The following is a 57,409-nucleotide window of genomic DNA, read 5'->3' as shown; positions in this document are numbered from 1 at the left end:
GGCCCACCGCGGTCAGCGCCGTCGGCCAGGCCGTGACCACCGCGCCCACCCCGGTCACGCCGAGGGTGATCAGGACCGCGTCGGAGAGCGCGCAGATGGCGACCACGGCCAGGACGGCCTGCCGGCGGGCGCCCTGGCGCAGGACGAAGGCGTTCTGGGCCCCGATGGCCACGATGAGGGAGAGCCCGGTGCCGAAACCGGCGACCACGGCCGCGATGGTGCTGCTGTTCATGGCTCCGACCGTAGGGATCGCCCGGCCATGAGTACAGCTAAGAATTTTTACGTATCCTTAGCCCCACTTATGGACGAACTCCCCCTGGACCAGGTCCGGACCCTGCTCGCGGTGGTCGACGAAGGCACCTTCGACGCCGCGGCCACCGCCCTGCACGTGACCCCCTCCGCCGTCAGCCAGCGCGTCAAGGCCCTGGAACAGCGCACCGGGCGGGTGCTGCTGATGCGCACCAAGCCGGTACGGCTGACCGATTCCGGCGAGGTGGTGGTCCGGTTCGCCCGCCAGCTGGCCCGCCTGGAGCGGGACGCCCGCGCCGAACTGGGCCTGGCGGCCGAGCAGGGCCCGGCCCGGGTGCCGATCGCGGTCAACGCCGACTCCCTCGCCACGTGGTTCCTGCCCGCGCTCACCCGGGTGCCGCAGGACCCGCCGATCTGCTTCGAGCTGCACCGGGAGGACGAGGCCCACACCACCGCCCTGCTGCGCGAGGGCCAGGTGATGGCGGCCGTCACCTCCTCGCCCGACCCGGTGGCCGGCTGCACCGTGCGGCGGCTCGGCCTGGCCCGCTACCTGGCCGTGGCCACCCCGGAGTTCGCCGCCCGCCGGCTCACCGGCGACGTGGCCGAGGACCTGTGCGAGGCACCCACCGTGGTCTTCGACCGGCGCGACGAGCTCCAGGACGCGTTCGTCCGCTCCCTCACCCGGGGGCGGTCCGGCGCCGGCCGGATCCGCCACATGGTGCCCGCCTCGGACGGGTTCCGGGACGCGGTGGCCGCCGGTCTCGGCTGGGGCCTGGTACCCGAACCGCAGGCCGAACCGCTGCTGCGCTCCGGCCGACTGGTGGAGCTGGCACCCGGTCGGCCCATGGACGTCCCGCTGTACTGGCAGCAGTGGAAGCTGGACTCGCCCGCCCTGTCCACCGTCGCGGAGGTGGTCGCGACGGCCGCCGCGGAGGCCCTGCGGGCCGGTTGACGGCGCGGGAGGGCCTGGGCGGCGGAGCGGGCGCACGGAGTGCGGCGCCCAGCCTGTGAGCTGGACTCACAGGATCACCGCCTGTCTGGCTGGGCGTCCCACCGGTCCGCAGGATGGCCGCATCGGACCTCTGTCAGCCGTCGCGCGGCCGCTTCCGCCTGCCGTCCGAGGGCCCGGCCGCGCCCCCGTACGAGAAGGCGGTACTTCGCCGTGAGCAGCATCTCCGACCCGCCCCGGCCCTCCGACGAGGCCGAGGACGTCCCCCAACTGCCCGCGTCGGCGCGGGCCTTCGACCGGTGGCGCTACGCCGGGGTGTTCCTCCTGCTGTTCCTGTTCGGCACCGAGACCTTCCTGGTCTCGCCCCTGCTGCCGACCATCGCGGACTCGGTCCGCACCAGTGAGGCCGCCGCCGCCTCCAGCGTCACCGCCTACGTGCTGGTGTACGCCGTCGCGGCGCCCTTCCTCGGGCTGCTGAGCGACCGTCTGGGCCGCCGCCGGACGCTGGTCGCGGGCACCCTGCTGTTCGTCCTGTCGAACGCGGCGGCGGCCCTGTCCACCGGGCTGACCCTGCTGGTGGTCTCCCGCGCGGTGGCCGGGCTGGCGGCGGCCGCGGCCGGGCCGGCCATCTGGGCGCACATCGCCGAGAGCGCGCCGGAGGCGGTGCGCGGGCGCGCACTGGGCCTCGGCATGGCCCTGTTCTCCTGCGGCCAGGTGATCGGTGTGCCGCTCGGTGGCTTCCTGGCCGGGCTGGCCGGCTGGCGCTCGGCGTTCTGGGCGCTGGCCGTCGGCACCGCCGCGGCCGTGCCGCTGCTGCTGCGCCAGGTCCGGGGCCGTACGGAGGAGCAGGCGCAACAGGCGGCCGCGCCGCGGGTGGGCGCCGTCCGGGCGATCCTGGCGGGCTGGGCCGATCCCACGCTGCGCCGCGCCCTGCTGGTCAACACCGTCTTCAACACCGCCAACCTGGGCGCCTACACCTTCCTCGGCGCGCTGCTGGTGCAGCGCTTCGACCTGTCGGTGCAGGCGCTCGGCCTGGTGGGCGTGCTGGTCGGCGCGGGCAGCGTGGCCGGCTCGCTGCTCGGCGGGCGGCTCGGCGACCGGGCCAGGACCGCCGGCCGCTCCGACCTGCCGCTGCTGCCGCTGTGGGGCGTCCTGCTGGCGGTGGGCGTCGCGGTGGCGGCCGAGGGGCCGGGCCTGGTGCTCGCCCTGGCCGGGGTGACGGTGTGGTTCGTGGCCTCGGGCGGCTTCGTGACGGACCAGCAGACGCTCGCGGGCACCATCGCCCCGGAGCTGCGCGCGACCTCCAGCGCGTGGCTGACCTCGACCATGTACGCGGGCACCGGGGTCGGCGCCTGGGCGGTGGGCACCTTCGACGACGTCGCGGACGGCATTCTGGTGATCGGCGCGGGGCTCGCGCTGCCGGCCGCGCTCGGCGCCCTGGCGGTCAGCCTGGGGCTGCGCCGGGCCGCCGGACGGAAGGCCTGAGGTCCGGGCTCAGCCGACCCGGCGCTCCCCCTCCGCGTCGCCGACCGCGCGCAACGGGTGCTCGACGAGTTCGGCCATCCGCGCCCGGTCGGCGGCGCCGCTCGGGGTGAACAGCAGCACCGTCGCCGAGGGGTCGTCCACCGGGTGGAAGGAGGACAGGGCCATCCGGACGGGGCCGAGCCCGGCCGGCTCGACCGTGACGGTGCGGACGGTCAGCTCCGCCACCGAGTGGCACCCCCACCAGTGGCGGAGCTCCGGCGCGTCCTCGTCCAGGTGCCGGTAGACCTCACCGGTGCGGGCCTCGGCCAGAGCGGCGCCCGCCTGGGCCCGGAAGTGCTGGAAGACGTTCATCGCGAGCGGTTCCCAGTCCCGCAGCACCGCGCGGACCCGGCGGTCGGCGGCCATCACCCACATCAGGTTGCGCCGGTCGGCGGGCACGAACTCGGGCGAGCCCCACAGCGCCGCCCACGCCGCGTTCCAGCCGCGCAGGTCGAAGTGGCGGTCCAGCAGGACGGCCGGGCTGGTGGGCCAGGAGTCCAGGACGTGCTGGATGGCCCCGGTGATGCGGTCGGTGCCCTCCGGGCCGGCGTCCGGCGCCGGCTCGTGGAAGCCGGCCAGGCGCAGGGCGTGCCGCAGGCCGGCGTCGTCCAGCTTCAGCACCCGGGCGATCGCCTCCAGCACCTGCCGGGAGGCGGCGACCCTGCCCTGCTCGATCCAGGTGTACCAGGCGAGGCCGACGCCGGAGAGGGAGGCGACCTCCTCGCGGCGCAGCCCGGGGGTGCGGCGGCGGGTGGTGGCGGTGAGGCCGACGTCGGCAGGCTTGAGGAGTTCGCGGTGGGCGCGCAGGAAGGCGCCGAGTTCCCGTCCGGTGGGGGGAGTTGACACGGTGGGGCTCCTCGGCCAGGTCCGGTGGTGCGGGTTCGTGACGAACCCCAGCGTAAGGCGCGGCCCGCCGCCCGTCCCAGGGATGAGCGGCGGGCTACACACGCTGTTAACGAGGGGTGAGCGTCCAGAGCAGGACGGGCATGCTGCTGACGTGTCCCCGCTCGCGCTGCCGGCGCCAGGCGCTCTCGCCCACGGCGCGGAAGAACGCGGCCCGCCGCTCCTCCGGCACCAGGCGGCTGTAGTAGTCGCCGAAGGTGGCGGCGTGGAAGTGCTCGTACTGCTCGGCGCTGTCGATGGTGACGACGGCGTCGCGCTCCAGCCGCCCGGCCACCCGGAGGTGCGGGCCGATCACCGCCGCGAGGTCCTCGGCGGTCCTGGTGCGGGTCGCGATCGGCAGCACCCCGTGGCGCGCGAACACCGCGGGCACCTCCTGGTGGGGGGTGCCGAGGGCGACCAGGGCGTCGCGGACCAGCTCGTCCTCGCCGCCGAGGCCGTGCTCGTCCCGGGCGGGGTGGTAGGTGGTGAGCAGGAAGCTGCCGTCGGGGGTGAGGTGGGCGGCGGCCCAGGCGAAGACGCGCTCCTCGTCCGGGTGGAGCCAGTGCAGCACCGAGGTCTGGGTGATCACCTCGGCCCGGAACGGCAGCGGCTCGGGCGCGGTGAGGTCGGCCCGGTGCAGGGCGACGCGGTCGCCGTACGGGCGCAGCCGGTCGGCGGCCTCGGCGAGGCGGTGTTCGGAGCGTTCCAGGCCGACGGCGCGCCGCAGGGTGGGGAACCGTTCCAGCGCGGCCTGCAGCAGCTGGCCGATCCCGCTGCCCAGGTCGATCAGGGACTCGGGGGTGCCGGTGATCCGGTCGAGCACCCAGTCGCGGTCCTGGACCTGGCGCAGTCGGCTGGCGTCGGCGTACCCGGCGAGGGTGCGGGCCTGGATCTCGACGGCGGACGGGCTCACTTCTGGTCCTCCTCGGTGCCTGCGGGCCGGTCGACCAGCTGGAGCAGGCGCTCACGGGCGCCGCTCTGGTCGTACCGCTTGAAGATGTTGATCCGGTTGCGGGTCAGGTCGCCCCGGTGGACGTACTCGTAGAGGTCCTGGCGCTGGCCGAAGCCGTCGCCGGTGAGCTCCCAGGCGATCCGGAACAGCCGGGACTTGCGCTCGGCGTCGATGCCGCGCCCGCGCATGTAGCGGTCCAGGTGCGGGCGCAGCCGGGGGTGGGCGAGGTCGGCGGCGGTGGGCTGGATGAGCAGCCCGGAGGCGCCGATCCGGCGGACGATCTCGACGGCGCTGCCGGCCACCTCGGCGGACCAGACCCGGGAGGCGGCGGTGTCGCCGGGGGCGAACAGGCCGCCGTCGGTGGGGCCGCCGCGGGCCTCGGCGGCGTCCAGGAAGTACTCGGTCAGCTCGGCGTAGCCGGCGAGGCGGCCGAGGTCCTCCTGGATGTTGCGGAAGCCGTCCACCCCGATCGACTCGGCGACGAGGGTGGCGGTGGCGAGCAGGGTGCGCAGCCGCTCGCGGTAGCGGATGTGGCCGACGTAGGCGCTCCAGGCGTTGATCCGGCCGAGGCCGAGCCGGGCGAGGCCGGCGTCGCGCAGCAGGAAGACGCGGTCCCAGGGCACCAGGACGTCGTCGAAGAAGAGCATCGCGTCCTGCTCGTCGTACCGCGCGCCGAGCGGATGGGCGTGGCCCCAGGGGGCGCCGCCGAGCGGCTCGCGGGCGAGCGTGACCAGCCCGGGCGTGTTCAGCGGCAGGGCGAACCAGCTCACGAACTGCTCGCCGCGGCCCTCGGTGAAGGAGGCCGAGAGGTAGACCAGCACCTCGTGGGCGAGCGGGGCGAGGGTGGTGAGCTGCTTGGCGCCGCGCACCACGATGCCCCGGTCGTTCTCCTCGATGACCCGCAGGGCGAGGTCCGGGTCGTCGACCGGGTCGGCGGAGCGGTCGATCTGCGGGTCGCCGAGGGCGTGCGAGAGGACGAGGTCGTTGGTGGCGCAGTGGCGGTACCAGGCTTCGGCGTTGGCGCCGAAGCGCGGGTCGGCGGCGGCCAGCCGGTGCCGGAAGTCGTAGACGCCGACGGCGATGGAGGCCATGAAGGCGGGCGAGCGGCCCTGCTGTCCGAGCGCCTCGGCGTGCCAGAACTCGGCGCTGCGGCGCTGGAGCCGGAGCTCGTCGAGGGTGCGCGGGGGCTGGTAGGCGCGGGCGAGGCGCAGGCCGCTGTCCGGGTCCTGCCAGGTGAGCAGGTCGCGGTGGTCGGGGTGGTGCTGGAGGTCGAGCAGGCGGGCCAGCTCGTCCACGGCCGGGCGGAACGCGGGGTGTCCGGCGGGGTCGGTGATCCGCCGGCCGTCGAGGTAGAGCTCGCGCCCGTCGTCGAGTTCGGCCCGGTAGCGGTCGCCGGTGAGCAGGCCTCGGGCGGTGGCGGGCGCGCCGCGACCGGGGGCGGTGTCCAACAGTGTCATGCGCCAACTCCGGTGGGATTCAGGGGTGTCGGGGCCAGTACGCGGTACCGGGCGTCGTGGTAGAGCAGGGGTGCGCCGGCGCCGTGGTCCGCGGCGGCGACCAGGCCGACCAGGATGGTGTGGTCGCCGCCGGGCAGGGCGGCGTGCAGCCGGCAGTCGAACCAGGCGAGGGCGGACTCGACGAGCGGGGCGCCGGTGGCGGCGGTCCTCGTCGGCACGGCGGCGAAGGCGCCCGCGGCGGTGAAGTCACCGAGCGCGCGGCCGGCTCCGGGGGTGGCGAACCGCCGGGCGACCGGTTCCTGGCGGTCCGTCAGGACGGACAGGGCGAATCGTCCGGCGGTCCGGGCGGCCGCGACCAGCGGGCTGTGCCGGCCGACCGCGACGGTGACCAGCGGCGGGTCGAGGGAGAGGGTGCTGAAGGAGGAGACCGTCTTGGCGAAGACCTCCTCGCCCGCGCGGGTGGTGACCACCGCGACCCCGCTGGTCCAGCCCCGGGAGGCGGCCCGGAAGTCCTCCTCGGTGACGTGCTCGGCGGCGGGCCGGGCGGCGGGCTGAGCGGTGGGCTCGGCGGCGCGCTGAGCGGCGGGCCCCGCGGTGGGCTCGGCGGAGGTCTCGGCGGCGGGCTGGGCGGCCCGGGTGAGGGCGCCGCTCACCGCAGCCCCACCCGGTAGGCGCGCAGCCACTCGTCGACCTGCACCAGGTGGTCGAGGCCGCCGACCGGGTTCGGCGCGGTGCGCGGGCTGGGCAGCGGACGGCCCTCGGCGAGCAGTCGGCGGACCGCTCCACGGTCCACCAGCTCGAAGACCGGCGCGTTCGGGTCGGCCAGCAGGTCCCGTGCCCGGCTCGTGAGCACCTCGGCGTAGCGGACGGCCGGGGTGGACGGGTAGCCGCTCTTGGGCCGGTCGGCGACCTGCGGCGGAAGGAGGTCCCGGACGGCGTCGCGCAGCAGCCCCTTGGCCCGCCCGTCCGGCGCCTTGAGCGCCCACGGGACGTTCCACAGGTACTCCACCAGGCGGTGGTCGCAGAACGGCACCCGTACCTCCAGCCCGACCGACATCGACACCCGGTCCACCCGGTCCAGCAGCGGGGGCAGCCAGCGGGTGAGCGCGAGGTGGAAGACCTCGCGGGTGCGCGCGTCGGCGGCCGACTCGCCGGGCAGGCGCGGCACCTCGCCGAGCGAGCGCCGGTACGCGGCGGCGGTGTACTCCTCGGGGCGCACCTCGGCCCGGACGTCCGGGCGCAGCAGGTCCGCCGGGGTCGCCCTGCCGTGCAGCCACGGGAAGGTCGGGGCGGCGAGCGCGTCGGCGTCGTGGAAGTACGGGTAGCCGCCGAAGATCTCGTCCGCGGCCTCGCCGGAGAGGGCGACGGTGGAGCGCCGCCGGACCTCGCGGAAGAGCAGGTGCAGGGAGGCGTCCATCTCGCCCCAGCCGGGGCGGTCGCGGGCGCGCAGGACGGCGTCGCGGGCGTCCAGCAGGTCGTCGTCGGGCACCAGGACGGTGGTGTGCAGGGTGCCGATGTGCTCGGCGGCGGCCGCCACGTAGGGGGCGTCCAGGGTGGTCCGCCAGGCGTCGGGGGTGCGGTCGGCGCTGCCGGGGAAGTCGACGGAGAAGCTGGTGATCTTCCCCTGGCCGGCGCGTTCGCGGGCGGCGGCGGCCAGGGCGGTGACGGCGCTGGAGTCGACGCCGCCGGAGAGCAGGGTGCACAGCGGCACGTCGCTGACCAGCTGGCGCTCGACGGCGTCGGCGAGCAGCTCGCGGACGGTCGCCCGGGTGGTCGCGGCGTCGTCCCGGTGCTCGGCGGACTCCAGCCGCCAGTACCGGACTTCGCGGGTGGCGGCGCGGGTGGCGACCACCAGGTGGCCGGGCCGGACCTCGTGCAGGCCGCGGAAGATCCCGTGGCCGGCGCTCGGCGCGGCGGGCAGCGCGAACAGTTCGGCGACGCCCTCGGCATCCAGCTCGGCGCGGAACAGCGGGTTGGCGAGGACGGCCTTCGGCTCGGAGCCGAACAGCAGGCCGCCGCGGTGGGCGTGCCAGTAGAGCGGTTTGACGCCGAGGTGGTCGCGGACCAGCAGCAGTTCCTCGCGCCGGGCGTCCCACAGGGCGTAGGCGAAGATGCCGTTGAACCTGGTCGGCGCCTCCTTCCCCCACTGGAGGTGGGCGCGCAGGACCACCTCGGTATCCGAGCGGGTCCTGAAGGCGTGCCCGAGGGCCTCCAGTTCGGTGCGCAGCTCGCGGTGGTTGTACAGCTCGCCGTTGTAGGAGAGGACGGCCGCGGCGTCCGGCCCGGGGCGGTCGGCGAGCGGCTGGGCGCCGCCGTCCGGGTCGATCACGGAGAGCCGGCGGTGGCCGAGGGCGGCGTGCCGGGAGAGCCAGACGCCGTCGGCGTCCGGGCCCCGGCAGGCCAGGGTGGCGGTCATCTCCCGGACGGTCCGGGCCTGGTGGAGCAGGTCGGTGTCCCAGTCGATCCAACCGGTGATTCCGCACATGTCAGGACTCCCCGGGGTCGTCGGTGGCGGTGGGCGCGGCGGTGGGCTCGGCGGTGGCAGCGGGCGTCGCGGTGGCGGCGGTCTCGGCGGTGGCGGCCGGCCCGTTCGCGGCGGTGGCCTCCCAGCGGCAGCCGTGGCCGGTCGGGCCGTGGGTCAGCCGGTGCGCCGGCCGGTAGCCCTTGGCGCGGATGTTGGCGGACAGCGCCTCGGTGCAGTACGTGCAGGGCGAGGCGAGGGTCAGCCGTACGCCCGAGCGCCGGGCCTTCTCCCGGTAGTCCCAGATCGCGCAGTGCGTGATGGTGAGCGCCGCGCGCTCCCGGCCGGGCGCCGCGTCGTCGTCGAACTCGTAGTCGGAGCCGTACAGTTCGGCCTGCCGGGCGATCCGGTGGATCGGGTCGGCGGCGCCCCGGCCGTGGTCGGGCTCGACCTCGCGGTGCACCTCGGCGTTCGACCGGGCCCAGTCCCCGAGGACCTCCTCGCCGTAGCGCAGGACGAGGAAGCGCTCCATCAGGGCCTGGTCGCGGAAGAACACCCGCTGCCACTCGACGGCCGGGGCGTCCGGCTCGGGCAGGTCGGCGAAGAGCTCGGACTGCAGCACGAACCAGTCGGTGAGGTGCGGTTCGTGCCCGCGCGACACCAGGTAGCGGGTCAGCCCGGCCTCGGCCTCGTGCAGCCGCTGCCGCCAGAGCGCGGACCGCTCGGCGTCCGCCATCGCGCGGTACGGGGACCTCGGCTGCTCCGCACCGGGGCCGCCGCCCCGGATCGACGCGGCGGCCAGCACCGCCGTGACCGGACCGGCCTCGACACCCGCCCCGTCACCGGCGCCGGTCGGACCGCCGGTCCCGTCGGACACACCCCCCATCGGGCCATCTCCCTTCGGCTGGACGATCCTTCGGACCGTCGTGTCGTCGTCGTTCCCGCCACGCTACGAAGCGGCTCGGGCGCCCCGGTAGCCCCGAACGGCGCCGGTCAGGGCGCCGATCGTCGCCGTGCGGATGCTCCGAAGGTCGCCCCGCGCCGAGCGGGTGGACGGACACGACGGAGGGCGGGCCCCGCGGACCGGCGGGACCCGCCCTCGGGCGGTGTGGGTGGGCGGAGGCGGAACTACCCGGCGAGCCCGTGCCGGTGGGCGTACAGCGCGGCGCGCAGCCGGTCGGGCTGCCCGATCTTGCGCATCGCCTGGGTGAGGTGCTTCTTCACGGTGGCCTCGGCCAGGGCGAGTTCGCGCCCGATCTCGGCGTTGCTCAGCCCCTGTCCGAGCTTGACCAGCACCTCCCGCTCGCGCTCGGTCAGCCCGGCCTGCTGCGGCGGCAGCTCGCCGAGGTGCCGCGCCGGGGCGGCCGGGTGGATCCGGGCCGACGGCGGGGCCGGCAGGAACACCGACCCCCCTGCGGCGGCGAGTTGGACCGCGCCGATGATCCGTTCCCCCGCCAGGTCGAGCGGGAAGCAGCCGCCGGCCCCGGCCAGCAGCATCCGGCTCGCCTCGGCGGTCGACTCGGCGCGGCGCAGCAGCAGGACCCGGGCGTCGGGCGCCCCGTCCGGTCCGCGCAGTGCCACCACGGCCGCGAGGTCCTCCTCCAGGCTCGCGCCGCGGCCGAGCAGGACGACGTCGGGGGCGGTGCGGCGCACGGCCGGCACCGCGCGCAGCCGGTCGCCGGTGGAGCCGACCACCGTCAGTCCGGGCGCGGTGGCCAGCACGCTGCGCAGTCCGGCGCTGGTCACCGGGTGCCGCTCGACCAGGAACACCCGGGCCGCCGCGGTGCGTTCGCGGTCCTCGTCCACGCACATCGGGTGGCCGCAGCCGCACCCGGCAGCGGCCCGGGCCGCGCCGGGCGGTGCGGGTTCGGCCAGCAGCTGGTGGCCGGCGATCAGGTCGAGCGGATTGTCGATCTCGGCGTGCAGCGGGGGCGCTCCCGTGGCGGGGGCGTCTCCCGGGCCGGTGCCGCCGCAGGCGCCGCGGCGGGCGGGGTACCGGCGGCCGCGCGGGCCGGCCGGGGCAGCGAAGGTGCTCACTGCTGCCATCGGGCACCTCCGGGAACGGAGGCAGGACGTCTGTGGTCGGGCATGGCTCTGCGGTCCCCCTTGCTGGTGGCCGGTCGGCCCCGTGAACGCGGGTGCGACGCGGTGCGCGACGCGGTCCGCTGCCGGACGTCGCGTGCGGAGCGGCACGCTGCGACAGGGATCGGCCGGCGACGCGGACGGGCGTCGGGTGTGGATCCGGGTGAGGAGAGGGCGTCGACCGCGGCGGGTGTGGAGCAGGGCGGTCAGCGCGTCGCGCGCGGTCGACAGAGCTCGTCGAAGCACCTGCGGTGCCACGAGCCGCCGATCCCGACCAAGGTGAAGTCGGTCCGCCGAATAGCCATGCGGGCACCCTAGGTCCGGTTCCTTGTGCAGGTCAAGGACGGGACCGGGCCTCGGCGGCCCGGGCAGCGGTACTGCGGGTCACTGCGGATGCTGTGAGCCGGAGTAACAGCATCAGGAGCTGACTGGCTGTCCGGGCCGTCCGTCCGCGACGCTCCTCCCAGCGGCCGCGGCCCTCGCGGCGTCGCCCCGACGCCCGGTGGCGGCCGCCGCCCCCGTGCCGGACCCGCGCTCGCCGACGCCGAGACGACGGCACCACTCGTCCCCGCCTCCCGTCCGAGGACTCCCGACGCCCGAAGGAGCAGCAGCGCCATGCCCGCCCCGCCCCACCGGCCCGCCGCCGACCCGTCCGGCGCCCCGCCCCGGAGGGCCGACGGGTGACCCGGTTCCTGCTGCGCCGGCTCCTGCTGGCCGTCCCCACGCTGCTCGGCGTCACCGCCGTCGTCTTCGCGACCGTCGCGCTCGTCCCCGGCGACCCGGTCACCGCCTTCCTCGGCCCGGGCGCGCCGCCCGAGGCCCGTCGGCAGCTCGCCGAACGGCTCGGCCTGGACCAGCCGTTGCCGGTCCGCTACGCCGACTGGCTCGGCCACGCGCTCACCGGCGACCTCGGCACCTCGGTCTCGGGCCAGCGCCCGGTCGCCGACCTCTTGCTGCCCGCGCTCGGCCAGACCCTCACCCTGACCGCGGCCGCGTTCGTCCTGGTCCTGGCCGGCGGGGTGGCGCTCGGCGCCGTCGGCGCGCTGCGCCCGCGCGGCCCCGGCGGGCGGATCTCCGGCGCGCTCTCCACCCTCGCGGTGTCCGCCCCGCAGTACTCGGTGGCGCTGCTGCTGATCGCCGTCTTCGCGGTCGGGCTGCGCTGGCTCCCGGCCGGCGGCACCCACGACGCGTTCGGCTCCGGCGGCCCGGCCGACCTCGCCCGTCACCTGGTCCTCCCGGCGGTCGCCGCCGCGCTGGTGCCGCTCGGGCTCACCGCTCGGGTGTTCCGGGCCGCGCTGGGCACCGTCCTGGCCGGCGAGCTGGCCGACTCGCTGCGCGCCCGCGGCCTGCGCCCGGCCGCCGTGCTGCGGCACTGCGCGCACAACGCCTCCCCCGCGCTGCTGACCATCGGCGGCCTGCAACTCGCCTACCTGCTGGAGGGAGTGGTCTTCGTGGAGACCCTGTTCACCTGGCCCGGCGTCGGCCGGCTGCTGTACGACGCGCTCACCGCCCGGGACCTGCCACTGGTGCAGGGCGGGGTGCTCGTGGTGGCGGTCGCGTTCGTCGGCGTCAACCTGCTGGTGGACGCGGCACACGCGGCCGTCGACCCGCGGGTGAGGGCCTGACATGACGTCGCACCCGCCCGTCGCACGCCACCTCGGCCTGGTCGTCCCCGCCGCCCTCGCCGTCCTGCTCGTCCTGCTCGCCCTCGCCGCACCGCTGGTCGCCCCGTACGACCCGGCCGCCGGCCGGCTCGCGGACCGGCTGCTCGACCCCGGCAGCCCCGGCCACCCGCTCGGCACCGACGGACAGGGCCGCGACCTGCTGAGCCGGCTGGTCTGGGCCGGACGCGCCTCGCTCACCGGCGCCCTGGTGCCGGTCACCGTCGCCACCCTCGCCGGCACGCTGCTCGGCATCGCGGCCGGCCTCGGCGGCCGGCTCACCGAACAGGCCCTGCTGCGCACGCTGGACGTGCTCTACGCCTTCCCCGGGGTGCTGCTGGCGATCGCCGTCGCCTCCCTGCTCACCCCCGGCCTGGGCGCGACCGTGCTCGCGCTGTCCGTGGTGCTCACCCCCGCGGTCGCCCGGGTCGCATTCACCGAGACCCGGCGGATCCGGTCCGCCGAGTACCTGGAGGCCGCCCGGGTCAGCGGCGCCGGCTGGGGCGCGCTGGTGCTCCGCCAGGTCGCGCCCGTGGTGGCGCCGGTGGTGCTGGTGTACGCCTCCTCGCTGGTCGGGCTGGCCGTCGTGTACGCCGCCGGGCTGTCCTTCCTCGGGCTCGGGGTCGCCCCGCCCGCCGCCGAGTGGGGCGCGATGCTGGACGAGCTGCGGCCCGCGCTGCTCACCCACCCCTGGGTGGCGGTGCTGCCGGCCCTCGTCATCCTCGCGGTCTCGGTCGTGTTCAACACCCTCGGCGAGGCGCTGCGCACCCGCATCGGCGACGCCGCCGCCCACCTGCCGCGGGCCGCCCCGCCGGCACCGCGACGAGCCCCGAAGCAGGTGACCCGGTGAAGGAGTTGCTGGAGGTCGACGCCCTGACCGTCGAGTACCCCGGAGGCGTCCGGGCCGTCGACGGGGTCTCCCTCACCCTGCGCCCCGGCGGCGCCCTGGTGCTGCTCGGCGAATCCGGCAGCGGAAAGACCACCGTCGCCCGGACGGTGCTCGGCCTGCCCGGCCGGGGCGCCGCCGTCACCGGGGGCGTCCGGCTCGGCGGAACCGACCTGCGGGCGCTCGACGAACGCGCGCTCTCAAACGTCCGCGGCCGGCGGATCGGCTACGTGCCGCAGGACCCGAGCGCCTCGCTCGACCCGCTGCGCCGGATCGGCCCGCAGCTCGCCGAGGTGCTGCGCCGGCACGGGGTCGCCGACGGCCGCCGGGCCGCCCGCGCCGCCGTGCCCGGGCTGCTCGCCACCGCGGGCGTCCCGGACCCGGAGCGGGTCGCCCGGGCGTACCCGCACGAGCTCTCCGGCGGGCTGCGCCAGCGCGCCGCGATCGCCCTCGCGGTCTGCTGCGGCCCGGAGCTGCTGATCGCCGACGAGCCGACCACCGCGCTGGACGCCCTGGTCCGCGGCCGGATCCTGGACCTGTTCGCCACCCTGCGCGCCGACTGCGGCATCGCCCTGCTGCTGGTCACCCACGACCTCGCCGTCGCCCGCCGGACCGGCGGCACGGTGGCGGTCATGCGGGCCGGCCGGGTCGTCGAGCTCGGGCCCGCCGAGCGGGTGCTCGGCGAGCCCGACCACGCCTTCACCGCCGCCCTGGTGGCCGCCGACCCGGGAGCACGCCGATGAACCCGGCCCCGCCCGCCCTGCTCACCCTGGACGCCGTCGGCAAGCGCTACGGCGACCGGACCGCCGTGGACGGCGTCAGCCTCGCCGTCGCGCCCGGCGAGACCGTCGGCCTGGTCGGCGAGTCCGGCTCCGGCAAATCCACCCTGGCCCGGCTCGCCCTCGGCCTGCTCGCCGCCGACTCCGGCACCGTCCGCTTCGCCGGCCGGGACCCGTACCGGCTGCGCGGCCGCGCCGACCGCGCGCTGCGGGGCCGCCTGCAGTACGTCCCGCAGCACCCGCGCGGCTCGCTCAACCCCGCTCTGCGGGCCGGGGAGGCGGTCGCCTTCGCGCTGCGGCTGCACGGCACACCGCGCGCCGAGCGCGCCGCCGCCGTCGCCCGGCTCTTCGACCGGGTCGGCCTGGAGCCCGCGCTCGCCGCCCGCTACCCGCGCGAGCTGTCCGGCGGGCAGCTCCAGCGGGTGGCCGTCGCCCGGGCCCTGGCCACCGGGCCTGAGCTGCTGGTCTGCGACGAACCGACCTCCGCCCTGGACCGCGGCGTGCAGGCCCGGCTGCTCGACCTGCTCACCGAGCTGCGCGAACGCACCGGCCTGGCCTACCTGTTCATCTCCCACGACCTCGCCGTCGTACGCCGGCTCGCCCACCGGGTGCTGGTGCTGCGGCACGGCCGGGTGGTCGAGGAGGGCCCCGCCGACCGCCTCTGGGACTCCCCCGCGCACCCGTACACCCGCGCCCTGCTGGAAGCCGCCACCGGCACCGCCCGACCCACGACCTGACGCCCCCCGAACGCCGAACCACGAACCACGAACCACGAACCACCGAACCGACGAGGACCCGCCATGACGCGCACCGCCCGTACCCGCTCCAGAGCCGTCGCCCTGCCGGCCGCCGTCGCCCTGCTCACCGCGGCCGCCGGCTGCGCCGGAACCGACGGCGCCGGCACCGGGGCGGGCGGCGGCGACGGCCGCGGCGGGACGCTGGTCATCGGCGCCACCGGCAAGCTGCCCAACCCCGACACCGTGATCGGCGGCGCGGGCTTCGAGGGCAAGCGCCTGGTCTCCTTCCAGCTCTACGAGGGCCTCACCCGCTACGAGCTGCTCCAGGGCACCGACAGGCCGCCGGTGGTCACCGGCGCCCTGGCCACCGACTGGCAGGTCGCCGCCGACCACAGGACCTGGACGTTCACCCTCCGCAAGGGCGTCACCTTCCAGGACGGCACCCCCTTCGACGCCGACGCCGTGGTCTTCAACCTGGCGCGCTACCTCGACAAGGGCAGCCCCGAGTACACCGACGCCCTCGGCGCCGCCGCCGCGGAGTACGCGGGCGACATCGTCTCCTACCGCAAGACCGACGCCGACCACGTCGAACTCGTCACCAAGCAGCCCAACGGCCACTTCCCGGAGGACCTCGCGCACGTCCTGATCGCCAGCCCCACCGCCGTCCGCCGGACCGGCTCGGCGAACTTCGCCCAACACCCCGTCGGCACCGGCCCGTTCAGCTTCGTCTCGCAGACCGAGGGCCAGCAGATCGAGCTCGCCGCCAACAAGGGCTACTGGCGCGGCGCCCCCAGGCTGGACCGGCTCGTGGTCAAGGCGCTGCCGGACGCCGCCGCCCGCACCGCGGCCCTGCGCTCCGGCGGCGCGAACTGGATCGAGTACCCGAACCCCGACGACCTCGACAGCCTCCGGGCCGACGGCGTCACGGTCGCCACCAACAGCTACGACCACCTCTGGTACTGGATCCTGGACACCTCCAAGGCCCCCTGGAACAACCCGCTGGTGCGCCGGGCCGCCAACTACGCCATCGACCGCGGGGCGATCGCCGACACCCTGCTGCACGGCACCGCCGACCCGGCCTACCAGGCCGCGCCGCGCGCCACCGCCGCCTACGACCCCGCCGGGGACGCCTACTCCTACGACCCGGCCAGAGCACGGCAGTTGCTCGCCGAGGCCGGCGTCCCGAACGGCTTCGCCACCTCCGTCACCGTGCCCACCGGCGGCAGCGGCAACCTGCTCCCGGTACCGATCGCCGAGGCGATCCAGCGCGACCTCGCCGCCGTCGGCATCAGGGCCGAACTGCGCACCACCGACTGGACCACCCTGATCGGCGCCGAGGCCAAGGGCCAGGTGGCGCTCGGCTCCGACGCCGTCGCCCAGTCCACCACGCTGTTCCAGTCCGAGGCGCTGCTGCCGCTGTTCGTCGGCTCCGGGAGCCCGTTCTGGACCGGCCACTACGCGAACCCGCAGGTCGACGAACTGCTCGCCGCCTCGGCCGCCGACACCGACCAGAGTGCCCGGCAGGCCGGCTACCGCAAGGCACTCGCCCTCGTCACCCAGGACGCGCCCTGGCTCTTCGTCGTCAACGACCGCAATCCGCGGGCGCTTTCGCCGAAGGTCCACGGGCTGGTGCAGCCGCGGTCCTGGTTCATCGACCTCACCACGGTGTGGGTCCGCTGAAGCCCGCTCCCCCTCTCCCGAGCCCCACAGAACGGACACCCGCCCGATGACCACCCCGCACCCGCCGCACCACCACCCCGAGGCCGAACCGCCCAAGTGGGGCATCACCCTGCCGCTGCCGGGCCTGACCATCGACCGGCACCGCTTCCTGGTCGAGCGGCTGCCCGAGCTCGGCTACACCGACGTGTGGAGCGCCGAGGGCGGCGGCACCGACGCCTTCACCCCGCTGGCCGCCACCGCCGCGTGGTCCCCGTCGCTGCGGATCGCCACCGGCATCGTCCCGGTGCACACCCGCGGCCCGGCCGTGCTCGCCCAGACCGCCGCGACGCTCGCCCAACTCGCCCCCGGCCGGGTCCTGCTGGGCATCGGCGCCTCCGTCCCCGCCCACGTCACCGACATCAACGGCATCCCCTTCGACGAGCCCTTCAAGCGCACCCGGGACGTCCTGCGCTTCGTCACCCGGGCGCTGCGCGGCGAGTACGTCACCGGCGGCTTCGACACCTTCGACATCACCGGCTACCGGCTGCCGCACCCGCCGGCCGAACCGGTCAAGGTGATCCTCGGCGCACTGCGGCCCAACATGCTCCGGCTCGGCTTCACCGAGGGGGACGGCGCCATCACCAACCTGCTGTTCCCGCACGACGTGCCGAAGATCCTGGAGACCGTCGGTCCGCAGCCGCCCGGCAAGGAGCTGGTGGTCAAGGTCTTCGTCTGCCCCACCGAGGACACCGACTACGCCCACCGCGCCACCCGGCCCTTCCTGGCCTGGATCCTCAACCGCGAGCCGTACCGGAAGTTCCACGAGTGGCTGGGCCACGGCGAGCTGCTCGCCGAGACGCACCGCCGCTGGGCCGAGGGGGACCCGGAGGGCGCCCAGAAGGCCCTGCCCGACGAGGTCGTCGACGGACTCTTCGTCAGCGGCTCCCCCGAGGAGTGCCGCGAGCGCATCCTCGCCTACCACCGCCCGGGCGTCACCACCATCCAGCTGTACGTGTCGCTGCCGCCCGAGGTGTTCGTCAGCCGGGCCAAGCTGCTCGACACCCTCGCCCGGCTCGGCCCGGCCGCCCGCTGACCCGCCCCGTCCCTTCCCATCCGAGGAGAGCCCGTGCCCCTGGAGATCCGCGGCGGGGTCCGCGCCGCCCCCGTCCCCGGCGACACCCCGCAGGAGCGCCAGGCCCTGCGCTGGGCCCCCGACGGCCGCGACCGCACCGCCGACCCCGCGTACGTCGCCCGCACCGCGCGCGAGAACGAGGAGGACGGGCTGGACAGCGCCCTCGTGGTGCAGTCCAGTTCGTGGCCCGACCCCTGGCTGGTGGCCTCCTGGGCGCTGGCCGCCACCACCCGGCTGCGCGTCGCCGTCGCCCACCGGATCGGCACCACCGCACCCACCGTCGCCGCCCGCTCCCTGGCGACCCTGGACCGCCTCTCCGGCGGGCGGGCGGCGGCGCACGTCATCATCGGCTCCAGCGACCTCGACACCGCCCGCGACGGCGACCGCCTCGACAAGGCGGAGCGCTACCGCCGGGCGGAGGAGTACCTCGACCTGTTCACCCGCTACCTGCGCGCCGACCAGGACATCGACCACGAGGGCGAGTTCTACACCGTGACCGCCGCCCGCCCCGGCCTGCACCCGAGACCGGGCGGCGAGCTGCTCTCCTTCGGCGGCTCGTCCCCGCAGGGCCTCGACCTCGCCGCCCGCTACGCCGAGGTCTACGCCGTCAGCCCGCTGCCGCTGCCCGACACCCGCCGCCGGATCGCCCAGGCCCGCGCCGCGGCCGCCGCCCACGGCCGGTCCCTGCGGATCTGGCGGCACCTCACCGTCGTCCTCGCCGACACCGACGAGCAGGCCCGCGACCGCGTCCGCCGGCTGCGCCGCGACGCCCTGCGCCTCACCTCCGGAGCCGGCGCCGGCCGCTGGCGGGAGGCCGTCCAGCTCGACCGCGACCGCGAACGCGGCCGCTCCGACCCCGCGCACGGCGACGAGCAGGTCGCCGCGTACGTCCGCCGCTCCCTCACCGCCGCCTACACCGGCTCCCCCGCCACCGTCGCCACCCGCATCGGACTGCTCCGCTCCGCGGGCGTGGACATCGTCCAACTCGACCTCCCCGTCGAGACCGACCACGACCGCGACCTGCGCCGCACCCTCGTCCGCCGGCTCCGCACCGGCCACGGCACCCCGGCCGAACGCCGCCTCTGGTGACCCCGGCGAGCCCGGCGGCCCCGCGCGTCCCGGTCCCCGGGCCGTCCGGTCATTCAGGTGGCGGTCAGCGTGCCGGGGTGAAGTCCGGCAGGCGCCGCACGCTGTCGGCGACGGCGGCGAAGCCGTACTCCAGCATCCGCCGCTCGTACCGCCCGACGGCGTCCGGGAGTTCGGCCCGCCCGCGCTGGACGGCGGTGAGCGTACGGGCCAGCAGGGCGGCGTCGCGCAGGGCCGAGTTGGCCCCCTGGCCACCGCTCGGCGGCATGGTGTGGATCGCGTCCCCGAGCAGGGTGACCCGCCGGCTGCCGGCCCAGTGCGGCACCGGTTCGGCGTAACGGGCGCTCAGCGGAGCGCTGTTGACGACGTCGGCCCGGTGGACGAGGTCGACGAGGTCCGGGTGCCAGCCGTCGAGCAGGTCGAGCAGGTCCGCCCTGACCGCCTCCCAGTTCCGCGGCCCGGCGGGGAGCGGCTCGGCCGGCATCACCACCCAGCGCAGGTAGCTCCCGGTGTCGGGCAGCCGGACGTCGGGGGCCAGCTCGGCGGCCGCCAACCGGGGCGGGCGGCGGAACTCCATCCGGCCGAGCAGCATGCTCACCCGGGTGCCGCGGGCACCGGTGCCCTGGACGACGGTGCCGAAGCCGGGGACGAGGGCGGCGAACCGCTCGGTGAGCGGGGTGCGCCCGAGGACGGCGCTGCCGGGGAGGGTCACCACCCGGGCCCCGGGCAGCAGTTGGCGGCGCACCGCCGAGCCCACGCCGTCCGCGCCGACGAGCAGGTCGCCGACCGCGCCGCCGCCGTCGCCGAGGTGCGCCTCGACCGTGCCGTCCGCCCGCTCGGTGTAGCCGGTCACGGGCCTGCCGAACTCGACCCGGTCGCCGAGCCCGGCCAGCAGCAGTTGACGCAGCACGTGGCGGTCGACGGCCGTGCCCTCGTCCGCGACACCGAGCCGGCGGACCTCCCGCAGCCGCTGGTCCACCACCAGCCGCTCGCCCGCCATCGGACCGGAGACGGCCGCCAGCAGGGCGTGCAGCCGCTCCGGCAGGCAGGCGTGCAGAGCGGCCAGGCCGTGGGCGTTCAGCGCGATCCGGAAGCCCTGGTAGCGGCTGTCCGGGCCGTCCTCCCGCTCGTGGACCCGGACGTCCACGCCCGCCCGCAGCAGCCCGTGCGCGAGGCAGAGCCCGCCGAGTCCGGCTCCGGCCACCAGTACCTTCATGTCCGCTCCCCTGTCCGTCCCGCCGTGCGGGCTCTCCGTGGGTCGAGCCTGTCGCACGGGGCCGGCCCGGTGTCAGTGAGTTCTGTGGCCGGAAGGTCATGACGGATGTCATGGGGACGGCCTGACCAGGCGCGGAGCGCGGGCCCGTAGCATGGCCACCTTCGACGGACAGCGGTACGACGAGGGGAACGGGACGTGCGCGGGGGCGAGTTGGTGGGCGGTCTGGGGCGGCTGGTCGGAGCGGCGGCCGGGGCGGCCGCGGGGGCGGCGGCCGGGTTGGGCAAGGCCGGGCGGCAGGCCGTCCAGCGGGGCGGACGGGGAGCGGCGGCGGGCGGCCGGTGGGCGCACACGGCGCTCACCTCCGTCGCCCCGCCGCTGGTGCCCGCCACGGCGCCGTGGAAGCTGTCGGTGGGTACCCTGATCGGCCGCCACCCCCTGACCCCGGCCGTGGTGCACAAGCTGCTCGGGCTCCTGGACGGCCTCGGCGCCGTCCACCTGGGGCCGTCCCAGGTCGGCTTCGACGGCGAGGAGGTGGACTGGGAGAAGGTCGTCGAGATCCGCACCAGCAACGCCTTCGAGGTGCTGACCACCACCGCGCTGGAGCAGGAGGTGGACCGGATCCGCGAGTTCCTCCCGCCGGTGCCCGGCCGCAAGTGGGTCGTCACCCGGGCCGGCGAGGCACTGACCACCGTCGTCCTCGCCGCCCTCGAACGCGCCTCGGACGACCAGCGCCTGGACGAACTGACCGTCCCGGCCCGCATCGTCCACCGCGGCCTGCTCGGCCGGGAGAAGACCCTGGACGCGGGCGCGTTCGCCGCCGCGGCGCTCGTCGTGGCCGACCGGGCCGGCGAGAGCCTGATCGCCACCGCCCGCAGCCGGGGCATCCCGGTGCTGCCCGTCGACGAACCCGCCGAGCCGACCGGCACCTCCCGGGTCGCCCTCCTACGGGAACGCACCGACTCCGTCGCCCGGCTGCTGAGCCGCATCGAGCAGAGCGACCCGCAGACCCCGCAGACCCCGCAGGCCGCCGGAGCGGCCCCGCAACCGCCTCTGTCGCTCGACAAGGGCCCGCACGACACCGGCGCGGGTGACGACGGCCGGCCGCCACAGGCCGGTTGAGCCCCCATCGGCCCGTCCCGGACCGACCCTCGGGAACCACCTAGGCGCCGGAGCGGCTCGACCACCAGACCGAGCCGAAGAGGAGTGCGCCGGGGAGGATGCCCGCGACGGTGGAGACGGCGGGGGCGGGGGCGCCGAGGAAGGCGAGGGCCATGCCGAGTGCACCGCAGGCCGCCATCGAGCCGCCGAGGACGCGGAGCGGGGGCCGGCTCCACGCGGTCGCGAGGCCGAAGAAGTGGACGCCGACGACGAAGGCGATCCAGCCGGCGGTGGCGGCGGGCGTGTGGAGGACCTTGTTGATGACGGCGAGGCCGACGGCTATGCCGACGACCTCGGCTGCGGCGACGAACCAGTAGGACCGGCCGAAGCGCAGCGGGGAGGCGGTAGTGGTCTCGGGGACGGGCCGGCGGTTGAAGACCCCGAGGAGTAGGAGCGCGACGACGGCGAGGACCCGGAGGGGGATGCCGACGGCGTTCGGAAGGGCACCGGCATTGGCCTGGACGAAGAATAGCCCGAAGCTCGACCCGATGAGCCTGGTGGCTCGTACTCTGTTCATGATCGCGAAGATAGCGCGACGGTCGTCCTCACCCGAACGCACCCTCCACCCGCCTGCCGGGCCGGTTGGTCCGCGTGCCGGGAGGTGAGCGCGGGGCGGCCCGTTCCGGTGGCGGCGGTCGCCGCGCGGGCTTCGTCAGAAGTGCAGGACGCCGATGTCGCGGACGGTCTGGGCGAGGGCCCGGACGAGGTCGTTCTCTCCGTCCCTGCGCCACACCAGGGCGTAGGGAATCGTCCCCATGTCGGGGACGGGGACGAAGCGGACGTGGGACATGGACCAGTAGCGGGTGACGTGGGAGGGAAAGGGGTGGACGATCTCGCCGGTGCTGACGAGGTGGATCAGTTCGTCGGCGTTGGTGACCTGTTCGACGCGTTCGATCGGCTTTCCCCGGGCCGTGTGGAACGACAGGTAGGCGTCCTCCCAGTAGTCGGGCATGTCGGGCGGCATGGCATGGGCGTAGTCGGCCAGGGCCTCGAACGGGACGGAGTGCCGTTCGGCGAGTTCGTGGCCCGCGGCGACGGCCAGGACGCGGGGGTCGCGGAAGAGGACGGGGCCGACGGTGAGGTCGGGCTCGTCGACCGGCAGCCAGGTGAGGAAGACGTCCATGTCGCCCTCGCGCAGCCTGGCGAACGGGTCGAGGTAGGGCGCCCGGCGCAGCTGCAGTTCCCACTGGGGATGACGGGAGCGGAAGGTCTCCCAGTAGGGGTACATGTCGGGCACGTTGAACGGCATCATGCCGACGCGCAGGCGTGCGGTCTTGCCGCGGGTCGCCATCCGGGCGCGTTCGAGGCTGTCGCGCAGGTTCGCGTAGACCGGCCGCAGGTCGCTGCGGAGCTGCTCGCCGAGCGGGGTCAGGCGGATCTGGCGGCGGTTGGAACGGTCGAACAACAAGCCGCCCAGCTGCCGCTCCTGGCGTCCGATCACCTGGCTGACGCGGGCCTGCGTGAGGTGCAGCCGGGCGGCCGCCCTGCCGAAGTGCAGTTCCTCGGCCAACGTCAGAAAGATCTCGATGTCGCGTATTTCCACCCGTGCCGACCCCCGTCATAAGCCTCGGTTATCGAATCCTACTGATCTTCGACGTTGATGGGCGCGGTGGGGGGCTGGAAGATCGACGACGGCCGGAGCCGCCGCGCGTGGCCCGTGGGCGCTGCGGCACCCGTACCGGCAGCCCGCGCACCAGGCGCGCACGCACCCGGGCCACGGCAGACCGATCGTTCCACTTCCGAGGAGTTGCGGCATTGACGTTCCGTACCACGGCCGAGGTGATCCACTGCTTCAACCGCGCCTTCATCGAGCATGATGCCTCCCTGCTCGCCGACCTGATCGCCGACGACTGCGTCATGGAGGCGAGGGAGCCGGCTCCTGACGGAGCCCGCTACGAGGGCCGCGCCGAGTGCCTGGAGTTCTGCCGGGCACTCGCCGACGACCGCACGATCCAGTTCGAGCCGGAGGCCGTCGTCGTCACCGGTGAACGGGCAACGGTCCGCTGGCGGTGCCACTTCCACGACGGACCCGTCGACTCGGTCCGCGGCGTGAGCCTCACGCTCGTACGGGACGGCCTGATCGTCGAGTCCCTCGGCTACAGCAAGACCACGGACGACGCGTCGCCCGCCCTCCGGGCGAACGACGGGAGTTAGAAGACGGGCCCTGGTACGCAGCAGCGGCCCGGCGGTGCGGACGCGCGACGGTTGAACCGATGACATCGTCAGCCACGCTGGCCGAAGGAGGGGACAGCACCAGATGACCGACGTGGTCCGGGCAGGCAGCGCCGATCGGAGGCCCGCCGGTCTCAGCGGCCGGCGGCACGAGCAGGAAGTGCTCGCCGGGCTGTTGAGTGCAGCCCGGGAGAGCCGGGGCGGGGCCGTGGTGCTCCTCGGTGAGTCGGGGTCGGGCAAGACGGCGCTGCTCGACCGGTGCGCCTGCGCGGCGGCGGCAGCCGGAGCCCGGCTGTTGCGGTGTACGGGTGTCCAGTCGGAGGCCTCGCTGCCGTACGCCGGTCTTCAGGTGCTCCTCCAGGGCACCCTGGGCCTGGCCAGGCGCCTGCCGGAGCGGCAGTTGACGGCGCTGCGCGGGGCGATCACACCGGACGACGTGCCCGCCGGGGACCGCTTCCTGGTCGGGGCCGCGACGCTGGGCCTGCTCGACGAACTCGCCGAGGAACGTCCGGTCGTGGTCCTGGTGGACGACGCGCACTGGCTGGACCTGGAGACCGTGGACGCCCTGCTGTTCGCCGCCCGCCGGCTCGGCAGGGGGCGGGTGGCCATGGTGGTCGCAGCGCACGACGATCCGGCGGCCTTCGACGGCGCGCCGGGGCTGCCGGTGCTGCACCTGGGGCCGTTGACCGACGAGGAGGGGGCGGCGCTGCTCGCGGACCGGGCGCCCGAGCTGCATGCCGCCGTGAGCAGCCGCATTCTCGGGCTCGCGCAGGGCAATCCGCTGGCCATGGTGGAACTCGTGGGGGCCCTGACGGCGGCCCAGCGGGACGGGAGCGAACCGCTGGACGCACGGGAGATCGCCGTGCTGCCGGCCTCGTGGCGGGTGCGGCGGATCTTCGACGAGCGGATTCGAGCACTGCCCGCGCCGACCCGTCTCCTGCTGACGATCGCCGCAGCCGACGACACCGGCGACGTGGCGCTGCTGGTGGCGGCAGGGCAACGGGTGGGCGCGGCCGCCGGGGACCTCGGGCCGGCGGAGGCGGCGGACCTGGTGAGAGTGTCCGGACGCCGACTGGTGTTCCGGCATCCGCTGGCGCGCGCCGCCGCGTACCAAGGTGCGGTGCTGGCCGAACGGACGGCCGCGCACCGGGCGCTCGCCGAAGCGGCCCCGGCCGCCGACGACATGGGCCGCCGGGCCTGGCACCTGGCCGCGGCGACCGTCGGCTACGACGACGAGGTCGCCGCCGAACTGGAGCGCAGCGCCGAGCTGTTCCGCTCGCGGGGCGGCCGGGCGGCGGTCGCCGCCGCCTATCGGCGGGCCGCACGGCTGACGGGGGACCAGGAGGCCCGGTCGCTGCGGCTGACCGCCGCGGCCGCCGCCGCGGCCGAGGCGGGACAGGTGGAACTCGCGGGGATGCTCGCCGACGAGGCGGGGCCGGTGAGCAGTCCACCGGCGGTCGCCCGGCTCGCCAGCGTCCGGGCAGCGCTCGAACACGAGCAGGGCCGTGCGGAGTCGGCGCGGCTGCTGCTCGTCGAGGCGGCTTCCGAGGTGACGGCGGACCGTCCCGCCATGGGGGCGTCGCTGCTGTTCGAGTCCACCGCGATGGCCTGGGAGGCGCCGGACCCGGTCGCGGCGGCCCGGGCCACCCGCGCGCGGGTGGCCGGTCTCGACTTCGGTGGGCATCCCGTGCACCGGGGCGCGGTCGGGGTGCTCGACATGCTGGCGGGTGATCTGGTGGACGGGGCGACGGCGGTACGGGAGTTCGCCCGGTACGTCGCGCGGACCCGGCACCAGCGCAGCCTGACCGAGCAGGTGCGGCTGCACGGCTGGGACATGCTGCTCGGCGAGTACCGCACGGTGCACGACGAGGCCGTGGCCCTGGAGCGGGAGTGCCGGGTGGAGGGTGCCGTCGGGGTACTGCCGCGGGTGCTGCTGCGGCTGGCGCGGCTGCGGCTGTTCCTGGGACGGCACCGGGACGCCCGCACGACGGCGGTCGAGGGTCTGGAGATCGCCTGCGACACCGGTCAGCGCCATCTCGCCACGATGCTCAGCGGCGTCCTGGCGGTGCTGGCCGCGCTCGACGGGACGGAGCCGGGCACCGCGGAGGGGCCGGCGGGAACCGACGGCCCGGGGGGCGGGGACCTGCTCGGCCGCGGCTCCGCCGGACGGCCGGGACAGGGCCTGTGCCCCGAGGTCGTACCGTCCCCGTTCTGGCTGACCAGGGCACACGGCCTGCTCGACCTCGGACTCGGACGCTACGACCGGGCGCTGCAGCATTTCGCCGCCCTGACGGGGGGCCCGCACCGGCACCTCATGGTTTCCGTGCACAGCCTGCCCGACCAGGTGGAGGCCGCCGTGCGCGCGGAGCGGCCCACCGAGGCCGGGCCGGCCGCCGAGGGTTTCGCGCGCTGGACCGGGGCCACCGGAACCGCGTGGGCGAGGGCGGTGGAACTGCGCTGCCGCGCCCTGCTCACCGCCGACGCCGCAGCCGCGGAGGAGTTCTACCAGCGGGCGCTCGCCGCCCACGACGGGGACGGCCGCCCGTTCGAGGAGGCGCGCACCCGGTTGCTGTACGGGGAATGGCTGCGCCGGGCGAAGCGTCGGGCTGACGCCCGGGAGGCGCTGACCGTGGCGTTGGAGTCGTTCGAGCGGATGTCGGCCGCCGCGTGGGCGAACCGGGCCCGCACGGAGTTGCGGGCCGCCGGTGTCGCCCCGGCCGCGTCAGCGGCGGGCACGGCTCCCGTGGACCGGTTGACCGCGCAGGAGCTGCGGGTGGTCCGGCTCGCGGCAACCGGCCTGAGCAACCGGGACATCGGCGCGCGCCTGTTCCTGAGCCCGCGCACGGTCGGCTACCACCTGTCCAACGCCTACCCGAAGCTCGGCGTGACATCGCGGGCCGCCCTGGGAGCGCTCGACCTGGGCTGACCTCCGCCCGGTCCCGCCACCCCGTCACCTCCTCGCCCGTCGGCCCGGTCGACCCGGTCGGCCAGGTCGACCGTCGGTCCCCTTGCGGGTGAACGCCGGTACGCGCCCCGGTCATTCGACGGATCCGCGGGTGCGAGCGCGGTTCCTACGGTTGTCGTGTTCGAAGAACGTCTGCTGGGAGGGTTCATGAAGGTTCTGGTACTCGGTGCCACCGGCTACATCGGCTCCGCGGTGGTGTCCCGTCTGACGCTGGACGGCCACGACGTGGTGCCCCTGGTCAAGGACGCGGCCGCACTGCATCCGGACGTGCCGGTACGGGTCGGCGACCTGACCGACCCGGCGTCACTGCGCGCGGCGGTGACGGACGACGTGGACGCGGTGGTGAACCTCGCCACCCCGACCGGCGACGAGTCGGTGGACACCGCCGCCCTCGAGGCGCTGCTCGCACCGCTGCGCGGCACGAACCGGGCGTTCGTCTACACCAGTGGCGTCTGGGTGCTCGGCGCCACCGGGGACACCCCCCTGACCGAGGACGCGCCGACCAACGCCATCGCCATCGTCGGCTACCGCCCGCGGATCGAGCAGCGCGTGCTGGCCGCCGCCGGGGACGACGTGCGCGCCGTCGTCCTGCGGCCCGGCATCGTGTACGGCCACGGCGGCGGTATCCCCGGCCTGATGACCGGCTGGGCACGCGAGCACGGCACCGGCCGGTACGTCGGCTCGGCCGCGACCCGCTGGCCCATGGTGCACGTGGACGACCTCGCCGAACTCTTCGGGCTGGCGGTGACCAAGGCCGACGCGGGCAGCGTGCTGCACGGCGTGGCGCACGAAGCGGTGCCGGTCGCCGCACTCGCCGCGGCCGCCGACATCGCCGCGGGCGGCACCGGCCGGGCCGAGCCCTGGCCGGTGGAGCAGGCCGCCGAGGCCGTGGGCGGCCCGTTCGCCGAGGCCCTCGGCCTGAACCAGGTGGTGTCGGGACGGCGCGCCGTCGAGGAACTGGGCTGGCTGCCGAGCCGCCCGTACGTCCTCGACGAACTCGTCGGAGGCGACCGTGGCTGACACCGCCGCCCCGACACGTCCGATCTGCCGCACCTGCGGCACCCAGTACGCCGCCGCGCGTCCGGACTGTCCGGTCTGTCTGGACGAACGCCAGTACGTGGGCCGGGACGGCCAGCAGTGGACGACACTGGCGGGCCTGCGGGAGGAAGGCCACACCGGCCGCTTCGAGGAGCAGGGGCCCGGTGTGCTCGGCGTGGGGGTCACCCCGGAGTTCGCCATCGGCCAGCGGGCCCTGCTGCTGCGCACCGCCGCCGGGAACGTGCTGTGGGACTGCGTGCCGTACCTCGACGACGCGATGGTGCGCGCCGTCGAGGAGCTCGGCGGCATCGACCACATCGCGATCAGCCACCCGCACTTCTACTCCGCGATGGTGGAGTGGGCACACGCCTTCGACGCACCGGTCCACCTGCACGACGCCGACCGGCAGTGGGTGGGCCGGCCGGACCCGGCCGTGCGGTTCTGGAGCGGGCGCACGCTCCAGCTCACCGACGAGGTGACCCTGATCAACCCGGGCGTGCACTTCCCGGGCAGCGCGGTGCTGCACTGGAGCGCCGGCGACGGGGCGCTGTTCACCGGCGACGTCGTCAACGTCTGCCCGGACAGCCGGTGGGTGACCCTCATGTACAGCTACGCCAACCACATCCCGGAGCGCCCGCAGGCGGTCCGCGCGGCAGCGGACCTGCTCGCCGGCTACCGTTTCGAGCGGATCTACGGCGCTTGGTGGGACCGGGCCGTCACCTGCCACGGCAACGAAGTCCTGAGCCGGTCCGTCGAGCGCTACCTCCGCTTCGAGGAGGGAACCGTTCCGGGCGACTGACACACCCCACCGCACAGCTGCCCCGTCACCGCGACGCAGGACCACGCGGGGAGTCCTGCGAACCGGCCGGCCTCCGGCGGGTGGTGGCGGGGCAGCGGGTCGGACGGTCCGCGCGACCCCGACCGACCCCGGCAGCCGCGGGAACACCCCCCCAGGTGCCTTCGTGCTCATCCGGTACGAGGCGCCCGTCGCCGAGTTCCTCGGCCGGCAGCGGGTTCCGGCCCTGGTCGGTGGCAGCGTCCAGCAGGGCCTTCGGGTCGTGATGACCCTGCGGCCACCGGCCACGTTCCGGCGGCCGCACCTTGGCAAAGGGCCGACGGTACACGCGTCTCGCCACCGCATGGTGGATGTCTCACCAGGATCACCTGACGCATCGAGAACTCGACGAGCACCTGTCCCACCCGTGGCCGCGACTACCGTCGCTGCGGCTGCCGTGACGAGAACCGACGACGGTTGGGCGCCTCCTGGAGCGATCGTGGACGCCTCGCTCCGGCCTGGTGGGCAGCTGGCCGCCGCTCAGTCGGCGGGGGTCAGGAAGGTGAGGACGGAGGCGTCCTCCTCGATCATCGGCACCAGCCGGGCGTTGAACGGCCCTCCGTGCGGGGCGGCGAGGTGCGCGGCGAAGGCGGCCTCGTCCCGGTACTCCTCGAAGATCCAGTAGGCGCGGGGGTCGGACGCCCTGTGGTAGACGTCGAAGGCGAGGTTGCCGGGTTCGGCCCGGACCAGCAGGGCGAAGTCCGCGACCAGGGCGGCGACCTGCTCCTCGCAGCCGGGCTTGGCGGTGAACTCGGCCAGCAGGGTCTTCTTCATCGCTGTCGCTTTCCGTACACAGGGGGCGGGGGCGTCGTCACCGGGAGGCGGTGGCGGGGACGGACTCCACCTGGTGCGCCCAGGGCGGGGTCGGGCCGGCGACCGAGCAGGTCAGCGCGGCGACGCGGGCCGCGTACCGGCAGGCGTCGGCCACCTCGTCGGCGGTCAGCTGCTCCAGCCGTCCGCCCAGGCGGTCGGCCAGGGAGAGCCGGTGGAGCAGGCCTGCGGTGAACGAGTCGCCGGCGCCGATGGTGTCCACGACCTCGGTCCGCGGGGCGGGGACGAGGACCCGGACGCCGTCGAGCGAGGCCAGCGCGCCGCGACCGCCGAGGGTGATCACGACCAGCCGGACCCCGGCGAGGTGCCAGGCGTCGCAGGCGCGCTCGGGCGTGACGCCGGGCATCAGCAGTTCCAGGTCGTCGGAGCTCAGGCGCAGGATGTCGGCGAGCACGCACCAGCGGGACAGCCGTTGCCGGTAGACGGCCGGATCGACCAGCAGGGGGCGGACGTTGGGGTCGATCGAGACGGTCGCGCCGCCGCGGGCGTGCTGCAGCATCTCCTCGATGCGCTCGTCGCCGGGGGCGCGGACCAGGGCGAGGGAGCCGGTGTGCAGGCAGGCCGCGTCCTCGGGGCGGGCGGCGGCGAGTTCGGCGTCGGTCCACTGCCAGTCGGCGGTGGCTTCGGCGTGGAAGGAGTACTGGGCCTGGCCGTGCGGGTCGAAGGTGGCGATGGCCAGGGTGCTGGGCTCGGGGGCGGCGACCGCGCCGGAGAGGTCGACGCCGGAGGCGGCGAGGTGGGCGCGGAAGAGCGCGCCGAAGGCGTCGGTGGAGATCCGGCCGAGGAAGCGGGCGGGGGTGCCGAGCCGGGCCAGCGCCACGGCGGTGTTGGCCGGTCCGCCGCCCGGCAGGACGCGCAGGGCGAGCTCTCCGGGGCGGGGCTGGAGGGCGTCGGCGAAGGCGTCTGCGACGCACTCACCGAGGACGGCGATCGGGCGCTGGGCCATCGTTGCGCCTTTCGGATGCTAGGAGGAACAGGGGCGAACCGGACGCCCTGGGGGCCGGAGACCGGCCGGGCGGGTCTTCGCCGGCGGCGCGGATGATTACGGCCGCGTTACCCAGTCGTTACGCGGAAGGGGCTTGTGGCCCGGCTTTCGCAGACTTCATCATCACTCCCAAGCCGATGTCAACGATGACATAAGTCAACGATGACATCCTCGATGCTGCTGACTCCCCGCCCTGTCCACCCGGCCGCACCCCCAGGAGTTGCAATGACTGAGTCAAGCCGACTGCGTGACCGGCTGGGCGGGGGTGAACTCTCGTCCGTCACGCAGGAGGGCCCACAGGACGTTGACCCGGCGTCGCGCCAGGGCGATCAGCGCCTGGACGTGGCCGCAGCCCTCGGCGCGCTTCTTGAGGAGGAAGTCCCGATTGGGGCCGTCCTTGATGATGCCGGTCTGGGCGGGAATGTAGAACACCCTTCGCGGGCGGCGGCTGTAGCGCTTGGGCCGGTGCAGGTTGCCGGTGCGGCACCCGGAGTCCCGCGGGACCGGTACCAGGCCGGCTGCGGAGGCCGGACGACCGGCGTCGGCGCAGGCCGCGAGGTCGCCGGCGGAGACGACGAACTCGGCGCCCGGGATCAGCACCCGTCGGCCCGGGGAACACCCCGCCGTCAGCTCCGTAGACAGCGACCGGAACGCAGATCTCCATCAGCAGCCAGGGCGCCCCGGAGAACCGGACGGCCACTCCTGGGGAGCCCCCAAGGGCAAGCCGCCATCAGCCACATCCGGCCCTCCCGGGCCGCCTGACAACTTACGGAGCCACCATGTCCCTCGCCCCTCGCCCCACCCTGACCAGAACCGCGGCCGTCGTGCTGGCCGGCGGCCTGGCGCTCACGCTGGCCGCGTGCGGCTCCGGCTCGAAGGGTTCCGCGGGAGCCGGTTCCTCCGGCGGTGCGGTCAAGGTCGGCCTGATCACCAAGACCGACACCAACCCGTTCTTCGTGAAGATGAAGGAGGGCGCGCAGAAGGCCGCCAAGGAGAACGACGTCACGCTGAGCACCGCGGCGGGCAAGTTCGACGGCGACAACGCGGGCCAGATCGCGGCGATCGAGAACATGGTCGCCTCCGGGGTCAAGGGCATCCTGATCACCCCGAGCGACTCGAAGGCGATCCTGCCCGCGATCAAGAAGGCCCGTGACAAGGGCGTCCTGGTGATCGCCCTCGACAGCCCCACCGACCCGGTGGACGGCACCGACGCGCTGTTCGCCACCGACAACGAGAAGGCGGGCAGGCTGATCGGCGAGTACGCCAAGGCCGCGATGGCGGGCAAGCCCGCCAGGATCGCCACCCTGGACCTCGCGCCGGGCGTCGCCGTCGGACAGTTGCGCCACAACGGGTTCCTGCAGGGCTTCGGCGTCAAGGAGGGCGACCCGTCGGTGGTCTGCTCCCAGGACACCGGCGGCGACCAGGCCAAGGGCCAGACCGCGATGGAGAACTGCCTCCAGAAGGCGCCCGACATCAACGTCGTCTACACCATCAACGAACCCGCCGCGCTGGGCGCCTACACCGCGCTGAAGGCCAAGGGCCGGGAGAAGGACGTCCTGATCGTCTCGGTCGACGGCGGCTGCACCGGGACCCGGGCCGTCAAGGACGGGAAGATCGCCGCGACCTCCCAGCAGTACCCGCTGGTGATGGCGGCGCAGGGCGTCAAGACCGTCGCCGAGTACGCCAAGTCCGGGGTCAAGCCCACCGGTTACACCGACACCGGCGTCAACCTGGTCACCGACAAGCCTCAGGCCGGCGTGGAGGCCAAGGAGACCGCCTACGGCCTGGAGAACTGCTGGGGCTGATCCGCGCCCCGCCGAACCAGCGGTCCGGGCCGGATCTCCTGCCCCGCCCCGGCCCGGACCGCTCCCATCCGTCGCGACGCCGTCCGCTCGGCGCTCCCGATCCGCTCCACCGGCAAGGACCTTCCATGACCACATCCACCGTCCCGTACGGAAACCTGACCGGGCCGTCGAGGCTGCGGCGACTGGCGACGGCCCCGATCGCGGGCCCGCTCGCCGCGCTCGTCCTGGCCTGCGCCTTCTTCTCCCTGATGACGGACCAGTTCTTGTCCGGCGGGAACTTCTCCCTGATCATCCAGCAGGTGATGGTGGTCGGTGCGCTGGCCGTGGGGCAGACGCTGATCATCCTCACCGCCGGAATCGACCTGTCCTGCGGCGCGGCGATGGCCTTCGGCTCGATCGTGATCGCGAGGATGGCCGCCGAGGGCACCGTCCCGCCGCTGGTGGCCATCGCGCTGGGCCTGGCGGTGTGCACAGGCTTCGGGCTGCTCAACGGCCTGCTGGTGAAGCTGATCCCGCTGCCGCCGTTCATCGTGACGCTCGGCATGCTGAACGTGGCCTTCGCGCTCACCCACATCTACTCCGACGAGCAGAGCGTCAGCAACCTGCCCCGCGAGCTGACCTTCCTCGGCGAGACGTTCCCGCTCGGCGGCACCGACGTCACCTACGGCTCCCTGCTCGCCCTGGCGCTGTTCGGCGCGTTCGCCTACCTGCTGAGCAGCACCTCCTGGGGCCGCCACGTCTACGCCCTCGGCAACAGCCCCGAGGCGGCCCGGCTCAACGGCATCCGCACCGGCCGCCTCACCATCGGCCTCTATGCGATCGCCGGACTGATCTACGGCGTCGCCGCGCTGCTGCTGACCTCCCGCACCGGGGTCGGCGACCCCCAGGCGGGACAGACCGACAACCTCGACAGCATCACCGCCGTCGTCCTCGGCGGCACCAGCCTGTTCGGCGGCCGCGGCAGCGTGCTGGGTTCGCTGATCGGCGCCCTCATCGTCGGCGTGTTCCGCAACGGCCTCCAACTGATGGGCGTCGCCTCCATCTACCAGACCCTGATCACCGGCGTCCTGGTCATCCTCGCCGTGACCGTCGACCAGATCTCCCGGAAGAGGATCCGCTGATGAGCACCACCACGGTCACCCCCGTGATCCAGGCCCGGGGCCTGGTCAAGCGCTACGGCCACGTCACCGCCATCGACGGCGCCGACTTCGACCTGCTGCCCGGCGAGGTGCTGGCCGTCATCGGCGACAACGGCGCCGGCAAGTCCAGCCTGATCAAGGCGCTCACCGGCGCCGTCACCCCCGACGAGGGCGAGATCCGCCTGAACGGCGAGGTGATCCGCTTCAACGGGCCGCAGGACGCCCGGGCCCACGGCATCGAGACCGTGTACCAGGACCTCGCGGTGGCGGCTTCGATGGACATCGCCTCCAACATGTTCCTCGGCCGCGAACTGCGCCGCCCCGGCCCGCTCGGCGGCATCCTGCGGATGCTGGACAAGAAGCGGATGCGCGAGGAGGCCGCAGCGCACATGGCCGACCTCAAGATCGGCCTGCGCTCGCTCACCCAGCCGGTGGAGACCCTCTCCGGGGGCCAGCGCCAGGCCGTGGCGGTGGCCCGCGCCGTCGCCTGGGCCCGCAGCGTCGTCGTGATGGACGAACCCACCGCAGCCCTGGGCGTCAAGGAGTCCGGCCAGGTCCTCGACCTGATCCGCCGGGTCCGCGACAAGGGCCTGCCGATCATCCTGATCAGCCACAACATGCCGCACGTCTTCGAGATCGCCGACCGCATCCACGTCCACCGGATGGGCCGGCGCGAGGCCCTGATCAAGCCGTCCGACTACTCCATGTCCGAGGTCGTGGCCATCATGACCGGTGCGCTCGACGTCGACCGGGACGGCGGCGGTACTGTCGTGGCGGACGCCGCCGCCGAGGCGGCCGGCATCCGCCCGAACTGACCAGACCGGGCCCCGCCCGCCGTGGCGGGGCCCGCACCCGACGAAGCCGGAACGGTGGTCCATGGCCTCGCCCCGTCGCACGACGCTCGCCGACGTCGCCCAGGAGGTCGGCGTGAGCGCCAAGACCGTCTCCCGGGTGCTCAACGGCGACGGGCCGACCTCCCGGGAGACCCGGGAGAAGGTCATGGCGGCGGTCGAGAAGCTCGGCTTCCAGCCCAACCTGATGGCCCGCAACATCCGCGTGGGCGGTCCGGACAGCACCGTCGGCCTGATCATCCCCGACATGGGCAACCCGTTCTTCGGCTCCGTCGCCGGCGGGATCGAGAGCGCGGTGCGCGAACGAGGACTCACCCTGCTGATGGGCTCCTGCGCCGACGACCCCGCCCTGGAACGGGCCCTGATCAGCACCTTCCTGGCCCGCCGGGTCAGCGCCCTGATGGTGGTGCCCACCGCGGGCGCCGACCACGCCCAGCTGCGCACCGCCCGGGCGAACGGCCTGCCGGTGGTCTTCCTCGACCGCCCCGGCACCGGCCTGACCGCCGACAGCGTGGTCAGCTCCAACCGGGACGGCGCGCGCGAGGGCACCGCCCACCTGATCGCCGCCGGGCACCGCCGGATCGCCTTCGTCGGCGACCGCCCCGCCACCCTCTACACCCGCCGCGAGCGCCTCGCCGGCTACCGCGAGGCCCTCGACGCCGCCCGCATCCCCTACGACCGCTCGCTCGTCCTCGACGGCCACACCGAGGCCGAGGCCGCCGACACCGTCCAGCGCGCGCTGCGCGACCCGCAGCCGCCGACCGCGATCCTCGCGGCCAACAACTTCGCCGCCATGGGCACCGTTCTGGGCACCACCCGGGCCGGCCGACGCGACGTCGCCCTCGTCTCCTTCGACGACCTGCCGTTCGCCGAGGTCCTGGAACCCGCGATCACCACCGTCGCCCAGGACCCGACCGCCATCGGCACCGCCGCGGCCGAGATCGCCCTGGCCCGCCTCGACGGCGACCGCACCCGGGCCCGTACGGTCACCGTCCCCACCCGCCTCATCCCCCGCGGCTCCGGCGAACTCCCGCCCCCGGCACAGTAGTTCCGCGCCACCGCACACCGCGAACGACCCGCTCACCCTCGGCGCCCGTCGTCGCGCCGCCCTGCCCCGGCCCAGCCATGCCCTGGGAGCGCCGTGCCCCGGCGAACCAGTGAGCGCCTCCCCCCATTCACCCCCCGCCCAAGCTCGGCGAAGGAGCTCGCCATGCCCGCCTCCCGACCCACCCGTCGCACCTCGCCGGCCATCCTGGCCACCGCCGTCTGCCTCGCCCTGACCGCCGGCTCCCCCGCCGTGGCCGACACCGCCCGATTCCAGGAGCCGTACCGCCCCCAGGTGCACTACACCCCCGCGCAGAACTGGATGAACGACCCCAACGGGCTCGTGTACGACCAGGGCGAGTACCACCTCTTCTACCAGTACAACCCGAACGGCAACTCCTGGGGCGACATGTCCTGGGGCCACGCCGTCAGCACTGACCTCGTCCACTGGAAGGAGCTGCCGCCGGCCATCCCCCGCAGCGACGACGAGATGGTCTTCTCCGGCAGCGTCGTCGTCGACACCGACAACACCTCCGGCCTCGGCACCCGCGCGAACCCCGCCATGGTCGCGGTGTACACCAGCGCCTACACCGACGGGAGGCAGGCCCAGTCGCTGGCCCACAGCACCGACCGCGGCCGCACCTGGACCAAGTACGCCGGCAACCCGGTGCTCGACATCGGCTCCCACGCCTTCCGCGACCCGAAGGTGCAGTGGTACGCGCCGACCCGCAGCTGGCTGATGACCGTCTCCCTGGCCGACGAGCACAAGGTGCAGTTCTACACCTCCAAAGATCTCAAGTCCTGGGCTCTCCTCAGCGAGTTCGGCCCGGCCGGGGCCACCGGCGGTGCCTGGGAATGCCCGGACTTCTTCCCCCTCGCCGTCGACGGTGACCCCCAACACGTCAAGTGGGTCATGGTCGTCAACCTCAACCCCGGCGGCATCGCCGGCGGCTCCGGCGCCCAGTACTTCGTCGGCGACTTCGACGGCACCACCTTCACGCCCGACGACGACGGCTCCTACACCCCGCCCAGCGGCACCGTCGTGCAAGGCTTCGAAGAGGGCGGCTACGGGACCTGGACCACGGGCGGAACGGCCTTCGGCACCGGACCGGCCACCGGCTCCCTGCCCGGACAGTCCGCGATCACCGGCTTCGAAGGCGGCGGCTACGCCAACAGCTTCCACGACGGCGACGGCGCCACCGGCACCCTCACCTCCCCCGCGTTCACCGCCACCAGCGACTACCTCAACTTCAAGGTGGGCGGCGGCAACCACCCCCACAACCCGAACGCCGTCACCGACCCGCAGCCCACCCCCACCGGCACCGTCCTCGCCGACTTCGAGGGCGACACCTACGGCGACTGGACCACCACCGGCACCGCCTTCGGCACCGGACCGGCCCAGGGCACCCTCCCGGGCCAGATGGACGTCTCGGGCTACACCGGCCACGGGCTGGCCAACAGCTTCCTCCAGGGCGATACCACCACCGGCACCCTCACCTCGCCGACGTTCACCATCGACAAGAAGTACCTCGACTTCCTGATCGGCGGCGGCGCCCACCCCGCCGGCTCCGACTCCCCCACCACCATCGAACTCGTCGTCGACGGCAAGACCGTCCGCAGCGCCACCGGCAGCAACGACGAGCACCTCGACTGGGTCTCCTGGGACCTGTCCGACCTCCAGGGCAAGACCGCCCGGATCAGGATCGTCGACCAGAACACCGGCGGCTGGGGCCACATCAACGTCGACCGGATCGTCCTGTCCGACACCCGGGCCAAGCCCCGGTCGAGCGAAACCGCCGTCAACCTGGTCGTCGACGGCCGGGTCGTGCAGAGCGCCACCGGCTCCGACAGCGAAACCCTGGACTGGGCCTCCTTCGACCTACGCCCCCACAAGGGCAAGCAGGCCCGGATCCAGATCGCCGACCTGAACACCGGCGGCTGGGGCCACATCATGGCCGACCAGTTCACCGCCGCCGACCAGCCCGCCCTCTCCACCCTCCAGCGCGCCCACTGGGTCGACTTCGGCAAGGACTTCTACGCCGCCGTCACCTACAACGACGCACCCCGCGGCGAGCGCACCATGATCGGTTGGATGAGCAACTGGCAGTACGCCGGCAACACCCCCACCACCCCCTGGCGCAGCGCGCAGAGCCTGCCCCGCACCCTGCAACTGCGCACCGTCGACGGGCGCCTCCGGCTCACCCAGCAGCCGGTGCGGTCCCTGAACACGCTGCGCCGGGGACCGGCCGTCGCGCTGAACCACGCCACAGTCCCGGCCGGCACCACCGCGCTGCCCTCCCGCAGCACCGGCAAGGCCCTCGACGTCGACGCCGTCTTCTCCCCCGCCGACGCGAAGACGTTCGGCCTCAAGGTGCGCACCGGACCCGGCCAGGAGACCGTCATCGGCTACGACACCGCCAACCAGCGGCTCTACGTCGACCGCACCAGGTCCGGCGCGGTCGACTTCGACCCCGACTTCCCCGGCATCCAGACCGCCCCGCTCAAGCCGCAGGAGGACGGCAGGATCCACATCCGGGTGGTCGCCGACTGGTCCTCGGTCGAGGTGTTCGGCGGCCAGGGCGAAGCCGTCATCACCGACCAGGTCTTCCCCGACCCCGGCAGCCAGGGCGTCCAGCTGTTCGCCGAGGGCGGCTCGGCCCGCCTCGACACCCTCACGCTCTGGCACCTCGGTTCCTACCGGAACAAGTAAGGGCTCACCGAGAAGCTCAGCGGCCTGCCCGCCGTCCTGCGCCTCGAATCCCACCTGACCATGAAGAAGACGCCGACGACTGTTCCAGCCCCGGGGCCGGGCGGTGGTCGGCCACCAGCGCGGGCCAGGCCTGCCGTGCAGCCTGGTGCTGCTGATCATCTCCATGCCACGCACTCTGCGTGTGATCGCCTCCCGCACAGGATTCGGCCACGCCCCCGGCCGAGCTGGACACGGCGCGCCGCGCCATCGCGGTGTCCCCGCGGAGCGAGCGCCCCGCGCCACCGTCTGCACCGTCATGGCCCGTCGCCTGCTGCCCTATCCGCAGTGAACGCACGGTCGCCCTCGGCGGCACCGTGATCATGCTCCACCGCCACCGGAGCTCCCCTACGACGGCGACGCTTCACCGTTTGCCGCTGAGGCTTCACCGGCGGTGCGGTCGTCGCGGTGACGGCCCAGTGCGCGGCCGAAGCGTTCGGTCAGGGCCGGCATCAGGCTCTGACCGTCGACGGGGCGGTCCAGGCCGAAGACGTAGCCGGGAAAGTCCAGGTCTTTCTGAACTGCCCAGATGGCTTCGTGCTGGTCGGGCGGCAGGATGCGGGCCGGGTCGCCGACTGCGACCCAACCGATCGGCACCATCGCATCAGCCGGCAGGACGGTGCGCAGGTGCACGACCGCGTTGATGCGGACCTCGGCGCGCGTGCCGATGTGGGCACCGTTGAAGACCCGGGAGCCGGTGGCCAGGAACACCTCGTCCTCCACCGTGCAGCCGGTCAGGTAGGACTGGGGTCCTACCAGGACCTGGTCGCTCGTGCAGGTAGCGCAATGGGGCCAGAACCCAACCTCTTCATCATTTCGTGGTCCCCGACATGGAGCGACCTCGATGTTCGTCAGCTCACCCGGACCGGACCCTGAGGATCGACCCCTAAGGGCGTAGATGCGTTCGTCGGCGGGCATGGCAGGTCATAGTGCAACGCCATCAGCCATGAGAAGGTACCGAGCATGAGTGCCCTGAAGTTCGTCCTCAATGTCATCTGGCTGCTTTTCTGCGGCATTTGGATGGCTCTCGCCTATGTGCTCGCCGGAGTTATCTGCTGCGTACTTGTCATTACCATCCCATTCGGCATTGCTTCATTCCGGATCGCCGGCTTCATCCTGTGGCCGTTCGGGCGCACGGCGGTGGAACGGCCGGACGCCGGGCCGGCGTCCTGCGTGGGGAACGTCATCTGGCTGGTCTTCGCCGGGTGGTGGCTGGCGCTCGGGCACCTGATCACCAGCATTCCGCTGTTCCTGTCGGTCATCGGCATCCCCTTCGGGTGGGCCAACCTGAAGATGATCCCGATCTCGCTGATGCCGCTCGGCCGCGAGATCGTGCCGACCGACCGGGAATGGGGCGCGCGGTAATCCGTACCGACCTCACCGATGGCCGGCGCAGGGCAGCAGCCCTCGCCGGCCGTCGGCGTTCCCGGTCCTCCGGGGCTCAGGCCCGGGCGAGGGCCTTGCGGGCGAGGTAGGCGGCGGCGCCGAGGGCGAGGACGGCGGCGCCCTGGAGGACGGAGGCGGCGGGGAGGGCGAAGGCGAGGGCGAGGCAGCCGACGAGGCCGAGGACGGGGACGGCGCGCGGGGGGCGGCCCTCGGCGGGGGTGAGGGTCCAGGCGGCGGCGTTGGCGACGGCGTAGTAGGCGAGGACGCCGAAGGAGGAGAAGCCGATCGCGCCGCGGACGTCGCCGAGGGCGGCGGCGACGGCGACCACCGCGCCGACGGTCAGCTCGGCCCGGTGCGGGACTCCGAAGCGGGGGTGGACGGCGGCCAGGGCGTGCGGGAGGTGGCGGTCCCGGGCCATCGCCAGGGTGGTGCGGGAGACGCCGAGGATCAGGGCGAGCAGCGAGCCGAGGGCGGCGACCGCCGCACCGGCCCGCACCACCGGGGCGAGGGCGGGCGCTCCGGCGGCCCGTACGGCGTCGGCCAGCGGCGCGGCGCTGTGGGCGAGCCGGTCGGGGCCGAGGACGGCCAGGACGGCGAGGGCCACGGCGGCGTAGACCACCAGGGCGATGCCGAGGGCCAGCGGGATCGCCCGGGGGATGGTGCGCCGCGGGTCGCGGACCTCCTCGCCGAGGGTGGCGATCCGGGCGTACCCGGCGAAGGCGAAGAACAACAGGCCGGCGGCCTGGAGCACGCCGTGGAAGCCCGCGTCCGCACCCGGGGCCCAGCGGCCGGTGTCGGTCTCACCGCTCGTCAGACAGGCGGTGACGACGGCGGCCAGCACCGCCAGGACGACGGCCACGATCGCCCTGGTCAGCCAGGCGGCCTTCTGCACGCCGACGTAGTCGACGGCGGTCAGCGCCACCACGGCGGCGACCGCGACGGCGTGGGCCTGGGTCGGCCAGACGTAGGAACCGACGGTGAGGGCCATCGCGGCGCAGGAGGCGGTCTTGCCGACCACGAAGCCCCAGCCGGCCAGGTACCCCCAGAAGTCGCCGAGCCGCTCCCGGCCGTAGACGTAGGTGCCGCCGGACCGCGGGTAGCGGGCGGCCAGCCGGGCCGAGGAGGTCGCGTTGCAGTACGCCACCGCACCGGCCAGCGCCAGCCCGACCAGCAGCCCCGAGCCGGCGGCCCCGGCGGCGGGCGCCAGCGCGGCGAAGACGCCCGCGCCGATCATCGAGCCCAGCCCGATCACCACGGCGTCGAACACCCCCAGGTGCCGCCGCAGCTCCCCCGGTCCTGCCGCCGTCGGCGACGAACTCATGCCCCGCACCTCTCCCGCTCCGGCTTCGACGTCGGCGCACCCTACCGGAGGGAGGGAAACGGCGGGCGCCGGACGGACCGCGGACGAGCACCGGGCGCCGCGCGGACGCGCCGGTGGGAAGGCGGCCCGCCCCGGGGAGCGGCGGTCAGCGGCCGAGCCGGTCCTCCAGGGCGCGCAGGTCCGCCGTGAGCGCGGCCCGGACCGGGCGGGACGCCAGCGGGCCGGCCAGGCGGAAGCCGCCACGGACGCGGATGCGGGCGAAGGTGCCGTTCAGGGTGGGCTCGAAGGTGTAGGTGACCCGCATCGGCATCGGCCCGGCGACGGAGACCATGTCGAGCACCGTCGGCGGGTCGTGGCGCGCCACCCGCAGCACGTACGAGAAGGACCTGCCCAGGAAGTGCGCGGTCCGGGTGACCTCCGCGCCCACGCCGAAGCCGCCGCCGTCGGCCTCCCGGGTGAGGGTGGCGTCGCGGATGCCCCTGGTCCACGCGGAGTCGTGGCGCCAGTCCATCGCGTAGGCGGCGACCGTGGCGGGCGGGAGGGGGATCAGGCGTTCCACTGTGACGTCGAGGGGCATGATCACACTCTCCCGCCGGGCGGGCCACCGCGCTCCCCGGACGCACCGGGGGCGAGGGCCGAACGGGCGAACCCGGTCCGGCCCGGCGGCCTGTCACGGCCCGAGGGGCCGTCAGAGCCCCAGGATCCGCTGCGCCTGCGCCCGCATCTCGACCTTGCGGATCTTCCCGGTGACCGTCATCGGGAACTCCTCGACCACGTGCACGTAGCGCGGGATCTTGACGTGGGCGAGCCGGCCGGCACAGTACGCGCGGACGGTCTCGGCGGTGAGCGGCTCGGCGCCCTCCCGCATCCGGATCCAGGCCATCAGCTCCTCGCCGTACCTAACGTCGGGGACGCCGATCACCTGGACGTCGAGGACGTCCGGGTGGGTGTGGAGGAACTCCTCGATCTCGCGCGGGTAGAGGTTCTCGCCGCCGCGGATCACCATGTCCTTGATCCGGCCGGTGATGGCGAGGTAGCCGTCCTCGTCCATCACCGCGAGGTCCCCGGTGTGCATCCAGCGGGCGGCGTCGACGGCCTCGGCGGTGCGCTCGGGCTCGCCCCAGTAGCCGAGCATGACGGAGTAGCCGCGGGTGCACAGCTCGCCGGGTTCGCCGCGCGGGACGGTCCTGCCGGTGGCCGGGTCGACGACCTTGACCTCCAGGTGCGGGCCGACCCGGCCCACCGTGGCGACCCGCCGCTCGACCGGGTCGTCGACCCGGGTCTGGGTGGAGACCGGCGAGGTCTCGGTCATGCCGTAGCAGATGGAGACCTGCGTCATGCCCATCCGCCCGATGACCTCCTTCATCACCTCGCTGGGGCAGGGCGAGCCGGCCATGATGCCGGTGCGCAGGCTGCCGAGGTCGTAGCGGTCGAAGTCCGGGTCGGCCAGTTCGGCGATGAACATGGTCGGTACGCCGTACAGCGAGGTGCAGCGCTCGGCGGCGACGGCGGCCAGGGTGGCACCGGGCTCGAAGGAGGGGGCCGGGATGACCGCGCAGGCGCCGTGCGAGGTGGCCGCCAGGTTGCCCATCACCATGCCGAAGCAGTGGTAGAAGGGCACCGGGATGCAGATCCGGTCCTGCTCGGTGTAGTCGAGCAGCTCGCCCACGAAGTAGCCGTTGTTGAGGATGTTGTGGTGCGAGAGGGTCGCGCCCTTGGGGAAGCCGGTCGTCCCGGAGGTGTACTGGATGTTGATCGGGTCGTCGGGGGACAACTCGGCCTGGCGCTCGGCGAGTCGGGCCGGGTCGGCCCGCCTTCCGGCGGCGGTCGTGGCGTCCCAGTCGGAGCTGCCGATCAGCAGAACGCGCTCCAACCCGGGGCAGCGGGGCCGGACTTCCTCGATCATCCCGGCGTAGTCGGAGGTCTTGAAGCGCTCGGCGGCGACCAGCAGCCGGATCCCGGCCTGGTTCAGCACGTACTCCAACTCGTGGGCGCGGTAGGCCGGGTTGACCGTGACCAGGATCGCGCCGAGCTTGGCGGTGGCGTACTGGGTGAGCGTCCACTCCGCGCAGTTGGGGGCCCAGATGCCGACCCGGTCCCCCTTGGCGATCCCGAGCTCCAGCAGGCCGAGCGCCAACGCGTCGACTTCGGCGGCGAGTTCGGCGTACGTCCAGCGGCGGGCGGTGGCCCGGTCGACCAGGGCGTCGCGGTCCGGGAAGGCGCGCACCGCGCGGTCGAGGTTCTCCCCGATGGTGTCGCCGAGCAGCGGGACGTCCGAGGCGCCGGAGGCGTAGCTGCGCGGGATCGGCGTGGTCGGCACGGGCTGGCTCCTGGGGACGGCGGTGCGGGACAGGGACCATGGTCGCGGTCCGGTGCCCCGCACCGCCACCCCCGAACGGGGGTACCGACACGGCGCCGGGGCCGCCCGTCGCTCTCGACGGACGGCCCCGGCGCGCGGGGTCACTGGTTGATGCAGATGTTGCCGAACGCCGGGTTGAGGATCCCGATGACGTCGATCGAGTTCCCGCAGACGTTGGCCTCCAGGTTGATCGGGACCTGGATCACGTTGCCGGACAGGATGCCGGGCGAGCCGATGGCGGCACCGTTGGCGGTGGCGCTGCCGGCGAAGGCGGTCCCGGTTCCGGCGAGGACCGCCGCCGCGGTCAGGGCGGTGGCGGCGAGGGTGGTACGCATACGCATTGCGTCGCTCCTTGTGAGCAGGGCGGTTCGAAGTGTGACGATCACACTCGCTTACGATCACAAGCGATCCGGTCCGCCGCACGCGGGATTGGCCCGTCCTAGGGAGTGTCGCCCTCCCCACCGTCCTCCCGGCCCCCCGCCGCCGGGGCCGCCGAACCGGCGACGCTCAGTGATCCCAGCAGGTCCCGGGCCGGACGCAGCCCCGGCTCGGCCGCCACCGCACGGTGCAGCAGCCCGAGCGCGAGCGCCCCGTCACCGGCCGCCAGGGCCTGGAGCGCCCGGTTGTAGTCGATCCGTCCGGCGTAACGCAGCCGGAACAGCACGGACAGGTCCTCCCGGCAGGACGGGCAGCGCAGCGTCCCCGGGTCCGCGGGCACCCTGCACAGCGGGCAGGGCACCTCGGGCGCCTCCGGGTCCTGCGGGCCCTGCGAACCCGCCACGGCCTCCGCGGCCTCCAGGTCTTCCACGGCGCTCATCGCGGCCCCGCCTCCTCCGGCCGGACCGGGCCGAGCGACTCCTGGGCCGGCTCGCTGCCCAGCTCCCGCTGCGCCTGCGCGTACAGGGCCAGCAGGTTCGACATGTGGGTGTTGACGTCCGCCATGTTGGGCGCCTCCACGGCCGCGTCCAGCCCGCGCAGCTCGGCCATGATCAGCTGGGCCAGCGCGGGCGAGACCATGTTCTGGGTCACGTAGACGTTGCACATGGTGAGCATCCGCATGGTGTGCCCGAGCGCGTCGCACAGCTCGTCCGCCTTCTGGGCCGCGCGCACCGCGCCCTCCCAGTCGGCGGCCTCCCGGCGCAGCCGCAGCTCGGCGGCCACCGACCGCAGCCGGTCCAGGTCGCTCGGGTCGAGGTGCTTCTCGCAGTAGTGGATGAACAGGCTCAGGTACGCCTCGGAGCCGCGCACCCAGCGCTGGGCCTTGAGCTGCTGCTGGGCCCGCTCCAGCGCGGCGTCCACGGACTGGCCGCGGGTCTGCCCGGCCGCCAGGTCGTCCAGGGTGTCCATCAGCCGCTGGGCCTCGCGCATCTCGGCCTCGGTCAGCTCGCCGCCCCAGCGGTCGGTGAAGGTCTCGATCTGCCGCTGCTGCTCCTCGACCTGCACCTTCAGCTCGGGGTCGAGGGTGACCCGCTCCAGCTTGACGGTCTTCTCGGCGCCGCCCTGGATCCGCACCGACAGGGTGATGGTGCGGTCCCGGTCGAGGCCGAAGGACACCTCCACCGGGGTGCGGCCGCCCAGGCCCTCGGGCAGCCGCAGGGTGAGGTGGCCGATCAGCTCGTTCTGCTGGGCGATCTCGTGCTCGCCCTCGTAGACCGCGACCTCCAGCCGCTGCCGGCCACTGCCGGAGACCACGAACTCCCGGCTGACCGGCGAACTCGTCGGGTAGCTGGTGTTCTTGGGGATGATGACGGCGAGCCGGCCGTCGTTCAGCTCGATGCCGAGGTTCTTCGGCGTGATGTCGAACGGGTTGGTGACCTGCGCCAGCTCGCCGCAGCCCGGGCAGACCTCGCAGCCGGGCGGGTTGACCACGCCGCAGGAGGCGCAGCGCAGGCCGACGTCCTCGGCGGCGGTGGTGGCCACCTTGGTGTGGCCGGGGGCGGCCGAGTTGAGCGGCTCGCCGCACAGTTCGCAGGCCGTGACGCCGGGGGCGGCCGGGGTGCCGCAGCGCGGGCAGTTGCCGCCGTGCACCACGGCGGTGGTGCCGGTCTGCCGCGGGATCGCCGCGCCGCCGCCCGAACCGTCCAGCGCCTGCTCGCACTTGGGGCAGGCGGAGGCCTCGGCGTCGACCGGGATGTGGCAGGTCGGGCAGGAGATCCGGGCGCCGCCGAGCAGGGTGGTGGCGCAGTTGGCGCAGTTGGAGGCGGACAGGTCACCGGGGGCCCGGCACTCGGGGCACTCCACCTCGCCGACCAGCGCGGACTGCACGGCCGCGCCGAGCGCCACGCACTGCATCGGGTTGACGCCCCGCCGGATCCGGCGGGGGCCGAAGACCTCGCCGAGCCGGCGGGCGACCAGCGGGATCGCGGTCGAGCCGCCGACCAGCACCACCTCGTCGATGTCCCCGACGGTCAGGTTGGCCTGCATGATGGCCTTGTGGGTCAGCTCGATGGTGCGCTCGATCCGGCCCTCGATCAGCTCCTCGAAGCGGGCCCGCTCGAACTCCGTCTCCAGCACCAGCTGCCCGGCGCCCAGGCCCGGCAGGATGACCTCGGAGGACTCCTGGTTGGAGAGCTCGATCTTGATGGTCTCGGCGGTGGCGGCGATCTTGGGACGGTCGCGCAGGTCCGGCTGGTACTCCGAGCCGTACTCCTCGCGGATGTCCTCCAGCAGCGCGGTGGTGATCCCGCGGTCGAAGTCGTCGCCGCCGAGCAGGTTGTCGCCCTCGATGCCGAGCACCGAGACCGAGCCGGGCACCAGCAGCAGGATCGAGATGTCGAAGGTGCCGCCGCCCAGGTCGTAGACCAGGACGGTCCTGCCCTCGTCGCCCGCCTCCGAGGTGATGCCGTAGGCGAGGGCGGCGGCGGTCGGCTCGTTGATGATCCGCAGCACGTGCAGGCCGGCCATCCGGCCCGCCTCCTGGGTGGCCGCGACCTGCCGCTCGCCGAAGTACGCGGGGACGGTGATGACGGCCCGGGGGAAGGGCTCGCCGAAGCGCTGCTCGGCGTCCTCCTTGAGGCGGTGCAGGATGATCGCGGAGATCTCGATCGGGGTGTACGAGCGGCCGTTGAACCAGACGTTGACGTCACCGTCGGTGCCCGCGGTGACCTTGTAGTCCACCTCCTTCAGGGCCGCCTGGACCTGCGGGTCCTTGAACTTGCGGCCCATGAAGCGCTTGACCGAGCGGATCACGTTGGCGCCGTCGATGGCGATCCGGCTGCGCGCGGTGGAGCCCACCAGCAGCTCGCCCTTGCGGCCGCTGCCGACCACGGAGGGCGTGGCCTCCTGGTTCTGCCGGTTGAAGATGATCTCCGGCTCGCCCCGGCGCAGGTGGGCGACCACCGAGTTGGTGGTGCCCAGGTCGATGCCGAGTGTGCGGTACATGTCGTTCCCCTCTTGCCCCTCGTGGTCCTGGCTACTTCTTGCGCTTGGCCTGCTTGGCCACGGCCTTGCCCCGGCGCCGGGCGCGGGGCGGGACCGCCTTGGGCTGGGCGCGGACGACCGGCGCGGCGACGGCGGTGACGGCGGCGGTGACGGCGGCGGTGACGGCGGCGGACGGCTCGTCCTCGACGGGCCCGGGCGGCTCGGGTGCCCCGGGTGCCTCAGGCGCCGCCGGAGTCCCGGGGCCGGCGGCCTCGGCCTCGACGGGTCCGACGGGTCCGGGCGTCGTCGGTGCGGGGCCCGCGGGCTCCGACAGTGCGTGGTCCGTCGCCGGCTCCCGGGGATCCGGCTGCGGGTCCGGCTCCGGTGCGGCGACCACCACCTGGGCCCGGCGCAGCACCTCGTCCCCCCAGAAGAACCCGGTCACCACCGTCCGCACCACCGTCTCCGGCGCCACCCCGGACCGGGCCTCGGTGCCCACGATCTCGGTCAGGTCCGGGTCGGCCGTCATGCCCTCCAGCCGCATCGGCCGCACCTTGGCCTTGGCGAGCTGCCCGAGCAGCCGCCGCCGGGTGGCCTCCAGGCCGGCGCCGCGGCCGAGCGCCACCAGCTCGCGGTCCAGGCCGAGGGCGGCGAGCGCGTCGTCCACCTCGACCAGGATGCCCAGCAGTTCGCGCTGTTCGGCCCGGGCGGCCTGCTTCTGCTCGGTCAGCTTGCTGCCCAGCAGGGAGGCCCGGAAGAGCAGCCGGCCGAAGGCCTGCTCCAGGTCGACCTCCTCGACGCCGGGCGGGACCTCCAGCGGCCGGTGGCCGTCGGGCAGGGCGGCGCCGGGCGCCTCGGCGGGCGCGTCTGCGGGTGCTCCGGTGGGCGCGTCGGCGGGTGCGTCGGTCATTCGGGTACCTCGATCTGCGGCAGCACGGACAGGTCCGCCGCGTAGCGGGCGGGGACGGGCGGTTCGGGGTCGGCACCGCCGGGGGCGGGCTCGGCGAAGTCGGCGGCCAGCTCGGCCCGGTGGAGGACGGCCAGGGCGGTGGGCGGCAGCGGCGGGCGCTCGATCACCAGCAGCGGTTCGGCGAGGGCCGGGGCGAGCAGCTCGGCGGCCCGGTCGACCGGCTCCGGCGGGAGGGGCTGCTGGAGGTCCGCCTCCAGGCGCCGGTCCGGGTTGCGCAGCAGCGCGGCGGCCTCCTGGATCTGCTGGCGGCTGTACCGGCCGGCCCGCATCGCCGGTCCGACGGCGAGGTTGATCTCGCGCACGCCGGCCGTGAGCGGGATGCCCAGGACCTCGTACGGCGACGGTTCGTGCAGTGGCATGGCGGGCGGTCTCTCTCCTCACGGTGGCGGGACTGCTCGGGTGGCTCGGACTGCTCGGGTGGCTCGGGCTGCTCGGACGACTCGGCCGGCGGCGCGACCGCGGCGTACGGTCTAGGACGACGCCGACTGCCGTGCGGTTGCCGTCAGTAGAGCGAGTTGATCCGCCTCTGCATGGTCCGCAGCTCGACGTCGTCCGGGCTGTGCTCGACGGCCTTGCGGGCCAGGTCGCGGGCCTCGCGCAACTGCCGGGCGTTGGCCCGCTGGACGGCGTACGAGCCGTAGACGATGCCGAGTTCGCGGTGCAGCTTGCCGGTGTCCTCCGGGGTGCGGGACAGGCCGAGGGCCTCCTCCAGCAGCCGGACCGCCTCGGGGTAGCGGCGGGCCTCGTAGTGGCCGATCGCCTCGCCGCGCCAGACGCTGACCATCAGCCGGCGGATGTCGGCCGAGTCGTCGTAGGACCTGGCCTTCTGGAGCATCGCGGCCTGGGCGGTGAACGGCTGGTCCTGCATGGCGTCCACCACGTGGTTGGCGAGCATCACCGAGACCCGGCGCGGGGCCTCCTGGTCGACGACGCCCTCCCACTCCGGGTCGGCGCGCAGCGCCTCGGCCATCCGCTCGACGGCCCGGCGGCGGTCGTCGGCGAAGGCGGCCGAGCGGGCGAGGTGGCGCAGCACGAAGGCGAGGCCGAGCCGGTGGTCCGGGTCGGGGTTGAGTTCGATCAGCGCCCGCCAGGCCTCGGCGGCCTCCTCCAGTTCCGCGTCGGTGGCGTCGGGACGGCTGAGCTGGCCGGCCCGGTTGCCGAGGGCGGCCTCCAGGAAGTGCCGGGCGGTCGGGTCGCCCGGGGCCAGCTCCATGCTCTTCTCCAGCAGGGCGAGGGCGCGGGGGTAGTCCTTGTCCTCGTTGTTGATCTTGCGTGCCCACTGGGCGTAGGTGGCGCCGAGGTCGCCCCGCACCTCGGGGTCGTCGGGGGCCAACGCCAGGGCCTTCTCCAGAAGTTCGGCGGCGCCGGCCTGGTCGTCCAGGCTGTTCTTGAGCAGTGCGCGGGCGGCCCGGACGCCGGACTCGGCGGCGATCGCGGCGGCGTCGGCGGGCAGCCGGGCGCCGGGGACGGAGCGGGCGCGGGTGAGGCTCTCCAGGGCCTCGCGCCAGTCCTGGTTGCGGTGGTGCTCGCGGGCCTGGCTGACCAGGGACTCGCCGAGCAGCGCCTGCCAGTCCTCGCCGCGCCGCTGCTCGGGCACCGCGTCCAGGGCGGCGACGGCGGCGGCCTGCCGGCCCTGGAGCTGGAGGTAGCGCTGCGGCCCGAGCTCGCCGAACAGGCCGAGGGCCCGGACGGGCGCGGGCGCGTCGGGGCCGGCGGGCCGCCGCCAGGGCCGGACGGCCTGCTCGAAGGCCTCGGCCCAGCCGGCCGGTCCGCTCCCGGCGCGGAGCAGCCGGTCGAGGGCGGGGCCGAGTGCGAGGCGGCGGGCCGGGCGGCCGGGCAGGGTGATCCGGATGTCCTCCTGGGCGAAGGCGTCCGCGCAGTGGGTCTCCATGCCGAGGCGCAGCGTCCAGGCGGTGACCTCGTCGCCGCTGAGCCCGGCGGCCCGGTCCAGGGCGCGCAGGTCGTCGCGGAGGCGGTCGAGCAGCCCGGTACGGGCGGCGGCCAGCCGCTGGGGTTCGGCGGTGCGGCCGGTGATCCGGGCGGACTCGGCCCACAGGTCGGGCTGGTGCAGGGCGGCGACCAGGCAGCCGAGCGTCCAGTCCCAGACCTCCTCGTCGGAGGCCTCGGCGCCGGCCGCGAGCCGGTAGCCGGCCAGGCCGAGCGCGTGCAGCAGCCGGGGGTGGGCCGGGTCGTCGAGCAGCAGCGCGCGGTAGCCCTCCCAGGCCTCCCGGTGGCGGCCGTCGAGGGCGGCCTGGTGGGCCTCGTGCTCGGCGAGCAGGACGAGCGCGCCGGCCGCCCGCTCCTGGCCGGGGGCCAGTCGCAGCGCCTCGCGCAGGTCGACGGCGGCCCGGCCGGGCCGGTCGGCGGCGAGGGCGGCGCCGGCCCGGCGGACCAGCACGGCGGCGCGGGCCTGCCCGGCGTCCTCGGGCAGACCGGCCAGGGCCTCGTCCGGTCGGCCGAGTTCGGCGCGCAGCAGGGCGAGGTCGGTGCGGACGGGCGCGCCGGCGGCGCCGTCGCCGAACGCCTCGGCCCAGCGGGCGAGCACGGGTTCGGCTTCCTCGGGGGTGCCGGCCCGGCGGGCGCAGTCGAGGACGGCGCGCAACGCGGGGGCGGCGCAGTGGACGCAGCGGGGCGAGGCGGCGGCCCCGGGGGCGTGCTGGTGGTCGGGGCAGGCCTCGCGGCCGCAGCCGCCGCAGGTGGCGGCGGCGGGGCGGTCGCAGAGCGCGCAGTCGCCGGTCGGCGCCGGGCTCTGCGCCGTACCGGAGGCCAGGAAGTGCCGGTACCAGTCCAGGGCGGCGGCCCAGTTGCCGGCCCGTTCGGCGAGCAGGGCGCGCAGCCGGGCGGTCGCCGGGTCGCCGGCCGGGTCGGGCGGGCCGAGCAGGGCGATCGTCCGGGCCGGACGGCCCGCCAGCAGGGCGACGGCGGCCAGGTGGTAGCGGTCGCGCAGGCCGCTGCCGGCGTCGAGCAGGGCGGCGACCGGCTCCGGGTCGCCCTCGGTCAGGGCGAGGGCGGCGCGCAGCCGGGCCTGGCGGTGGGTGAGGGCGCCGGGCAGGGTGTCGGCGAGGGCGAGCGCGGCGGCGGCGCGGCGGCGCGGCTCGGCGTGGTCGCGGCCGGTGACCAGCAGGTGGGCGGCCTCGCGCAGGGCGGCCTCGCGCAGCGCGGCGCGGTAGCCGGGGGCGGCCGGGTGCTCGGCGGCGGCCCGCTGCCAGAGTTCGCGGGCGGCCGTCGGGTCGGCGGCCAGCCGGGTGCGGGCGAGCCGGTCCCGGGCCAGGGCCCGGCGGGGGTTCAGGTCCTCGTCGTCCAGCGCCTCCCAGCGGGCGAGGGCGCCGGCCGGGTCGTCGGTGCGGGCGAGGGCGAGGCCGTGGTGGAAGGCGGCGATGGTGGTCCAGCGGGTGCCCGGTTCGGTGTCGGCCTCGGCGCGCAGGACCGGTTCGGCCTCCTCGGCCTGTCCGGCGGCGAGCAGGGCGGCGCCGAGCCGGACCCTGGCGGGGCGCCAGTCGGGGGCCCCGCCGAGGCCGGCCCGGTAGTCGGCGGCGGCCTCGGCGAAGCGCTCGGCCCGTTCGTGGACCAGGGCGAGGCCGAACCGGGCCGGGGCGAAGTCGGGTCGGACGGTGAGGGCGGCGGCGAACTGCTCCCGGGCCTGCTCGTCGGCGCCGAGCAGCAGGGCGAGCCGGCCGAGGGCGTAGCGGGGGCGGGGGTCGGTCGGGCTCTCGCCGGTGGCGGCCGCGAGGTCGGCCCAGGCCTCCTCGGTGGCGCCCAGGCGCTGGCGGGCCAGGCCGCGGAAGAGCAGGCCGTCGGTGCGCAGGGCCGGGCCGCGCCCCCACGGGGAGGGTTCGCCGGGGCCGCGGCGCAGTGCCTCGTCGAAGGCGGTGACGGCGGGTTCGTCGCGGTGCAGGGTGTAGAGCTGGGCGCCCCAGCGGAACCAGAGCTCTCCGCTTCCGGCGGGGGCCGCGGCGGCGAGCAGGGCCTCGGCCTCGGCGGCCCGGTCGGTGGTGTTCAGCAGGGCGGCCCGGGCGAGCACCGGCCAGTCCCGGCCGGGCAGGGCGGCGAGGGCGCGGGCGGTGACGTCCTCGCGCTGGTCGGGGGCGCCGTCGCGGCAGCGGTGCTGCAGCCAGTCGACGGTTCGGGCGGCGGCCTCGGCCTCCTCACCGGGTTCGGCGCCGGCGGCGGTGGCCTGGAGGAAGGCGAACAGCGGGCCGAGGTCGCCGTCGGCGGCCCGCATCCGCTCCTCGGCGAGACGGCGCAGGCTCCACCGGGGCAGCTGCCGGGCCGGGTCGGCGAGCAGCGGGTAGGCCTCGCGGTGCAGGGCGAGGGTGGCCTGCTGGTCGCCGGTGGGGATGGTGGCCTCGGCCTGGCCGAGCAGTGCGAGACCGCGCTGCGGGCGCAGTTCCTCGGGGGCGTCGGCGAGCCGGCGGGCCAGCCGGGCGTAGCGGCGGCGGGCCTGGGCGGCCTGCCCGGCGGCGAGCCGTTCGGCGGCCGCCGCCAGGGCCTTCGCCACCGCCGCGGCGTCCAGAGCCCGCCGGCGGACCAGGACAACGGCGGCCGCACCGGCCAGCGCCATCACGACCAGCAGCACCGCTATCAGCGCCATGCACCGTCCCCCTGAGTTCGGACACCACCCATCTCATGATCAACTGGCGTGGAGCGATCATGAGTTGACGTCATGTCGTGATGTTGCTCGAGCGCCATCAGAATAGGCCCTCGGTCGGACGGACGAACAGGAGAGAGCACTATCCTGGGCATCACATCAACAGCAGGACGACAGCACAGCAGCGGCGCGCGGACGGCGCGTCACCAGCGGTCAGAAGCGTCGGGGGTCGTGTGTCCGAGTCGCGTTGGGTGCCCGGCCTCCGGTTCGGGCCGGAGTTCGACCCCGAGCAGTACGAGCTCCTGGAGTTCCACCACCGGGGCGGCGAGGCCGAGGTGTGGCGGGCGGTGCGCACCGGGCACAACGGACGCAAGGAGCTGGTCGCCGCGAAGATCATGCTGGAGCGCGACCCGGCCGAGGTGCGGCGCTGGCTCGGCCGCTGGGACGACGTCTCGCACAACGCGCACCGGTTGGGCGTCACCGACCTGGTGGTGCCCAGCTTCCTGCTCGGCCCCTCCCCGCACCGGCCCGGCACCCCGCCCGGCGGCGCGCTGCTCGGCTACCAGATCTCGCCCTGGGTCGAGGGCGTACCGCTGCACACCTGGGCGCGCGGCCAGCGCGGCGGCCCGCCGGCGGTGGCCGAGGTGCTGAGCCGGCTCTGCCGGATCGTCGACGAGCTGCACCGCAAGCGCTGGGTGCACCGCGACATCTCCCCCGCCAACGTCCTGGTGGACGGCCAGGGGCAGGTCAAGCTGATCGACCTGACCTTCCTCGCCCCGCTGGACCACACCCTGACCGTCGCGGTGTTCACCCCCGGGCACGTCCCGCCGGAGGCCGAGCAGGTGGGCGGCTTCCCGACCACCGCCAAGGACCTGTTCGCGGTCGGCACCCTCGCCCGCATCCTGCTGCTGCCCGACCACGGCCGGCTGGACCACCGGCTGGCCGCCGAGCAGGCCCGCGCCGAGCTGCTGGCGGCGGGCTACAGCGAGGAGTTGGCGCGCTGGGCCTGCGAGCCGCTGGCCCGCGAGCCGGACCGCCGCCCCTCCCCGCTCGGGCCGTGGGCCGCCCGGGGACGTGAACTGCTGCGCGCCCACCGGCCGGTGGCCCGGACCGCGGGCCTGGCCGTGCTGCCCGACCCGACCGGTCGTCCGCTGGTGGTCACCGGCGGCGCCGACGGCACCGCGCTGGCCGGTCCCGGCCACCTCGGCCGACGGCTCCCGTCCGGCCAGGGCCCTTCCGCCGTCCGCGAGTTGACGGCCGGCTGGGCCGGGACCCAGGGCGAGCTGGTGGTCTGCGCCGAGGACCGCGGCGGCACCCTGTGGGTCGGTACGGCGGGCGGCTGGTGGGAGGCGGCACGCGGGGTCAACGGCCTGGCGGGCGCGGCCGGTTCGGCCGGGGAGATGACCGTCTGGACGGCGGCCGGCGGCGCGCTGCGCTCCTACCGCTGGGCGCCCGGCCGCACCCTCACCGGCCAGGAGCACCCCGGCTGCCCGGCCGACCGGGTGCTCGCCGCCGAGGAGGAACGGCCCGGCGCCTGGCTGCTGCTGGTCGAGCACCGCGAGCGGGTGCTCAGCTGGCGGCCCGGAGCATCCGGACGGCCCCTCCCGGTGGGCCCGCCCGGCCCGCTGCGCGCCGGGGCGCTGGCCCGCACGTCCGCCGGGACGCAGGCCGCCACACTGCGGCCGGACGGATCGGTCCAGCTGCACACCCTCGGCGCGGCCGGGGCGGGGACCGAGATCGGCGACGGCGAGCCCTCGCTCGGCATCGCCATGGTCGGCCACCGCGGCGGCCCGACCCTCGCACTGGCCGGCGCGGGCGGCGTACGGCTGCGGCTGCCGGCCGGCGGCGCCTCCCGGCGGCCGCGCTGGTGGCGGCCGACGCTGCGCCCGGCCACCCGGGTCGCGCTGGCCATGGGCGACGACTGGCGGCTGTGCCTGGCGGCGGTGGTGGAGGGCGAGTTGCAGGTGTGGCAGGAGGACGCGGCGTACCGCTGGCAGGCGGTGGAGCTGCCGGAGGGGTGAATCCGCGGACGCCGAGGAGACCGCGGAGGCCGCGGAGGCGGGCGCCGACGGACCCGGACACGCCGAGGCCCCGGAACCCTGACGGGGGTTCCGGGGCCTCGGCCCGGCGGTGGGGAGTGGCTCGGTTCCGCGTCCACCGGTTCGCCGGTACCCGGTCACGCGGTCACTCGGCTGCTCGGCTGCTCGGCGCCCTCGCTGCCGGCCGCTCAGCGGAAGCGGCGCAGCCGCAGGCTGTTGCCGACCACGAAGACCGAGGAGAAGGCCATCGCGGCCCCCGCGATCATCGGGTTGAGCAGGCCGGCGGCGGCCAGCGGCAGGGCGGCGACGTTGTAGCCGAAGGCCCAGAACAGGTTGCTCTTGATGGTGCTCAGGGTCTTGCGGGAGAGCCGGATGGCGTCCGCCGCGGCCAGCAGGTCGCCGCGGACCAGGGTGAGGTCGCCGGCCTCGATCGCGGCGTCGGTGCCGGTGCCCATCGCCAGGCCCAGGTCGGCCTGGGCGAGCGCGGCCGCGTCGTTGACGCCGTCGCCGACCATCGCCACGACCTTGCCCTCGGCCTGCAGCCGCTTGACCGTGTCGACCTTGTCCTGCGGCATGACCTCGGCGATCACGTGCTCCGGCCTGATGCCGACCTCGGCCGCCACGGCCTCGGCGACCAGCCGGTTGTCGCCGGTCAGCAGCACCGGGGTCAGGCCCAGGGCGCGCAGCCTGCCGATCGCCTCGGCGCTGGTCGGCTTGACGGCGTCGGCGACCTCCAGCACGGCCCGGGCCTCGCCGTCCCAGCCGACCGCGATCGCGGTCCGGCCGGCCGCCTCGGCGGTGCGCTTGGCCTCGGCCAGCGCCTCGGGCAGCCGCTGCGACCACTCGTTCAGCAGGGCCTCCCGGCCGGCCACCACGGCGTGGCCGTCCACCACGCCCTGGACACCGAGGCCCGGGACGTTCTCGAAGCCCTCGACGGCGGGCAGTTCGCCGGCCTTGGCGGCGGCGGTGGCGATCGCCCGGGCGATCGGGTGCTCGGAGGCGTGCTCCAGGGCGCCGGCCAGGCGCAGCACCTCGGCCTCGGCCACGCCCTCGGCGGTGTGCACCGCGAGCAGGGTCATCTGGCCGGTGGTGACGGTGCCGGTCTTGTCCAGCACGATGGTGTCGACCTTGCGGGTGGACTCCAGGACCTCCGGGCCCTTGATCAGGACGCCCAGCTGGGCGCCGCGGCCGGTGCCGACCAGCAGGGCGGTCGGGGTGGCCAGGCCCAGCGCGCACGGGCAGGCGATGATCAGCACGGCCACCGCCGCGGTGAAGGCGGCGGTCCAGCCCTCGCCGGTGCCCAGCCAGTAGCCGAGGGTGGCCACCGCGAGGGTGATCACGATCGGCACGAAGACCGCGGAGATCCGGTCCGCGAGGCGCTGCGCGGCGGCCTTGCCGTTCTGCGCGTCCTCGACCAGCTTGGCCATCCGGGACAGCTGGGTGTCCGCGCCGACCCGGGTGGCCTCGACCACCAGGCGTCCGCCCGCGTTGACGGTGGCGCCGGTGACGCCGTCCCCGACCCCGACCTCGACCGGGACGGACTCGCCGGTCAGCATCGAGGCGTCCACCGCCGAGGCGCCCTCGACCACCACGCCGTCGGTGGCGATCTTCTCTCCCGGCCGGACCACGAAGCGGTCGCCCACGGCGAGGTCCGCGATCGGGATGCGCACCTCGGCGCCGCCGCGCAGCACCGTCACGTCCTTGGCGCCCAGTTCCAGCAGCGCCTTGAGCGCGGCCCCGGCGGTGCGCTTGGAGCGCGCCTCGAAGTAGCGGCCGGCCAGGATGAAGGCGGTGACGCCGGCCGCCGCCTCCAGGTAGATGTTGGACGAGCCGTCGGTGCGGGCGATGGTGAACTCGAAGCCGTGCCGCATGCCCGGCATCCCGGCGTCGCCGAAGAACAGCGCCCACAGCGACCAGAGGAACGCGGCGACGGTGCCGAGCGACACCAGGGTGTCCATGGTCGCGGCGCCGTGCCGGGCGTTGGTGAACGCGGCCCGGTGGAACGGCCAGGCGGCGTAGGTGACGACCGGCGCGGCGAGGGTCAGCGAGAGCCACTGCCAGTTGTCGAACTGGAGGGCCGGCACCATCGCCATCGCGATCACCGGCAGCGCGAGCCCCACCGCGGTGAACAGCCGCTGGCGCAGCGGGGCCAGTTCGTCGGCCGGCTCGGCCGGCTCGCCGCCCGCCCCCTCGGTGACCGGGGGCTTGGGCGGCGCCGCGGTGTAGCCGGTGGCCTCGACCGTCGCGATCAGGTCGGCGACCTCGACACCGCCCTCGAAGGAGACCTTCGCCTTCTCGGTGGCGTAGTTGACGCTGGCCGTGACCCCGTCCATCCGGTTGAGCTTCTTCTCGATCCGGGCCGCGCAGGAGGCGCACGTCATGCCGCCGATCGAGAGTTCCACCTCCGCCGAGGCGGGTGCCTGCGTAGTCATCGTCGCTCCTCGTGAACGTCAATCGTGCGGTTGCCGTGCGGTACGTTCGGCGGCCGGGCCTTCATACCGTGGAGGGGTATCGGGCGGTGCCGGGTTCAGTTATACCCCCGAGGGGTATCAGCCGCAAGCCTTGGCGATACCCCCGCTAGGTATTTTCTCGAAGGAACGATCCGCTTGACTTCATACCCCCATGGGGTATTCACTCGTGGCACACCGAGCCCCGCCGGACTCCTGAGGAGGGCCCCCATGGCCGGCTACCGCACCGACAAGGACCAGCTCCTGCGCCGACTGCGCCGCGTCGAGGGCCAGATCCGCGGCCTCCAGCGCATGGTCGACACCGACACCTACTGCATCGACACGCTGACCCAGGTCTCGGCCGCCACCAAGGCGCTCCAGTCCGTCGCCCTGCAGCTGCTCGACTCCCACCTCGCCCACTGCGTCCACGACGCCATCGCGGGCGGCGGCGCCGAGGCGGACGCCAAGGTCGCCGAGGCCGGCCAGGCCATCGCCCGGCTCATGCGGGCCTGAGCACCCGCCGCCCCTTCCCATCCGCTGCCCGCTCCGCGTCACGAGGAGAACCCCGCCATGAACACCCCGCTGCGCATCACCGCCTTCGCCGCCGGACTCGCCGCCGCCTTCGGCCTCGCCCTCGGCGTCGGCAACGCCACCGGCAGCGGCCCGTCCCCCAAGCCCGCCACCGCCGGGCACGCGGGGCACGCCGCCGACCCCGGCCGGGCGGCCGGGACCGCACCCGCCGCCGAGCACCTGCCCGGCGGGCTGCAGGTCTCCGAACGCGGCTACACGCTCAGCGTCGACACCCCCTTCGTGACCGCCGGCTCCCCCACCGACCTGCGGTTCCGCATCCTCGGCGCGGACGGCAGGCCCGTCACCGCCTACCAGCCGCAGCATGAGAAGGACCTGCACCTGATCGTCGCCCCGCGCGACCTGTCGACCTTCCAGCACCTGCACCCGACGCTGGCCGCCGACGGCACCTGGAGCGCCCCGACCGCCGTCCCCGCCGCCGGGGAGTACCGGGTCTTCGCGGACTTCACCCCGGCCGGCCAGAGCGAGGGCCTCACCCTCGGCGCCGACCTCCACGCCGCGGGCGACCTGCGACCCGCCCCGCTCCCGGAGACCGGACGGACCGTCACCGTCGACGGCTACACCGTCACCCTGGGCGGCGACCTCACCCCCGGGCGCAGCGGCCGGCTCACCCTGAGCGTCAGCAAGGACGGCAGGCCGGTCACCGACCTCCAGCCCTACCTCGGCGCGTACGGCCACCTCGTCGCGCTGCGCGCCGGCGACCTCGCCTACCTGCACGTCCACCCGGACACCACCGTCCCGGGCCCGGAGATCGGCTTCACCACCACCGCCCCGAGCAACGGCGCCTACCGGCTCTTCCTGGACTTCAAGCACGGGGACACCGTCCGCACCGCGGCGTTCACCCTGACCACCGACGGCACCACCGCCCCCGCGGCCCCGGCCGCCGCTCCCACCGCCCACCCGACCGGCGAGACGGGCGGCCACCAGCACTGAACAGGCGCGACAGCAGAGAGGTGGGGGGGGGGGGGGGGGGGGGGGGGGCGCGCGCGCCGGCCGGGGCGGGGGGGGGGGGGGGGGGGGGGGGCCCCCGCGCGCCCCCCCGGCCCCCCGCCCGTCCGCCGGGCGGCCGG

Annotated in this window: 47 protein-coding genes and 1 pseudogene (1 of these 48 only partly in view); 23 read left to right on the top strand and 25 right to left on the bottom strand. The window is 74.9% G+C overall.

Going from position 1 to position 57,409, the window contains the following annotated elements; all coding sequences use genetic code 11:
- A protein-coding gene (locus ACFY0X_RS10045; protein WP_387751477.1) for a LysE/ArgO family amino acid transporter crosses the window boundary here: on the bottom strand, positions 1-232 show its 5' end (the start). The gene continues 392 nt to the left of window position 1, outside the view; only the first 232 of its 624 coding nucleotides appear in the window; it begins with the start codon at positions 230-232; its stop codon lies off the left edge, out of view.
- Positions 233-301: 69 nt separating this feature from the next.
- Here ACFY0X_RS10045 and ACFY0X_RS10040 point away from each other — a divergent pair, with 69 nt between their 5' ends.
- Complete coding sequence (locus ACFY0X_RS10040) at positions 302-1,201, top strand: LysR family transcriptional regulator ArgP (RefSeq protein ID WP_387751474.1); 900 nt, start codon at positions 302-304, stop codon at positions 1,199-1,201.
- Between the two features lie 210 nt (positions 1,202-1,411).
- Entirely contained in the window at positions 1,412-2,683 is a 1,272-nt protein-coding gene (locus ACFY0X_RS10035) for an MFS transporter (protein ID WP_387751471.1), read from the top strand.
- A gap of 9 nt (positions 2,684-2,692) precedes the next feature.
- Here ACFY0X_RS10035 and ACFY0X_RS10030 read toward each other — a convergent pair whose 3' ends face one another.
- The 7 genes from ACFY0X_RS10030 to ACFY0X_RS10000 form a co-directional block, all read right to left on the bottom strand.
- Entirely contained in the window at positions 2,693-3,568 is an 876-nt protein-coding gene (locus ACFY0X_RS10030; protein ID WP_387751468.1) for a helix-turn-helix transcriptional regulator, read from the bottom strand.
- Between the two features lie 106 nt (positions 3,569-3,674).
- Complete coding sequence (locus tag ACFY0X_RS10025; protein ID WP_387751465.1) at positions 3,675-4,517, bottom strand: class I SAM-dependent methyltransferase; 843 nt, start codon at positions 4,515-4,517, stop codon at positions 3,675-3,677.
- Positions 4,514-6,013 (bottom strand): 4-hydroxyphenylacetate 3-hydroxylase family protein, encoded by a 1,500-nt coding sequence (locus tag ACFY0X_RS10020; RefSeq protein ID WP_387751462.1) that lies wholly within the window; start codon positions 6,011-6,013, stop codon positions 4,514-4,516. Before ACFY0X_RS10020 ends, ACFY0X_RS10025 begins: the two co-directional genes overlap by 4 nt.
- Complete coding sequence (locus tag ACFY0X_RS10015) at positions 6,010-6,666, bottom strand: flavin reductase (protein WP_387751459.1); 657 nt, start codon at positions 6,664-6,666, stop codon at positions 6,010-6,012. Before ACFY0X_RS10015 ends, ACFY0X_RS10020 begins: the two co-directional genes overlap by 4 nt.
- Complete coding sequence (asnB, locus tag ACFY0X_RS10010; protein WP_387751456.1) at positions 6,663-8,498, bottom strand: asparagine synthase (glutamine-hydrolyzing); 1,836 nt, start codon at positions 8,496-8,498, stop codon at positions 6,663-6,665. Before asnB ends, ACFY0X_RS10015 begins: the two co-directional genes overlap by 4 nt.
- A 1-nt stretch (position 8,499) precedes the next feature.
- A complete protein-coding gene (locus ACFY0X_RS10005; RefSeq protein WP_387751454.1) occupies positions 8,500-9,360 on the bottom strand; it encodes a hypothetical protein in 861 nt (286 codons plus the stop codon).
- A gap of 242 nt (positions 9,361-9,602) precedes the next feature.
- The gene (locus ACFY0X_RS10000) at positions 9,603-10,520 is read right to left on the bottom strand and encodes a LuxR C-terminal-related transcriptional regulator (RefSeq protein ID WP_387751452.1); all 918 of its coding nucleotides are present in this window, start codon (positions 10,518-10,520) and stop codon (positions 9,603-9,605) included.
- A 716-nt stretch (positions 10,521-11,236) separates the two neighbouring features.
- Between ACFY0X_RS10000 and ACFY0X_RS09995 the strand changes: the two genes are divergently transcribed.
- The 7 genes from ACFY0X_RS09995 to ACFY0X_RS09965 all read left to right on the top strand — a co-directional run bounded on the left by ACFY0X_RS09995 (position 11,237) and on the right by ACFY0X_RS09965 (position 18,499).
- Positions 11,237-12,181, top strand: coding sequence for an ABC transporter permease (locus ACFY0X_RS09995; protein WP_387751449.1), 945 nt, complete (start codon positions 11,237-11,239; stop codon positions 12,179-12,181).
- Position 12,182: 1 nt separating this feature from the next.
- Positions 12,183-13,067 (top strand): ABC transporter permease, encoded by an 885-nt coding sequence (locus ACFY0X_RS09990; RefSeq protein WP_387751447.1) that lies wholly within the window; start codon positions 12,183-12,185, stop codon positions 13,065-13,067.
- Entirely contained in the window at positions 13,064-13,846 is a 783-nt protein-coding gene (locus tag ACFY0X_RS09985; protein WP_387751444.1) for an ABC transporter ATP-binding protein, read from the top strand. Before ACFY0X_RS09990 ends, ACFY0X_RS09985 begins: the two co-directional genes overlap by 4 nt.
- Entirely contained in the window at positions 13,843-14,619 is a 777-nt protein-coding gene (locus ACFY0X_RS09980) for an ABC transporter ATP-binding protein (protein WP_387751442.1), read from the top strand. Before ACFY0X_RS09985 ends, ACFY0X_RS09980 begins: the two co-directional genes overlap by 4 nt.
- A gap of 63 nt (positions 14,620-14,682) precedes the next feature.
- Entirely contained in the window at positions 14,683-16,299 is a 1,617-nt protein-coding gene (locus ACFY0X_RS09975) for an ABC transporter substrate-binding protein (protein WP_387751440.1), read from the top strand.
- Positions 16,300-16,345: 46 nt separating this feature from the next.
- Positions 16,346-17,371, top strand: a complete 1,026-nt coding sequence (locus ACFY0X_RS09970; RefSeq protein ID WP_387751437.1) for an LLM class F420-dependent oxidoreductase — start codon at positions 16,346-16,348, stop codon at positions 17,369-17,371.
- A gap of 33 nt (positions 17,372-17,404) precedes the next feature.
- Complete coding sequence (locus tag ACFY0X_RS09965) at positions 17,405-18,499, top strand: LLM class flavin-dependent oxidoreductase (RefSeq protein WP_387751434.1); 1,095 nt, start codon at positions 17,405-17,407, stop codon at positions 18,497-18,499.
- A gap of 64 nt (positions 18,500-18,563) precedes the next feature.
- On the opposite strand, the gene ACFY0X_RS09960 is transcribed toward ACFY0X_RS09965, so the two are convergent.
- On the bottom strand, positions 18,564-19,712 hold the full coding sequence (locus ACFY0X_RS09960; RefSeq protein WP_387751431.1) for an FAD-dependent oxidoreductase: 1,149 nt from the start codon (positions 19,710-19,712) through the stop codon (positions 18,564-18,566).
- 195 nt (positions 19,713-19,907) lie between these two features.
- Between ACFY0X_RS09960 and ACFY0X_RS09955 the strand changes: the two genes are divergently transcribed.
- Complete coding sequence (locus ACFY0X_RS09955) at positions 19,908-20,831, top strand: hypothetical protein (protein WP_387751428.1); 924 nt, start codon at positions 19,908-19,910, stop codon at positions 20,829-20,831.
- Positions 20,832-20,871: 40 nt separating this feature from the next.
- Here ACFY0X_RS09955 and ACFY0X_RS09950 read toward each other — a convergent pair whose 3' ends face one another.
- On the bottom strand, positions 20,872-21,387 hold the full coding sequence (locus ACFY0X_RS09950) for a hypothetical protein (protein ID WP_387751426.1): 516 nt from the start codon (positions 21,385-21,387) through the stop codon (positions 20,872-20,874).
- A 135-nt stretch (positions 21,388-21,522) separates the two neighbouring features.
- Entirely contained in the window at positions 21,523-22,413 is an 891-nt protein-coding gene (locus ACFY0X_RS09945; RefSeq protein ID WP_387751423.1) for a LysR family transcriptional regulator, read from the bottom strand.
- A 212-nt stretch (positions 22,414-22,625) separates the two neighbouring features.
- Between ACFY0X_RS09945 and ACFY0X_RS09940 the strand changes: the two genes are divergently transcribed.
- From ACFY0X_RS09940 to ACFY0X_RS09925, 4 genes are all read left to right on the top strand, one after another.
- Positions 22,626-23,024, top strand: coding sequence for a nuclear transport factor 2 family protein (locus ACFY0X_RS09940; protein ID WP_387751420.1), 399 nt, complete (start codon positions 22,626-22,628; stop codon positions 23,022-23,024).
- Between the two features lie 103 nt (positions 23,025-23,127).
- Complete coding sequence (locus tag ACFY0X_RS09935; protein ID WP_387751417.1) at positions 23,128-25,968, top strand: AAA family ATPase; 2,841 nt, start codon at positions 23,128-23,130, stop codon at positions 25,966-25,968.
- A gap of 186 nt (positions 25,969-26,154) precedes the next feature.
- On the top strand, positions 26,155-27,027 hold the full coding sequence (locus tag ACFY0X_RS09930) for an NAD-dependent epimerase/dehydratase family protein (protein ID WP_387751414.1): 873 nt from the start codon (positions 26,155-26,157) through the stop codon (positions 27,025-27,027).
- The gene (locus ACFY0X_RS09925) at positions 27,020-27,844 is read left to right on the top strand and encodes an MBL fold metallo-hydrolase (protein ID WP_387751411.1); all 825 of its coding nucleotides are present in this window, start codon (positions 27,020-27,022) and stop codon (positions 27,842-27,844) included. Before ACFY0X_RS09930 ends, ACFY0X_RS09925 begins: the two co-directional genes overlap by 8 nt.
- Positions 27,845-28,360: 516 nt before the next feature.
- On the opposite strand, the gene ACFY0X_RS09920 is transcribed toward ACFY0X_RS09925, so the two are convergent.
- From ACFY0X_RS09920 to ACFY0X_RS09910, 3 genes and pseudogenes are all read right to left on the bottom strand, one after another.
- Complete coding sequence (locus ACFY0X_RS09920; RefSeq protein ID WP_387751408.1) at positions 28,361-28,654, bottom strand: putative quinol monooxygenase; 294 nt, start codon at positions 28,652-28,654, stop codon at positions 28,361-28,363.
- 37 nt (positions 28,655-28,691) lie between these two features.
- On the bottom strand, positions 28,692-29,657 hold the full coding sequence (locus tag ACFY0X_RS09915; RefSeq protein WP_387751405.1) for a carbohydrate kinase: 966 nt from the start codon (positions 29,655-29,657) through the stop codon (positions 28,692-28,694).
- Between the two features lie 273 nt (positions 29,658-29,930).
- Positions 29,931-30,284: pseudogene (locus ACFY0X_RS09910) on the bottom strand (transposase); the annotation flags it as partial.
- A gap of 191 nt (positions 30,285-30,475) precedes the next feature.
- Between ACFY0X_RS09910 and ACFY0X_RS09905 the strand changes: the two are divergent.
- The 5 genes from ACFY0X_RS09905 (at position 30,476) to ACFY0X_RS09885 (ending at position 37,245) form a co-directional block, all read left to right on the top strand.
- Positions 30,476-31,501, top strand: a complete 1,026-nt coding sequence (locus ACFY0X_RS09905; RefSeq protein ID WP_387751402.1) for a sugar ABC transporter substrate-binding protein — start codon at positions 30,476-30,478, stop codon at positions 31,499-31,501.
- 125 nt (positions 31,502-31,626) lie between these two features.
- A complete protein-coding gene (locus tag ACFY0X_RS09900) occupies positions 31,627-32,622 on the top strand; it encodes an ABC transporter permease (RefSeq protein WP_387751400.1) in 996 nt (331 codons plus the stop codon).
- Complete coding sequence (locus ACFY0X_RS09895) at positions 32,622-33,455, top strand: ATP-binding cassette domain-containing protein (RefSeq protein WP_387751397.1); 834 nt, start codon at positions 32,622-32,624, stop codon at positions 33,453-33,455. Before ACFY0X_RS09900 ends, ACFY0X_RS09895 begins: the two co-directional genes overlap by 1 nt.
- A gap of 61 nt (positions 33,456-33,516) precedes the next feature.
- The gene (locus tag ACFY0X_RS09890; protein WP_387751394.1) at positions 33,517-34,539 is read left to right on the top strand and encodes a LacI family DNA-binding transcriptional regulator; all 1,023 of its coding nucleotides are present in this window, start codon (positions 33,517-33,519) and stop codon (positions 34,537-34,539) included.
- Positions 34,540-34,701: 162 nt separating this feature from the next.
- A complete protein-coding gene (locus ACFY0X_RS09885) occupies positions 34,702-37,245 on the top strand; it encodes a GH32 C-terminal domain-containing protein (protein ID WP_387751391.1) in 2,544 nt (847 codons plus the stop codon).
- 384 nt (positions 37,246-37,629) lie between these two features.
- Here the strand turns inward: ACFY0X_RS09885 and ACFY0X_RS09880 are convergent, their stop codons facing one another.
- Positions 37,630-37,992, bottom strand: a complete 363-nt coding sequence (locus tag ACFY0X_RS09880) for a hypothetical protein (protein WP_387751389.1) — start codon at positions 37,990-37,992, stop codon at positions 37,630-37,632.
- 252 nt (positions 37,993-38,244) lie between these two features.
- Here ACFY0X_RS09880 and ACFY0X_RS09875 point away from each other — a divergent pair, with 252 nt between their 5' ends.
- Positions 38,245-38,646, top strand: a complete 402-nt coding sequence (locus tag ACFY0X_RS09875; RefSeq protein WP_387751386.1) for a YccF domain-containing protein — start codon at positions 38,245-38,247, stop codon at positions 38,644-38,646.
- Between the two features lie 76 nt (positions 38,647-38,722).
- Here ACFY0X_RS09875 and ACFY0X_RS09870 read toward each other — a convergent pair whose 3' ends face one another.
- The 9 genes from ACFY0X_RS09870 to ACFY0X_RS09830 all read right to left on the bottom strand — a co-directional run bounded on the left by ACFY0X_RS09870 (position 38,723) and on the right by ACFY0X_RS09830 (position 51,268).
- Positions 38,723-39,988 carry an APC family permease gene (locus ACFY0X_RS09870; protein WP_387751384.1) on the bottom strand — a complete coding sequence of 422 codons (1,266 nt, stop codon included), beginning with the start codon at positions 39,986-39,988 and terminating at the stop codon, positions 38,723-38,725.
- 145 nt (positions 39,989-40,133) lie between these two features.
- Positions 40,134-40,565 (bottom strand): SRPBCC family protein, encoded by a 432-nt coding sequence (locus ACFY0X_RS09865; RefSeq protein WP_387751381.1) that lies wholly within the window; start codon positions 40,563-40,565, stop codon positions 40,134-40,136.
- 111 nt (positions 40,566-40,676) lie between these two features.
- Entirely contained in the window at positions 40,677-42,308 is a 1,632-nt protein-coding gene (locus ACFY0X_RS09860; protein WP_387751378.1) for an AMP-binding protein, read from the bottom strand.
- Between the two features lie 140 nt (positions 42,309-42,448).
- Positions 42,449-42,688, bottom strand: a complete 240-nt coding sequence (locus ACFY0X_RS09855) for a chaplin (RefSeq protein ID WP_387751376.1) — start codon at positions 42,686-42,688, stop codon at positions 42,449-42,451.
- A 98-nt stretch (positions 42,689-42,786) separates the two neighbouring features.
- On the bottom strand, positions 42,787-43,164 hold the full coding sequence (locus tag ACFY0X_RS09850; RefSeq protein WP_387751373.1) for a hypothetical protein: 378 nt from the start codon (positions 43,162-43,164) through the stop codon (positions 42,787-42,789).
- The gene (locus ACFY0X_RS09845; RefSeq protein ID WP_387751370.1) at positions 43,161-45,728 is read right to left on the bottom strand and encodes an Hsp70 family protein; all 2,568 of its coding nucleotides are present in this window, start codon (positions 45,726-45,728) and stop codon (positions 43,161-43,163) included. Before ACFY0X_RS09845 ends, ACFY0X_RS09850 begins: the two co-directional genes overlap by 4 nt.
- A 31-nt stretch (positions 45,729-45,759) precedes the next feature.
- Complete coding sequence (locus ACFY0X_RS09840) at positions 45,760-46,617, bottom strand: nucleotide exchange factor GrpE (RefSeq protein ID WP_387751367.1); 858 nt, start codon at positions 46,615-46,617, stop codon at positions 45,760-45,762.
- The gene (locus tag ACFY0X_RS09835) at positions 46,614-47,036 is read right to left on the bottom strand and encodes a hypothetical protein (RefSeq protein WP_387751365.1); all 423 of its coding nucleotides are present in this window, start codon (positions 47,034-47,036) and stop codon (positions 46,614-46,616) included. Before ACFY0X_RS09835 ends, ACFY0X_RS09840 begins: the two co-directional genes overlap by 4 nt.
- Positions 47,037-47,179: 143 nt before the next feature.
- Positions 47,180-51,268 carry a hypothetical protein gene (locus tag ACFY0X_RS09830; protein ID WP_387751363.1) on the bottom strand — a complete coding sequence of 1,363 codons (4,089 nt, stop codon included), beginning with the start codon at positions 51,266-51,268 and terminating at the stop codon, positions 47,180-47,182.
- Positions 51,269-51,498: 230 nt separating this feature from the next.
- Between ACFY0X_RS09830 and ACFY0X_RS09825 the strand changes: the two genes are divergently transcribed.
- Positions 51,499-53,286, top strand: a complete 1,788-nt coding sequence (locus tag ACFY0X_RS09825; RefSeq protein WP_387751360.1) for a hypothetical protein — start codon at positions 51,499-51,501, stop codon at positions 53,284-53,286.
- A 206-nt stretch (positions 53,287-53,492) separates the two neighbouring features.
- On the opposite strand, the gene ACFY0X_RS09820 is transcribed toward ACFY0X_RS09825, so the two are convergent.
- Positions 53,493-55,736, bottom strand: coding sequence for a heavy metal translocating P-type ATPase (locus ACFY0X_RS09820; protein ID WP_387751358.1), 2,244 nt, complete (start codon positions 55,734-55,736; stop codon positions 53,493-53,495).
- Between the two features lie 246 nt (positions 55,737-55,982).
- On the opposite strand from ACFY0X_RS09820, the gene ACFY0X_RS09815 reads away from it, so the two are divergent.
- Entirely contained in the window at positions 55,983-56,264 is a 282-nt protein-coding gene (locus tag ACFY0X_RS09815; RefSeq protein WP_387751355.1) for a metal-sensitive transcriptional regulator, read from the top strand.
- 57 nt (positions 56,265-56,321) lie between these two features.
- A complete protein-coding gene (locus ACFY0X_RS09810; protein ID WP_387751353.1) occupies positions 56,322-57,272 on the top strand; it encodes a hypothetical protein in 951 nt (316 codons plus the stop codon).
- Positions 57,273-57,409: the final 137 nt, after the last annotated feature.

It is taken from the genome of Kitasatospora sp. NPDC001547 (assembly GCF_042894165.1).
Classification (GTDB): domain Bacteria; phylum Actinomycetota; class Actinomycetes; order Streptomycetales; family Streptomycetaceae; genus Kitasatospora.
The sequence above is the reverse complement of the archived record's forward strand: the minus strand, read 5'-3'. Positions and strand labels throughout refer to the sequence as shown.

Excerpts from the sequence above, each read along its gene's own strand:
- ACFY0X_RS10040 (WP_387751474.1), top strand. The coding sequence starts at position 302 with ATGGACGAACTCCCCCTGGACCAGGTCCGGACCCTGCTCGCGGTGGTC.
- ACFY0X_RS10020 (WP_387751462.1), bottom strand. The coding sequence starts at position 6,013 with ATGACACTGTTGGACACCGCCCCCGGTCGCGGCGCGCCCGCCACCGCC.
- asnB (WP_387751456.1), bottom strand. The coding sequence starts at position 8,498 with ATGTGCGGAATCACCGGTTGGATCGACTGGGACACCGACCTGCTCCAC.
- ACFY0X_RS10005 (WP_387751454.1), bottom strand. The coding sequence starts at position 9,360 with ATGGGGGGTGTGTCCGACGGGACCGGCGGTCCGACCGGCGCCGGTGAC.
- ACFY0X_RS10000 (WP_387751452.1), bottom strand. The coding sequence starts at position 10,520 with ATGGCAGCAGTGAGCACCTTCGCTGCCCCGGCCGGCCCGCGCGGCCGC.
- ACFY0X_RS09990 (WP_387751447.1), top strand. The coding sequence starts at position 12,183 with ATGACGTCGCACCCGCCCGTCGCACGCCACCTCGGCCTGGTCGTCCCC.
- ACFY0X_RS09980 (WP_387751442.1), top strand. The coding sequence starts at position 13,843 with ATGAACCCGGCCCCGCCCGCCCTGCTCACCCTGGACGCCGTCGGCAAG.
- ACFY0X_RS09975 (WP_387751440.1), top strand. The coding sequence starts at position 14,683 with ATGACGCGCACCGCCCGTACCCGCTCCAGAGCCGTCGCCCTGCCGGCC.
- ACFY0X_RS09970 (WP_387751437.1), top strand. The coding sequence starts at position 16,346 with ATGACCACCCCGCACCCGCCGCACCACCACCCCGAGGCCGAACCGCCC.
- ACFY0X_RS09960 (WP_387751431.1), bottom strand. The coding sequence starts at position 19,712 with ATGAAGGTACTGGTGGCCGGAGCCGGACTCGGCGGGCTCTGCCTCGCG.
- ACFY0X_RS09950 (WP_387751426.1), bottom strand. The coding sequence starts at position 21,387 with ATGAACAGAGTACGAGCCACCAGGCTCATCGGGTCGAGCTTCGGGCTA.
- ACFY0X_RS09935 (WP_387751417.1), top strand. The coding sequence starts at position 23,128 with ATGACCGACGTGGTCCGGGCAGGCAGCGCCGATCGGAGGCCCGCCGGT.
- ACFY0X_RS09930 (WP_387751414.1), top strand. The coding sequence starts at position 26,155 with ATGAAGGTTCTGGTACTCGGTGCCACCGGCTACATCGGCTCCGCGGTG.
- ACFY0X_RS09920 (WP_387751408.1), bottom strand. The coding sequence starts at position 28,654 with ATGAAGAAGACCCTGCTGGCCGAGTTCACCGCCAAGCCCGGCTGCGAG.
- ACFY0X_RS09915 (WP_387751405.1), bottom strand. The coding sequence starts at position 29,657 with ATGGCCCAGCGCCCGATCGCCGTCCTCGGTGAGTGCGTCGCAGACGCC.
- ACFY0X_RS09905 (WP_387751402.1), top strand. The coding sequence starts at position 30,476 with ATGTCCCTCGCCCCTCGCCCCACCCTGACCAGAACCGCGGCCGTCGTG.
- ACFY0X_RS09900 (WP_387751400.1), top strand. The coding sequence starts at position 31,627 with ATGACCACATCCACCGTCCCGTACGGAAACCTGACCGGGCCGTCGAGG.
- ACFY0X_RS09895 (WP_387751397.1), top strand. The coding sequence starts at position 32,622 with ATGAGCACCACCACGGTCACCCCCGTGATCCAGGCCCGGGGCCTGGTC.
- ACFY0X_RS09890 (WP_387751394.1), top strand. The coding sequence starts at position 33,517 with ATGGCCTCGCCCCGTCGCACGACGCTCGCCGACGTCGCCCAGGAGGTC.
- ACFY0X_RS09885 (WP_387751391.1), top strand. The coding sequence starts at position 34,702 with ATGCCCGCCTCCCGACCCACCCGTCGCACCTCGCCGGCCATCCTGGCC.
- ACFY0X_RS09875 (WP_387751386.1), top strand. The coding sequence starts at position 38,245 with ATGAGTGCCCTGAAGTTCGTCCTCAATGTCATCTGGCTGCTTTTCTGC.
- ACFY0X_RS09870 (WP_387751384.1), bottom strand. The coding sequence starts at position 39,988 with ATGAGTTCGTCGCCGACGGCGGCAGGACCGGGGGAGCTGCGGCGGCAC.
- ACFY0X_RS09865 (WP_387751381.1), bottom strand. The coding sequence starts at position 40,565 with ATGCCCCTCGACGTCACAGTGGAACGCCTGATCCCCCTCCCGCCCGCC.
- ACFY0X_RS09855 (WP_387751376.1), bottom strand. The coding sequence starts at position 42,688 with ATGCGTATGCGTACCACCCTCGCCGCCACCGCCCTGACCGCGGCGGCG.
- ACFY0X_RS09850 (WP_387751373.1), bottom strand. The coding sequence starts at position 43,164 with ATGAGCGCCGTGGAAGACCTGGAGGCCGCGGAGGCCGTGGCGGGTTCG.
- ACFY0X_RS09845 (WP_387751370.1), bottom strand. The coding sequence starts at position 45,728 with ATGTACCGCACACTCGGCATCGACCTGGGCACCACCAACTCGGTGGTC.
- ACFY0X_RS09840 (WP_387751367.1), bottom strand. The coding sequence starts at position 46,617 with ATGACCGACGCACCCGCCGACGCGCCCACCGGAGCACCCGCAGACGCG.
- ACFY0X_RS09835 (WP_387751365.1), bottom strand. The coding sequence starts at position 47,036 with ATGCCACTGCACGAACCGTCGCCGTACGAGGTCCTGGGCATCCCGCTC.
- ACFY0X_RS09830 (WP_387751363.1), bottom strand. The coding sequence starts at position 51,268 with ATGGCGCTGATAGCGGTGCTGCTGGTCGTGATGGCGCTGGCCGGTGCG.
- ACFY0X_RS09820 (WP_387751358.1), bottom strand. The coding sequence starts at position 55,736 with ATGACTACGCAGGCACCCGCCTCGGCGGAGGTGGAACTCTCGATCGGC.
- ACFY0X_RS09815 (WP_387751355.1), top strand. The coding sequence starts at position 55,983 with ATGGCCGGCTACCGCACCGACAAGGACCAGCTCCTGCGCCGACTGCGC.
- ACFY0X_RS09810 (WP_387751353.1), top strand. The coding sequence starts at position 56,322 with ATGAACACCCCGCTGCGCATCACCGCCTTCGCCGCCGGACTCGCCGCC.